The sequence below is a fragment of the Pseudomonas sp. FG1 genome (assembly GCF_034313875.1).
Classification (GTDB): Bacteria; Pseudomonadota; Gammaproteobacteria; order Pseudomonadales; family Pseudomonadaceae; genus Aquipseudomonas; species Aquipseudomonas veronii.
The window spans coordinates 112,128-169,798 of the sequence record NZ_JAVIWP010000001.1; the positions used below are offsets into that span (position 1 = coordinate 112,128).

Annotated in this window: 41 protein-coding genes, 2 tRNA genes and 3 rRNA genes (2 of these 46 cut by a window edge); 18 read left to right on the forward strand and 28 right to left on the reverse strand. The window is 60.6% G+C overall.

Annotation, left to right across the window (positions count from 1 at the left end; translation table 11 throughout):
• The 17 genes from recD to mrcB form a co-directional block, all read right to left on the reverse strand.
• Positions 1-1,664: the 5' portion of an exodeoxyribonuclease V subunit alpha gene (gene recD / locus RGV59_RS00570; protein WP_046488236.1), read on the reverse strand. Its footprint begins 406 nt before the window's first position; only the first 1,664 of its 2,070 coding nucleotides appear in the window; its start codon is at positions 1,662-1,664; its stop codon lies off the left edge, out of view.
• The gene (recB, locus tag RGV59_RS00575) at positions 1,661-5,335 is read right to left on the reverse strand and encodes an exodeoxyribonuclease V subunit beta (RefSeq protein ID WP_126586682.1); all 3,675 of its coding nucleotides are present in this window, start codon (positions 5,333-5,335) and stop codon (positions 1,661-1,663) included. The genes recD and recB overlap by 4 nt, the downstream gene beginning before the upstream one ends.
• Positions 5,332-8,784: an exodeoxyribonuclease V subunit gamma gene (gene recC, locus RGV59_RS00580; protein WP_126586684.1), complete on the reverse strand. Its 3,453-nt coding sequence runs from the start codon at positions 8,782-8,784 to the stop codon at positions 5,332-5,334. The genes recB and recC overlap by 4 nt, the downstream gene beginning before the upstream one ends.
• A gap of 136 nt (positions 8,785-8,920) precedes the next feature.
• A 5S ribosomal RNA gene (gene rrf, locus RGV59_RS00585) occupies positions 8,921-9,036 on the reverse strand.
• A gap of 156 nt (positions 9,037-9,192) precedes the next feature.
• Positions 9,193-12,083, reverse strand: a 23S ribosomal RNA gene (locus tag RGV59_RS00590).
• A 247-nt stretch (positions 12,084-12,330) separates the two neighbouring features.
• A tRNA-Ala gene (locus tag RGV59_RS00595) sits at positions 12,331-12,406 on the reverse strand.
• 27 nt (positions 12,407-12,433) lie between these two features.
• A tRNA-Ile gene (locus tag RGV59_RS00600) sits at positions 12,434-12,510 on the reverse strand.
• 82 nt (positions 12,511-12,592) lie between these two features.
• Positions 12,593-14,129: ribosomal RNA gene (locus RGV59_RS00605) — 16S ribosomal RNA — on the reverse strand.
• The 16S, 23S and 5S rRNA genes sit together here with 2 tRNA genes alongside, the layout of an rRNA operon.
• A gap of 544 nt (positions 14,130-14,673) precedes the next feature.
• Positions 14,674-15,294, reverse strand: a complete 621-nt coding sequence (gene msrQ, locus RGV59_RS00610) for a protein-methionine-sulfoxide reductase heme-binding subunit MsrQ (protein ID WP_126586586.1) — start codon at positions 15,292-15,294, stop codon at positions 14,674-14,676.
• The gene (gene msrP, locus RGV59_RS00615) at positions 15,294-16,307 is read right to left on the reverse strand and encodes a protein-methionine-sulfoxide reductase catalytic subunit MsrP (protein ID WP_017847455.1); all 1,014 of its coding nucleotides are present in this window, start codon (positions 16,305-16,307) and stop codon (positions 15,294-15,296) included. Before msrP ends, msrQ begins: the two co-directional genes overlap by 1 nt.
• 63 nt (positions 16,308-16,370) lie before the next feature.
• Entirely contained in the window at positions 16,371-17,228 is an 858-nt protein-coding gene (gene pssA / locus RGV59_RS00620; protein ID WP_017847454.1) for a CDP-diacylglycerol--serine O-phosphatidyltransferase, read from the reverse strand.
• A gap of 144 nt (positions 17,229-17,372) precedes the next feature.
• A complete protein-coding gene (gene ilvC, locus RGV59_RS00625; RefSeq protein WP_003212125.1) occupies positions 17,373-18,389 on the reverse strand; it encodes a ketol-acid reductoisomerase in 1,017 nt (338 codons plus the stop codon).
• Between the two features lie 47 nt (positions 18,390-18,436).
• The gene (gene ilvN / locus RGV59_RS00630; RefSeq protein ID WP_003176102.1) at positions 18,437-18,928 is read right to left on the reverse strand and encodes an acetolactate synthase small subunit; all 492 of its coding nucleotides are present in this window, start codon (positions 18,926-18,928) and stop codon (positions 18,437-18,439) included.
• A gap of 2 nt (positions 18,929-18,930) precedes the next feature.
• Complete coding sequence (locus tag RGV59_RS00635; protein WP_026140092.1) at positions 18,931-20,655, reverse strand: acetolactate synthase 3 large subunit; 1,725 nt, start codon at positions 20,653-20,655, stop codon at positions 18,931-18,933.
• A 431-nt stretch (positions 20,656-21,086) separates the two neighbouring features.
• Positions 21,087-21,416 carry a YqcC family protein gene (locus RGV59_RS00640; RefSeq protein WP_017847451.1) on the reverse strand — a complete coding sequence of 110 codons (330 nt, stop codon included), beginning with the start codon at positions 21,414-21,416 and terminating at the stop codon, positions 21,087-21,089.
• Positions 21,416-22,150 (reverse strand): tetratricopeptide repeat protein, encoded by a 735-nt coding sequence (locus tag RGV59_RS00645; RefSeq protein WP_126586588.1) that lies wholly within the window; start codon positions 22,148-22,150, stop codon positions 21,416-21,418. Before RGV59_RS00645 ends, RGV59_RS00640 begins: the two co-directional genes overlap by 1 nt.
• Before the next feature lie 16 nt (positions 22,151-22,166).
• Complete coding sequence (gene mrcB / locus RGV59_RS00650) at positions 22,167-24,491, reverse strand: penicillin-binding protein 1B (RefSeq protein ID WP_026140090.1); 2,325 nt, start codon at positions 24,489-24,491, stop codon at positions 22,167-22,169.
• Positions 24,492-24,608: 117 nt separating this feature from the next.
• Here mrcB and RGV59_RS00655 point away from each other — a divergent pair, with 117 nt between their 5' ends.
• From RGV59_RS00655 to RGV59_RS00665, 3 genes are all read left to right on the forward strand, one after another.
• Positions 24,609-26,165 carry an AAA family ATPase gene (locus tag RGV59_RS00655; RefSeq protein ID WP_126586590.1) on the forward strand — a complete coding sequence of 519 codons (1,557 nt, stop codon included), beginning with the start codon at positions 24,609-24,611 and terminating at the stop codon, positions 26,163-26,165.
• Between the two features lie 92 nt (positions 26,166-26,257).
• Positions 26,258-26,602: a pentapeptide repeat-containing protein gene (locus RGV59_RS00660; protein WP_017847447.1), complete on the forward strand. Its 345-nt coding sequence runs from the start codon at positions 26,258-26,260 to the stop codon at positions 26,600-26,602.
• 204 nt (positions 26,603-26,806) lie between these two features.
• Positions 26,807-27,079 (forward strand): TfoX/Sxy family protein, encoded by a 273-nt coding sequence (locus tag RGV59_RS00665; RefSeq protein WP_017847446.1) that lies wholly within the window; start codon positions 26,807-26,809, stop codon positions 27,077-27,079.
• Positions 27,080-27,298: 219 nt separating this feature from the next.
• On the opposite strand, the gene RGV59_RS00670 is transcribed toward RGV59_RS00665, so the two are convergent.
• From RGV59_RS00670 to RGV59_RS00680, 3 genes are read right to left on the reverse strand one after another with little or no spacing between them, the layout of a single operon-like run.
• Positions 27,299-28,066 (reverse strand): heme ABC transporter ATP-binding protein, encoded by a 768-nt coding sequence (locus tag RGV59_RS00670; RefSeq protein ID WP_046382057.1) that lies wholly within the window; start codon positions 28,064-28,066, stop codon positions 27,299-27,301.
• A complete protein-coding gene (locus RGV59_RS00675) occupies positions 28,066-29,049 on the reverse strand; it encodes a FecCD family ABC transporter permease (protein ID WP_164887008.1) in 984 nt (327 codons plus the stop codon). Before RGV59_RS00675 ends, RGV59_RS00670 begins: the two co-directional genes overlap by 1 nt.
• A 50-nt stretch (positions 29,050-29,099) precedes the next feature.
• Entirely contained in the window at positions 29,100-29,978 is an 879-nt protein-coding gene (locus RGV59_RS00680) for a heme/hemin ABC transporter substrate-binding protein (protein ID WP_102616918.1), read from the reverse strand.
• A gap of 156 nt (positions 29,979-30,134) precedes the next feature.
• Here RGV59_RS00680 and RGV59_RS00685 point away from each other — a divergent pair, with 156 nt between their 5' ends.
• Positions 30,135-30,452: a Rieske (2Fe-2S) protein gene (locus RGV59_RS00685; RefSeq protein ID WP_046382054.1), complete on the forward strand. Its 318-nt coding sequence runs from the start codon at positions 30,135-30,137 to the stop codon at positions 30,450-30,452.
• Here the strand turns inward: RGV59_RS00685 and sfsA are convergent.
• Both sfsA and RGV59_RS00695 read right to left on the reverse strand, forming a co-directional pair.
• Positions 30,449-31,162, reverse strand: a complete 714-nt coding sequence (gene sfsA / locus RGV59_RS00690; RefSeq protein ID WP_126586592.1) for a DNA/RNA nuclease SfsA — start codon at positions 31,160-31,162, stop codon at positions 30,449-30,451. The two genes, RGV59_RS00685 and sfsA, sit on opposite strands and share 4 nt — an antisense overlap.
• Complete coding sequence (locus RGV59_RS00695; protein ID WP_046487535.1) at positions 31,162-32,334, reverse strand: pyridoxal phosphate-dependent aminotransferase; 1,173 nt, start codon at positions 32,332-32,334, stop codon at positions 31,162-31,164. Before RGV59_RS00695 ends, sfsA begins: the two co-directional genes overlap by 1 nt.
• Positions 32,335-32,655: 321 nt before the next feature.
• Between RGV59_RS00695 and dksA the strand changes: the two genes are divergently transcribed.
• The 14 genes from dksA to RGV59_RS00765 all read left to right on the forward strand — a co-directional run bounded on the left by dksA (position 32,656) and on the right by RGV59_RS00765 (position 52,103).
• A complete protein-coding gene (gene dksA, locus RGV59_RS00700; protein WP_017847439.1) occupies positions 32,656-33,099 on the forward strand; it encodes an RNA polymerase-binding protein DksA in 444 nt (147 codons plus the stop codon).
• A gap of 84 nt (positions 33,100-33,183) precedes the next feature.
• Positions 33,184-34,071 carry a tRNA glutamyl-Q(34) synthetase GluQRS gene (gene gluQRS / locus RGV59_RS00705; protein ID WP_126586594.1) on the forward strand — a complete coding sequence of 296 codons (888 nt, stop codon included), beginning with the start codon at positions 33,184-33,186 and terminating at the stop codon, positions 34,069-34,071.
• A gap of 62 nt (positions 34,072-34,133) precedes the next feature.
• Positions 34,134-34,310: a hypothetical protein gene (locus RGV59_RS00710; protein ID WP_003176118.1), complete on the forward strand. Its 177-nt coding sequence runs from the start codon at positions 34,134-34,136 to the stop codon at positions 34,308-34,310.
• Positions 34,294-37,248: a sensor histidine kinase gene (locus RGV59_RS00715; protein WP_162231511.1), complete on the forward strand. Its 2,955-nt coding sequence runs from the start codon at positions 34,294-34,296 to the stop codon at positions 37,246-37,248. Before RGV59_RS00710 ends, RGV59_RS00715 begins: the two co-directional genes overlap by 17 nt.
• 22 nt (positions 37,249-37,270) lie before the next feature.
• Positions 37,271-38,710 carry a sigma-54-dependent transcriptional regulator gene (locus tag RGV59_RS00720; RefSeq protein WP_017847436.1) on the forward strand — a complete coding sequence of 480 codons (1,440 nt, stop codon included), beginning with the start codon at positions 37,271-37,273 and terminating at the stop codon, positions 38,708-38,710.
• Between the two features lie 697 nt (positions 38,711-39,407).
• Complete coding sequence (locus tag RGV59_RS00725; RefSeq protein WP_126586596.1) at positions 39,408-40,811, forward strand: polynucleotide adenylyltransferase PcnB; 1,404 nt, start codon at positions 39,408-39,410, stop codon at positions 40,809-40,811.
• 2 nt (positions 40,812-40,813) lie between these two features.
• Positions 40,814-41,311 carry a 2-amino-4-hydroxy-6-hydroxymethyldihydropteridine diphosphokinase gene (gene folK, locus RGV59_RS00730; RefSeq protein ID WP_017847434.1) on the forward strand — a complete coding sequence of 166 codons (498 nt, stop codon included), beginning with the start codon at positions 40,814-40,816 and terminating at the stop codon, positions 41,309-41,311.
• A 240-nt stretch (positions 41,312-41,551) separates the two neighbouring features.
• Positions 41,552-42,352: a 3-methyl-2-oxobutanoate hydroxymethyltransferase gene (gene panB, locus RGV59_RS00735; protein ID WP_017847433.1), complete on the forward strand. Its 801-nt coding sequence runs from the start codon at positions 41,552-41,554 to the stop codon at positions 42,350-42,352.
• Positions 42,349-43,200 (forward strand): pantoate--beta-alanine ligase, encoded by an 852-nt coding sequence (panC, locus tag RGV59_RS00740; RefSeq protein WP_126586598.1) that lies wholly within the window; start codon positions 42,349-42,351, stop codon positions 43,198-43,200. Before panB ends, panC begins: the two co-directional genes overlap by 4 nt.
• A gap of 213 nt (positions 43,201-43,413) precedes the next feature.
• Positions 43,414-45,078, forward strand: a complete 1,665-nt coding sequence (gene pgi / locus RGV59_RS00745) for a glucose-6-phosphate isomerase (RefSeq protein WP_017847431.1) — start codon at positions 43,414-43,416, stop codon at positions 45,076-45,078.
• Between the two features lie 105 nt (positions 45,079-45,183).
• On the forward strand, positions 45,184-47,121 hold the full coding sequence (gene acs / locus RGV59_RS00750) for an acetate--CoA ligase (RefSeq protein ID WP_126586600.1): 1,938 nt from the start codon (positions 45,184-45,186) through the stop codon (positions 47,119-47,121).
• 16 nt (positions 47,122-47,137) lie between these two features.
• A complete protein-coding gene (locus RGV59_RS00755; RefSeq protein WP_126586602.1) occupies positions 47,138-48,007 on the forward strand; it encodes an oxygenase MpaB family protein in 870 nt (289 codons plus the stop codon).
• Between the two features lie 57 nt (positions 48,008-48,064).
• On the forward strand, positions 48,065-49,081 hold the full coding sequence (locus RGV59_RS00760; protein ID WP_046382046.1) for a class I SAM-dependent rRNA methyltransferase: 1,017 nt from the start codon (positions 48,065-48,067) through the stop codon (positions 49,079-49,081).
• 88 nt (positions 49,082-49,169) lie between these two features.
• Positions 49,170-52,103, forward strand: coding sequence for a DUF748 domain-containing protein (locus RGV59_RS00765; RefSeq protein WP_126586603.1), 2,934 nt, complete (start codon positions 49,170-49,172; stop codon positions 52,101-52,103).
• A 192-nt stretch (positions 52,104-52,295) separates the two neighbouring features.
• Here the strand turns inward: RGV59_RS00765 and RGV59_RS00770 are convergent, their stop codons facing one another.
• From RGV59_RS00770 to infB, 6 genes are all read right to left on the reverse strand, one after another.
• The gene (locus RGV59_RS00770) at positions 52,296-52,898 is read right to left on the reverse strand and encodes a BON domain-containing protein (protein ID WP_017847426.1); all 603 of its coding nucleotides are present in this window, start codon (positions 52,896-52,898) and stop codon (positions 52,296-52,298) included.
• Positions 52,899-53,193: 295 nt separating this feature from the next.
• Positions 53,194-55,299 carry a polyribonucleotide nucleotidyltransferase gene (pnp, locus tag RGV59_RS00775; protein WP_017847425.1) on the reverse strand — a complete coding sequence of 702 codons (2,106 nt, stop codon included), beginning with the start codon at positions 55,297-55,299 and terminating at the stop codon, positions 53,194-53,196.
• 195 nt (positions 55,300-55,494) lie between these two features.
• Entirely contained in the window at positions 55,495-55,764 is a 270-nt protein-coding gene (gene rpsO, locus RGV59_RS00780; RefSeq protein ID WP_003176135.1) for a 30S ribosomal protein S15, read from the reverse strand.
• 159 nt (positions 55,765-55,923) lie between these two features.
• Positions 55,924-56,841, reverse strand: a complete 918-nt coding sequence (truB, locus tag RGV59_RS00785; RefSeq protein ID WP_014719950.1) for a tRNA pseudouridine(55) synthase TruB — start codon at positions 56,839-56,841, stop codon at positions 55,924-55,926.
• Positions 56,842-56,844: 3 nt separating this feature from the next.
• Complete coding sequence (rbfA, locus tag RGV59_RS00790; RefSeq protein WP_017847424.1) at positions 56,845-57,240, reverse strand: 30S ribosome-binding factor RbfA; 396 nt, start codon at positions 57,238-57,240, stop codon at positions 56,845-56,847.
• Positions 57,241-57,399: 159 nt separating this feature from the next.
• Positions 57,400-57,671 carry the final stretch of a translation initiation factor IF-2 gene (gene infB / locus RGV59_RS00795; protein ID WP_017847423.1) on the reverse strand. Its footprint extends 2,257 nt past the window's final position, so only the last 272 of its 2,529 coding nucleotides appear in the window; its start codon lies off the right edge, out of view; its stop codon occupies positions 57,400-57,402.

Below are 57,671 nucleotides of genomic sequence, written 5' to 3' on the forward strand. Positions count from 1 at the left end.
TTGCGGGTCATCAGCACCGGGCGACCTTCGTACCACTGCTCGTCGCCGTCGATCAGCCGCGCTTTGCGCAAGGCGGCGGTGATGCGCAGGTTCAGCCCTTCCACGCCCCAAGGGCCCTTGCGCACGGCGCAGAGCAGTTGGAAGGCGTCGAAGGCGTGCAGCAGTTGTTGCGCCCAATGGGTCCAGGCGGGGTCGTCACGCGGGGTGTCGAGAGACGGGCGCGCGGCGTGCAGCAGGTTCAGGTAGGCACGGTAGCCCTCGGCACCATCGCCCGGTCCGTCGAGCACCAGGCGTTCCAATGCGTGGTCGTGTTCGCCCTTGAGGCTGACGCAGAACAAGTCGCGGTGGCTGCCCGCGGCCAGTAACCGTCGGGCTTCTTCGGCGTTCTGCTGGTTGACCCAACGCGCCAGTTGGCCGATGCCGCTGCCTTCGCCGAAGCGCCGCGAGTAGCGCAGCATCACCACTTGCTGGGCCAGCGGATGGCTGCCGTCGCGGTCTTCCTGCAGGCCGCTGTTGCCCAGGTCTTCACCGCTGACCGCTTGCAGCCATCGGCGGGTGTCGGCGCTGTACCAGCCGGCCTCGGCGTCGCGGCACAGGTCGCCGAGTACGGCGCCGGCCTCGACCGAGGCGAGTTGGTCCTTGTCGCCCAGCAGCACCAAGCGCGCGTGCGGCGGCAAGGCATCAAGCAGGTTGGCCATCATTTCCAGGTCGATCATCGAGGCTTCATCCACCACCAGCACATCCAGCGGCAATGGATTGCCCAGGTGATGACGGAAGTGGCGGGTGCCCGGGCGGCTGCCGAGCAGGCGGTGGACGGTGGTGACCTGGGTCGGGATTTTTTCCCGCACGTTGTCAGGCACATTCAACGACAGCACTTGCTGGCTGATGGACTCGGTAAGCCGTGCGGCGGCTTTACCGGTGGGCGCCGCCAGACGAATGCGCAACGGGCTGCCGGCTTCCACGGCCGGCGCCTGCAACAGCGCGAGCAAGCGCACCACGGTGGTGGTCTTGCCGGTGCCGGGGCCGCCGGTGACGATACTGAACGCCCCGCGAGTGGCCAGGGCGCAGGCGAGTTTCTGCCAGTCGATCACGCCATCGGGCGGCGCTTGGTCGAACAGGCCGTTCAGGCGCTGGGGCAGATCGGCGGCGAGGCTTTCTGCTGTGGCCAGGCGCAGGCGCAAGGCCGTGTCGATGCGCCGTTCGTAGGTCCAATAGCGGCGCAGGTACAAGCGTTTGCCAGACAGCACCAACGGGCGACTTTGCGCGGCCTCGCTGCCGTCGACGGCCAACGCGACCAAGGGGCTGGCGGCCAGGGCGTGGCACCAATGCGCGCCGTCCAGGCCCGCGAGCAGTTGCGACGGCAGCAGCATGGTGCCGGTTTGCAGGTCGCCTTCCGGCGGCAGGGACAGGGCGAAATCCGGTGCCTTGAGGGTTTCGAACAGGTCCAGGCACACATGGCCGTGGCCCAGTTGATGGCTGGTCAGGGCCGCGGCCAGCAACACCAAGGGGTCGGCCTGCGGGTCGAGTTCGTGCAGAAAGCCGACGAACGCCTTATCCAGCGCGCGCAGCCAGCCACGCTCGACCCAACGTTCGAACAGTTGCACCAGATCGGCGGCGCGGCTGAGGGGCATCAGTGCCTCCAGCGGTAACGGCGACAGGCTCATAGCAACACTCCTTGTTCCCAGGCGGGCTCAGCCTTGGGCGGTAACGATTGGCCTTGGAACATCAGGTCCAGGCTCTCGATCAGCGCCCGTGGCGGCCGCGTGAAGTACGCCCCCTGGCTGGCGGCCCGAGTGCCGCGCAGGAACAGATAGAGCGCGCCGCCGACATGGCGGTCGTAGTCGTAATCCGGCAGGCGTGCCTTGAGTTGGCGATGCAGGGCCAGCAGGTAAAGCACGTATTGCAGGTCGTACCGATGCTCAAGGATCGACTGTTCCATGGCGTCCTGGGTGTAGGCCGAATCATCGGGGCCGAGCCAGTTGGATTTGTAGTCGGCCACGTAATAACGGCCGTCGTGCTCGAAGGTCAGGTCGATGAAGCCCTTGAACATGCCGTTGAGCAACACCGGTTCCGCTGCGACGCGGGAGACGCCGTTGTGGGTGTACTGGCACACCAGCTTGTCGAGGGCGAGCACGTCGACTTTATGGCTGGCGAACCAAAACTCCATTTCGATCTGGTAGTGCTGCAGGCCGCTGAGCGTGACCTGATCGTTATCCAGCGGCAGCGGTGTTTGCAGCAGATGGCCGAGCCAACCGCTGAGGGTGATGATCCAGCCTTCCCAGTTGCGGCGGTTGCAGCGCGCGCCCACGGCCTTTTCGATAGCCTGCGGGGTCACGTCGAAGCCGTCTTCGCCTGCCCACTCCAGCAGGCCATGGAGGAAGGTGCCGGGGTTAGGGCCGCGTGGGAAACGGTGAATATCGCTGCCGGACGCAGCCGCTTCACGCGGTGCGTCAGGGTCGAGGCGTTCGTCGTCGAACAGCTTCTGGGCTTGCGGGCTTTCCGGCGCTTCGAGGCTGGCGGCGCTCATGCTGTCGCCGATGCGCAAAGCGCTATAGGACGCGATCCACCAGTTTTCCGCAGCCTTGCGTTTGGGCAGCAAGGGCGCGAGCAGCGTGGCTTCGTTACGCGGCGGGTGGAAAACGCTGGCGTGGGCTTCGGGCATCGGCGTGTAATGCACGGCGGCACAGCCTGCCTGCAGGTCCAGCAACCAGCGCGCCACGTTGGCGGACTCCGCCAACGTGGCGCCGGCGCCGAGCAAATAGCCCAGCGCCGACAGGTGCAGCACCGAGCTGCTGTTGTTGCCGCGCTTGAGGTCGGCAATGCCCAGCCAGCACGCATGTTTGGCGCGGGTCAGGGCGACATAGAACAGACGCAGGTCTTCGGCCAGGCGCTCGTCATCGGCCTGGGCGATCAACTCGGTGGTCGGGCGCAAGCTCACCTGCGACTTGCCGTTGGCATCGTGGTAATGCAGCGGCAAGCGGCTGCCATCCACCGGTTTGGCCGAGCAAATGAAGGGCAGGAACACCAGGTCGTATTCCAGGCCCTTGGATTTGTGGATGGTCACCACCTTGACCAGTTGCTCGTCGCTTTCCAGGCGCAGGATCTGTTCTTCACCGGCCTGCCCCGACAGCGCGAGGTGTTCGGCCAGGTGGCGGATCAAGGCCTGTTCACCGTCCAGTTCGGAGGCCGCCTGTTGCAGCAGTTCGCTGAGGTGCAACAGGTTGGTCAGCACCCGCTCGCCATCGCTGCGGGCGATCAGGGTTTGCGGCAGTTTGAAGTCGTGAAGCAGGCGACGCAGCATCGGCAGCACGCCTTGGCTGCGCCAGATCGCGCGGTAGCCACGGAACTGCATCACGCGGCTTTCCCACGCCAGTTCGTCCTGGTTCAGACGCTCAAGTTCCGGCAGTGACAGGTTCAAGGTGACGCAAGCCAGCGCGGCGCGCAGCGGGCGTTCGACGTCCGGTTCGGCACAGGCCTTGAGCCAGGCCAGCAGGTCGTGCGCCTCTTGGGCGGCGAACACCGAGTCCTTGTCCGACAGGTACACGCTGCGCACGCCACGGGCGGCCAACTCACCGCGCACGGCTTGGGCTTCCTTACCGTCGCGCACGAGGATGGCGATGTCCGACGGCAACACGCCATCGAAGCTGCCGTCGGCGTGTAGGAAACCAGCGCGGCCTTGCTGCCCGCCGTTGAGCAATTCGACAATCTGTGTGGCGCAGGCAGCCGCCAGTTGCTGGCGATAAACCGCGTTGGAAATCGGCTGATCGGTGGGCAGGTGCCAGAGGTTCAGCGCGGGCAGCGTCTGACCATCGACCTGCAGTTGCTCCTTGCGGCCTTGGGACAGCACCGGCTGGAACGGCACCGGGTTTTCGCCACTCGGCTTACGGAACAGAAACGCGCCACGCCCGGTTTCCGCACGCTGGAACACATGGTTGACCGCCTCGACCATCGCGTGGCTGGAGCGGAAGTTGGTGCCCAGGGTGTGATGCCGGCCGGTGGTGGATTGGCGCGCGCGCAGGTAGGTGTAGATGTCGGCGCCACGGAAGGCGTAGATCGCCTGCTTGGGGTCGCCGATCAGGAACAGGCCGCTGTCGAGGTGGTTTTCTTCGATGCGGTAGATGCTGTCGAAGATGCTGTATTGCACCGGGTCGGTGTCCTGGAACTCGTCGATCAGGGCGACCGGGAACTGTTCGCGGATCACGCTGGCCAGACGCTCGCCGCCGTCGCTTTGCAGGGCGGCGTTGAGGCGGATCAGCATGTCGTCGAAGCCCATTTCGGCGCGCCGGCGTTTTTCATCTTCGAAGCGTTTGCCGACCCACGCGGCGGCGTGTTGCAACACGGCGGCGTCGGGGGTGGGCAGCGCATCCAGGCTGGCCTTGAGGCTGGCCATGGCGTCGATGCCCGGATGATGCGGCGGCTCGCCCTTCCAGGCTTCGGCCATGCCGTCCGGGGTCAGGCGAGTGAAGCCGGTGCCGATGTCCAGCTGTTCGAGGGATTCGTCCGCGGCCCAGGCGCTGATCTTTTCGAACCAGGGTTCGAAGTAACGCGCTTGCATCTTGCGCCCATCGACGGCTTTGGCGGCGACGGCTTGCAGGCAGATCTCGCGCAACTCGTCGGCCCATTGCTGCCACGGCGCCTTGAGGGCGACCAGGGCGGCGCGGCGTTCTTGCAGGCACGCAGCGATCAACTCGGCCGGCTCGCGGCTTTCGCCGCTGGGCCGTTCGCTGCCGAACAGCGCGCGCACCCGTGGCATCAGCGCGGCCGGGCCACCCCAGTTGTTGCGCACCCAGTTGAGCGCATCGTCGTGCATCGGGTAGCAAAACAGCCGCCAGTAGTCGCGCAGCACTTCGCCGAGCAGGTCGCTGTGGTCGGTTTCCAGGGTCTGGGTGAACAGGCTGCCGCTGTCGAAGGCGTGTTCGCGCAGCATGCGCTGGCACCAACTGTGGATGGTCGAAACGGCGGCTTCGTCCATCCATTGCGCGGCGATGTCCAGACGGTTGGCGCAGGCCGGCCATTGCGCAGGCGGGTATTGATCGCGCAGTTCGGCGATCAGGGCGTCGGGCTGTTGGATCTCATCGCGAAAGAACCGCGCGGCTTCGGCCAGGCGGATGCGGATGCGTTCGCGCAGTTCCTTGGTGGCGGCGTCGGTGAAGGTCACCACGAGGATCTGCGGCGGCAGCAGTTCGCGGCCGAAGCCGGCGTCATCGCCACCGTGGCCGAGCACCAGGCGCAGGTACAGGGCGGAAATGGTGAAGGTCTTGCCGGTGCCGGCGCTGGCTTCAATCAGCTGGCTGCCTTTGAGCGGGAAGGCCAGGGCCAAGGGTTTGCTGCTCATGCGCCGGCCTCCTCGCCAGTGAGTGATCGCCAGGCGGCGTTGATCAGGGGCCGGTATAAGGTTTCGCACCAGCCTTCGAATGCTTCGCTGGCCACCAGGGCCGCATAGTCGGGGAATTGCCGGGTCAGCGCGGGGCTTTCGCGGCGCTCGCCATCGGTGTTGATGCCATCACCTTCGTAGGCTTTGCTCGCGGCCGCCGCAGCTTTGGCCGGGTCGGTTTGACCGAGCCAGGCGAACGCGGTTTTAACCGCGACGGGCAGCGGTTTGGCCATGCCGACGTGCCAGGCCAGCAGCAGGTCGCCGAGGATGTCCTGGGCGCTGGAGGGTTCCAACGGGGCCAGCAACAAGGTGTCGTCGCTGGCCACCAGCGCAGTACTCAACGGCAGGCCGCAGGCGCAGGCCACCAAGTGGTTGACCCACGGGCGAATCAGCCGATGCCACTTGCGGGTCTTGATCGAGCCGATGCTGTTGGGGATGGTGGTGACGCTCAACAATCCGCCATCACTGCGCCGATGCAGGCCGCTGATCCAGCCTTCGAGCTGAATGCCTTGATGCTCGAAACTGATCGGTTCCGCGCCGGTGTGCGGAGTGGGCCAGAGGGCCAGCAGTTGTTGATAGCGTTGCAGCAGGCCGGGCAAGGGCTCGATCAGTTCGTTGCGCAGACACTCGCCGAAACCGACCATCGGCAGCAGGCCGCTGCCTTGCAGGCGACGGGCCTGGGCGGCGAGCGCCTGGTCGACATGATCGGGCTGGCTCAGCGCGGCGTTCAGCAGGCTGTCGCTCAGGCTGTAGCGTTGCAGGGCGTCGAGGACAAAGGGTTCCTCATCGGCCAGCGGCACTTCGGCAGCCTCGAAGAATACTTTCAGACGCTGGCTGAAGAAGTGTTTGACCGGGTTGCGCAGGAAGTCCTGCAACTGGCCGAGGCTCAGGGGTTCTTCCTGTCGATGGGCCGCCAGTTCGGTGTTGTCTGGCGGCGCATCCGTGACTTCGTGCAGCAACTGCCATTCGCGGGCGTAGCTGAACAGCGGGTCACCGGCATGGAAATAGCGCGCGCTGAAGGGTTGGAGCGGGTGTTCCTGGGTCATCGCGTCAAGCAGCGGTGCGTCGCTTTGGCTTGACTGCCAGCCGCTGGCGAGATGATCGCGCAGTTGGCCGATCAATACCGATGCCGGGCGCTCGCTGTTGTCGCGAATGCTGCGGCCGACCCAGCTGATGTAGAGCTGGTCGCGGGCTGACAACAGGGCTTCAAGCAGCAGGTAGCGGTCGTCTTCGCGGCGTGAGCGGTCGCCGGGGCGGTAGTCGCTGCCCATCAGGTCGAAATCCAGCGGTGGTTGGGCGCGTGGGTAGTCGCCGTCATTCATGCCGAGCAGGCAGACCAGCTTGAACGGGATCGCACGCATCGGCATCAGGGTGCAGAAATTGACAGCTCCGGCGAGGAAGCGCTGGGACAGGCGCCCTTGGTCCAGACCGGCTAGCCACGCCTCGCGGACTACAGTGAGCGGTAACTCGTCCTGCAGGCCGACGGATTCGCAGGTTTCCAGCCAGGTTTCGCGGAGCTGTTCGAGCTGGCCCAACAGGTAGTCGTCGTGTTCGCTGCTGGGCAGGAAAAACAGCTGCATCAAGCGTTGCAGGCGCTCGCCCCATTCTTGCGGAGCCGCAGGTTGCGACAAGGCTTGGTGGGCGTCGCTGAGTGCGTCGAGCAACGCGACCAGCGGGCCGATCAAGGCCGCGTCGAGGCCGCCGATTTCGTCGTAGGGCTCGATGCCGTCACAGGCGACACCCGTGCCCACGGCATAACCGAGCAGCATACGGCGCAAACCAAATCGCCAGCTGTTTTGCTCCAGCTCGTGGGGCAGGCCAAGACCGGCACGTTGTTCGGCATTGAGGCCCCAGCGGATGCCGGCACCTTCGATCCAGCGATGCAGCGTCGGCAGGTCGCGCTCCTTGATGGCGAAGCGTTCGCGCAGGGCCGGGACGTCGAGCAGGTCAAGGATTTCACTGACCGGGAAGCGGCTGTCGGGGAGCTTGAGCAGGTGTTCGACGGCGATCAACAGCGGGTCGCGGCCGCGTTGGCCCTGGTCGGTGAGGGTGAAGGGGATGAAGCGCGGATCATTGCGGTCCAACTGGCCGAACACCGCGCGAATGTGCGGCGCGTAACTGTCGACGTCGGGGACCATGACGATGATGTCGCGAGGACGCAACGCCGGATCGGCGCTGAAGCGTTGGAGCAATTGGTCGTGGAGGATTTCCACTTCGCGTTGGGCGCTGTGGGCGATGTGAAAGCGGATCGAGGTATCGCGCTGCAGATCGACGGCGGGCCAGAGGTCGCGGGTTTCGTTGAGCGGGCGCAGTTCGAGGATATCGTCCTGGAGCTGGTTGAGCAGTGTGGTCGGTTCGCCGTCGCTGAACAGGTCGATGCGGCCGTCGCGGAAGGCAGCGCGGTAGCTGTTGGGATCGTCGTAGCTGTCGAGCAGGCTGATGTAGTCGCGACCTTGTTTGCCCCAGGCGGCGAGCAACGGGTGAGCATGCTGGTGCAGGGTTTGCGGGTCGATGGTGACCGGCATGCCGGCTTTGCGTGCCTGGCGTTTGTATTCGTTACGCAGCAAGTCCTTGTCGGCCACGATGTCGGACCAATGGTGGCGACAGGGGTTGTGGACGCAGAGCAGGACCTGACTGAAGCGCGCCAGGCCGGCGAGCGCTTCGAGTGCTTGGGCGGGCAATGAGGAAATGCCGAAAACAATCACTCGGGAAGGCAGCCCTGGCGGCGCTTGCTCAAGGCTATTGATCCGTTCGATAAAGCGCTGATGCACACCGGCACGGCTTTGCGCCATGCCGGCTTCGCCCACATCCAGCAGCAGGGCGCGCCATAACTCGGCTTGCCAGCAGTTGGCGGGGTCGAGGGGTTTGGATTCGCCGCGGCCGTTACGCAGTTGATGGCGGCCGGCGGCCCAATCTTCCAGCCAGTCGGCGCGGTAGACCTGGTATTGGTCGAACAGGTCGGCCAATCGCTCGGCGAGTTGGTAGCGTTTGCGCAGGTCGGAGTCGTCCGTGAGGAAGCGCTGCAGCGGCTCGAAGTGCGGTTGATTGATCAGCTCGGGGAGCAGGCGCATCAGGCGCCAGGTCAGCGGGGCTTTATCGAGCAGGGATTTGGGCGGGATCTCGTCGCGCCCCAGGACCATGCGATAGAGCTGCCACATGAAGCTGCCCGGCAGTTGCACGTCGATCGCCGCAGCAATGCCGCAGCCACCCATGTCGTCATCTTCCGGATCTTCGGCCAGGGCCAGCTTGAGCCATTGGGCGATGCCGTTGCTCTGGACCAGAGCGATTTCATTTTCCAGAGGGGCCAGGGGATAACGGCGCATCCAACTGACCACCAGGCTGCGCAGTTCATCCAGGCGGTTACCGTGAACCACCATGAATCCTGCGCTGAGAGGCATCGCATCCGGCATAACGGCTTCCTTGGCAAAAGCAAAATCGAGGCATGGACTTTAGCACTGAAGGCCGTCCGATGAGCCACTTGACCCTTTCCGACCGCCCAAAACAAAACCCCTGTCTGCGTGAGCAAACAGGGGTTCTGGAATTTAATCTTGACGATGACCTACTCTCACATGGGGAAACCCCACACTACCATCGGCGATGCATCGTTTCACTGCTGAGTTCGGGATGGGATCAGGTGGTTCCAATGCTCTATGGTCGTCAAGAAATTCGTGTACTGAGTCGTGGCCAGCTGGCCTCGCTTCAGCAAATTGGGTATGTGATAGTTTTCGGTGTTTTGTAAGAGTCGAACTTTCGGTTCGTTTCGTCTTCACACACCGCAATCTGGTCTCTTTCGAGTTCGCAAATTGCTTGGGTGTTATATGGTCAAGCCTCACGGGCAATTAGTATTGGTTAGCTCAACGCCTCACAGCGCTTACACACCCAACCTATCAACGTCGTAGTCTTCGACGGCCCTTCAGGGGACTCAAGGTCCCAGTGAGATCTCATCTTGAGGCTAGTTTCCCGCTTAGATGCTTTCAGCGGTTATCTATTCCGAACATAGCTACCCGGCAATGCCACTGGCGTGACAACCGGAACACCAGAGGTTCGTCCACTCCGGTCCTCTCGTACTAGGAGCAGCCCCTCTCAAATCTCAAACGTCCACGGCAGATAGGGACCGAACTGTCTCACGACGTTCTAAACCCAGCTCGCGTACCACTTTAAATGGCGAACAGCCATACCCTTGGGACCGGCTTCAGCCCCAGGATGTGATGAGCCGACATCGAGGTGCCAAACACCGCCGTCGATATGAACTCTTGGGCGGTATCAGCCTGTTATCCCCGGAGTACCTTTTATCCGTTGAGCGATGGCCCTTCCATACAGAACCACCGGATCACTAAGACCTACTTTCGTACCTGCTCGACGTGTCTGTCTCGCAGTCAAGCGCGCTTTTGCCTTTATACTCTACGACCGATTTCCGACCGGTCTGAGCGCACCTTCGTACTCCTCCGTTACTCTTTAGGAGGAGACCGCCCCAGTCAAACTACCCACCATACACTGTCCTCGATCCGGATAACGGACCTGAGTTAGAACCTCAAAGTTGCCAGGGTGGTATTTCAAGGTTGGCTCCACGCGAACTGGCGTCCACGCTTCAAAGCCTCCCACCTATCCTACACAAGCAAATTCAAAGTCCAGTGCAAAGCTATAGTAAAGGTTCACGGGGTCTTTCCGTCTAGCCGCGGATACACTGCATCTTCACAGCGATTTCAATTTCACTGAGTCTCGGGTGGAGACAGCGCCGCCATCGTTACGCCATTCGTGCAGGTCGGAACTTACCCGACAAGGAATTTCGCTACCTTAGGACCGTTATAGTTACGGCCGCCGTTTACCGGGGCTTCGATCAAGAGCTTCGCGTTAGCTAACCCCATCAATTAACCTTCCGGCACCGGGCAGGCGTCACACCCTATACGTCCACTTTCGTGTTTGCAGAGTGCTGTGTTTTTAATAAACAGTCGCAGCGGCCTGGTATCTTCGACCGGCATGAGCTTACGGAGCAAGTCCTTCACCCTCACCGGCGCACCTTCTCCCGAAGTTACGGTGCCATTTTGCCTAGTTCCTTCACCCGAGTTCTCTCAAGCGCCTTGGTATTCTCTACCCAACCACCTGTGTCGGTTTGGGGTACGGTTCCTGGTTACCTGAAGCTTAGAAGCTTTTCTTGGAAGCATGGCATCAACCACTTCGTCATCTAAAAGATGACTCGTCATCAGCTCTCGGCCTTAGAATCCCGGATTTACCTAAGATTCCAGCCTACCACCTTAAACTTGGACAACCAACGCCAAGCTGGCCTAGCCTTCTCCGTCCCTCCATCGCAATAACCAGAAGTACAGGAATATTAACCTGTTTTCCATCGACTACGCTTTTCAGCCTCGCCTTAGGGACCGACTAACCCTGCGTCGATTAACGTTGCGCAGGAAACCTTGGTCTTTCGGCGTGGGTGTTTTTCACACCCATTATCGTTACTCATGTCAGCATTCGCACTTCTGATACCTCCAGCAAGCTTCTCAACTCACCTTCACAGGCTTACAGAACGCTCCTCTACCGCATCACTTACGTGATACCCGTAGCTTCGGTGTATGGTTTGAGCCCCGTTACATCTTCCGCGCAGGCCGACTCGACTAGTGAGCTATTACGCTTTCTTTAAAGGGTGGCTGCTTCTAAGCCAACCTCCTAGCTGTCTAAGCCTTCCCACATCGTTTCCCACTTAACCATAACTTTGGGACCTTAGCTGACGGTCTGGGTTGTTTCCCTTTTCACGACGGACGTTAGCACCCGCCGTGTGTCTCCCATGCTCGGCACTTGTAGGTATTCGGAGTTTGCATCGGTTTGGTAAGTCGGGATGACCCCCTAGCCGAAACAGTGCTCTACCCCCTACAGTGATACATGAGGCGCTACCTAAATAGCTTTCGAGGAGAACCAGCTATCTCCGAGCTTGATTAGCCTTTCACTCCGATCCACAGGTCATCCGCTAACTTTTCAACGGTAGTCGGTTCGGTCCTCCAGTTAGTGTTACCCAACCTTCAACCTGCCCATGGATAGATCGCCCGGTTTCGGGTCTATTCCCAGCGACTAGACGCCCTATTAAGACTCGCTTTCGCTACGCCTCCCCTATTCGGTTAAGCTCGCCACTGAAAATAAGTCGCTGACCCATTATACAAAAGGTACGCAGTCACCTAACAAGTAGGCTCCCACTGCTTGTACGCATACGGTTTCAGGATCTATTTCACTCCCCTCTCCGGGGTTCTTTTCGCCTTTCCCTCACGGTACTAGTTCACTATCGGTCAGTCAGTAGTATTTAGCCTTGGAGGATGGTCCCCCCATATTCAGACAAAGTTTCTCGTGCTCCGTCCTACTCGATTTCATGACTAAGAGATTTTCGCGTACAGGGCTATCACCCACTATGGCCGCACTTTCCAGAGCGTTCCGCTAATCTCAAAGCCACTTAAGGGCTAGTCCCCGTTCGCTCGCCACTACTAAGGGAATCTCGGTTGATTTCTTTTCCTCAGGGTACTTAGATGTTTCAGTTCCCCTGGTTCGCCCCTTACACCTATGTATTCAGTGTAAGGTAACCATCTTATGATGGCTGGGTTCCCCCATTCAGACATCTCCGGATCAAAGTCTGTTTGCCGACTCCCCGAAGCTTTTCGCAGGCTACCACGTCTTTCATCGCCTCTGACTGCCAAGGCATCCACCGTATGCGCTTCTTCACTTGACCATATAACCCCAAGCAATCTGGTTATACTGTGAAGACGACATTCGCCGAAAATTCGAATTTCTCAACTAAGAGAACTCACAAATTTTACCTTAGCCTGATCCGTTACCAGTGAAAGTAACGTTCAGTCTATCTTTCTATCACATACCCAAATTTTTAAAGAACGATCTAATCAAAGACTAGAAATCAACATTCACCATCATCACGATGGAATGCTCATTTCTAAGCTTTCAAACTTCAGAAGCAGTAGTGGTGGAGCCAAACGGGATCGAACCGTTGACCTCCTGCGTGCAAGGCAGGCGCTCTCCCAGCTGAGCTATGGCCCCGTATTGCTACAGGTTCCCACACAAAATTGGTGGGTCTGGGCAGATTCGAACTGCCGACCTCACCCTTATCAGGGGTGCGCTCTAACCAACTGAGCTACAGACCCAATTTCGGGCTGCTTCTTATCGTCTTCTTCAATGAATCAAGCAATTCGTGTGGGAACTTATGGAGCAGCTGATGTCGTCGATTAAGGAGGTGATCCAGCCGCAGGTTCCCCTACGGCTACCTTGTTACGACTTCACCCCAGTCATGAATCACACCGTGGTAACCGTCCCCCCGAAGGTTAGACTAGCTACTTCTGGTGCAACCCACTCCCATGGTGTGACGGGCGGTGTGTACAAGGCCCGGGAACGTATTCACCGCGACATTCTGATTCGCGATTACTAGCGATTCCGACTTCACGCAGTCGAGTTGCAGACTGCGATCCGGACTACGATCGGTTTTCTGGGATTAGCTCCACCTCGCGGCTTGGCAACCCTCTGTACCGACCATTGTAGCACGTGTGTAGCCCAGGCCGTAAGGGCCATGATGACTTGACGTCATCCCCACCTTCCTCCGGTTTGTCACCGGCAGTCTCCTTAGAGTGCCCACCATTACGTGCTGGTAACTAAGGACAAGGGTTGCGCTCGTTACGGGACTTAACCCAACATCTCACGACACGAGCTGACGACAGCCATGCAGCACCTGTCTCAATGTTCCCGAAGGCACCAATCTATCTCTAGAAAGTTCATTGGATGTCAAGGCCTGGTAAGGTTCTTCGCGTTGCTTCGAATTAAACCACATGCTCCACCGCTTGTGCGGGCCCCCGTCAATTCATTTGAGTTTTAACCTTGCGGCCGTACTCCCCAGGCGGTCAACTTAATGCGTTAGCTGCGCCACTAAGAGCTCAAGGCTCCCAACGGCTAGTTGACATCGTTTACGGCGTGGACTACCAGGGTATCTAATCCTGTTTGCTCCCCACGCTTTCGCACCTCAGTGTCAGTATCAGTCCAGGTGGTCGCCTTCGCCACTGGTGTTCCTTCCTATATCTACGCATTTCACCGCTACACAGGAAATTCCACCACCCTCTACCATACTCTAGTCAGTCAGTTTTGAATGCAGTTCCCAGGTTGAGCCCGGGGATTTCACATCCAACTTAACTAACCACCTACGCGCGCTTTACGCCCAGTAATTCCGATTAACGCTTGCACCCTCTGTATTACCGCGGCTGCTGGCACAGAGTTAGCCGGTGCTTATTCTGTCGGTAACGTCAAAACAATCACGTATTAGGTAACTGCCCTTCCTCCCAACTTAAAGTGCTTTACAATCCGAAGACCTTCTTCACACACGCGGCATGGCTGGATCAGGCTTTCGCCCATTGTCCAATATTCCCCACTGCTGCCTCCCGTAGGAGTCTGGACCGTGTCTCAGTTCCAGTGTGACTGATCATCCTCTCAGACCAGTTACGGATCGTCGCCTTGGTGAGCCATTACCTCACCAACTAGCTAATCCGACCTAGGCTCATCTGATAGCGCAAGGCCCGAAGGTCCCCTGCTTTCCCCCGTAGGACGTATGCGGTATTAGCGTCCGTTTCCGAACGTTATCCCCCACTACCAGGCAGATTCCTAGGCATTACTCACCCGTCCGCCGCTCTCAAGAGAAGCAAGCTTCTCTCTACCGCTCGACTTGCATGTGTTAGGCCTGCCGCCAGCGTTCAATCTGAGCCATGATCAAACTCTTCAGTTCAAACATCTTTGGGTTTTTAAGAAACCCTAAACTTGGCTCAGCAATCGTTGGTTACATCTTTGATTTCTCGCGGAGTAACTTGTGATGCTGATAATCTTGTTGACTATCAGTCTGACTCCACAAGCACCCACACGAATTGCTTGATTCAGTTGTTAAAGAGCGGTTGGTTAAGATCTTTCGTCTCAACCGAGGCGCGCATTCTACAGCAGCCTCATTTGCTGTCAAGTGATTATTTTCAGAAGTTTTCAAAGTTTCCTTTGTAACTTCAACCACTTGCGCTTCCGATCTCTCGTTAGCGGGAGGCGAATTCTACAGCGTTACACGCTGCTGTCAACACCTCTTTTTCTCCGCTTTCGACCGAGAAGATCGAAACGTTAATAGAGCCAAACAACCCTGCTCTACCAACTCCTTCCAGGCTTCGATGAACTGAAGCAGGTCGCTGTCGAATCTTGCGTAACTCTTTGTTTACCAAGGAGTTTCCCGTTTCGACTGCGCCGGAAGTGGGGCGAATTATAGACGTCCAGGATTTGCCGTCAAGGGTTAATTACGCTTTTGTTGCAGAAGGTGCTTTTTTCGCAATAAGGCGCGGAATTCGCCGCATCACCGGCGGTATCCGCAGGACAAGAAGCAGCGCACCTATAGAAGCATAGATAGCCCACTCCTTCAGATCCGCCCGCACGATCCACAACATATGCAACAAGCCAAGCCCAAGCACGCCATACACCAGGCGATGCAACTTCTTCCAACGGCTGCCCAACCGACGCTGACAGTAGCGATTCGACGTCAGCGCCAGCACCAATAAAGACAGGAAACCCAGGGCCCCCACAATAATGTAGGGGCGCTTACTCAATTCCACCCCCAGCTGCGACCAATCCAGCCCCAGGACAAACACACAATATGCCGCCAGGTGCAGCACCACATAAGCAAAGCACCACAACCCCAACTGACGCCGCACCGCGATCCACCCTGCCCAACCGCTCAACTTCTGCAACGGTGTCATCGCCAGGGTAATCAACAGCAGGATCAACGTGCCCAAGCCCAGCCGGTCAACCAGCACCTTGCCTGGGTCCGGCCCCAAGGCAGAACGCCACGCTTCGTACAGCCAGAGCAACGGCCATACCGCGGTGGCGATAAACACGCCGATGCGCCAGATCGGGAAACGCATCAGTAGTTCTTCCGCAGGTCGAGGCCGGTATAAAGCGCCGCCACCTCATCCGAGTAACCGTTGAACATCTGCGTCTCGCGCACATTCGGGCTGAACAGGCCACTCGGCAAGCGCCGTTCACGCGCCTGGGTCCAACGAGGGTGATCGACCGTCGGGTTCACGTTCGCATAAAACCCGTACTCATTCGCCGCAATACTTTGCCAAGTGGTTTTCGGCTGCTCGCTCACCAAGCTGATACGCACGATGGACTTCACGCTCTTGAAGCCATACTTCCATGGCACCACCAAACGCAACGGCGCGCCATTCTGGTTAGGCAACTCGCGCCCATACATCCCCACCGCCAGAATCGCCAGGGGATTCATCGCCTCATCCAGACGCAGCCCTTCTACATAGGGCCAATCGATCAAGCCGAAACTCGAGCGCTGGCCCGGCATGCTTTTTGGGTCCTGGAGGGTTTCGAAGCGGATGTACTTGGCTTTGGAAGTCGGCTCAACCTGCTTGAGCAACGCCGAAATGGGAAAACCCATCCACGGAATGACCATCGACCACGCCTCCACACAGCGCAGACGGTAGATTCGCTCTTCCAATTGATACGGCTTCATGAAGTCTTCCAGGGCGTAACGCCCCGGCTTTGCGACCTCGCCATCGATCACTACACTCCAGGGCTCGGTCTTGAGCGAACCTGCATTCGCCGCTGGATCGCCCTTGTCCGTGCCGAACTCATAGAAGTTGTTGTAGTGGGTCGCGTCCTTGAACGGGGTGATGGCTTCGTCCTTGACGGTCACCGCCTGCCATTTCGTACCCGGCAGTTTTTCGGCAAACCAGCCTGGCGCCTTGCCTGGTTCGACATCCGCATAGCGCGCGGCATCGTCAGCGCTGGCCCAGCGCGGCAAGCTGCTGGCGGCAACACCGGCCAGCGCACCACCGAGCAAGCTACGGCGAGACAGGTAGAAGGATTCAGGAGTGACGTCCGATTCATGACAATCGGACGCTTTGGGCAATTTGATTAACATGGCAACTCCGCAGCATTGGAGAACTGATGCACCAATAGACTGCGGAGTATGGGGGAAATTACATTAAGGCAATGTTTTGTCCCGACGCAGTTGCAGCAGATACTGAACCGGCCCGGAAGCGGCATACACCAGGAACACCAGCAGCAGAATACGCGGCGGATCACTGAAGACCACGGCGAACACCAGCACCACCGCAAGGATGGCCACGAACGGCACGCGCCCCTTGAGGTCGAGTTCCTTGAAGCTGTTGTACTTGATGTTACTGACCATCAGCATGCCGGCGGCCGCAACCATCAAGGCCACCAGGAACGACATCTTCGATCCCTGGATGCCGTAGTCACTGAACGCCCAGACGATCCCCGCCACCACGCCCGCAGCAGCCGGGCTGGCCAGGCCGATGAAGTAACGCTTGTCGGCGGTCCCCACCTGGGTGTTGAAGCGCGCCAGGCGCAGCGCGGCGCCCGCGACATAGATGAAGGCCACCATCCAGCCGACCTTGCCCATGTCACCCAGGGCCCAGGCAAACGCCAGCAACGCAGGCGCGACACCAAAGGCAACCATGTCCGACAGCGAGTCATACTCGGCACCGAAGGCGCTTTGGGTATTGGTCATGCGCGCCACGCGCCCATCGAGACCGTCGAGCACCATGGCGACGAAGATGGCGATCGCCGCAAAACCGAAGTACTTGCTGGCACTCACCGCATCACCCGCCGCCAGCGCACTCTGGGCGCTCATGGAGTTGATGATGGAGTAGAACCCGGCAAACAGGTTCGCCGTAGTGAACAGATTGGGCAGGAGATAGATGCCACGATGCCGGACCTTGCGGCCTTCCGCGTCATGCCCTTCTTCAACATGTTCATCGATCGGTAGCAGGCTATCGGCGTCAGAAGCCTGGTTTGGCTCTTCGGGACGTTCGCTCATGGACTTTACCTTGCAACGGTGTGAAAAAATTCGACAGATACTTGCGGCGAGTGTTCGCCCGCAAACGATGCAGCTTTATACCAGAACCAGCCACCCAAACGAAAAAACGCGGCCTAAGCCGCGTTTTTTCTAGATGCATCCGACTTAGTTTTTGGCTTTGTCGACGATCTTGTTGGCACCGATCCACGGCATCATGGAGCGCAGTTGCTCGCCGATGATTTCGATACCGTGAGCGGCGTTGTTACGACGCTTGGCGGTCATCGAAGGGTAGCCGGTAGCGCCTTCGCTGATGAACATTTTGGCGTATTCGCCGTCCTGAATGCGTTTCAGAGCGTTGCGCATGGCCTGACGGGACTCGGCGTTGATCACTTCCGGGCCAGTCACGTACTCGCCGTATTCGGCGTTGTTGGAGATCGAGTAGTTCATGTTGGCGATACCGCCTTCGTACATGAGGTCCACGATCAGCTTCAGTTCGTGCAGGCATTCGAAGTAGGCCATTTCCGGCGCGTAGCCGGCTTCAACCAGGGTTTCGAAACCGGCTTTGACCAGTTCAACGGTACCGCCGCACAGAACGGCTTGTTCGCCGAACAGGTCGGTTTCAGTCTCGTCCTTGAAAGTGGTTTCGATGATGCCGGTACGACCGCCACCAACGCCGGCAGCGTAGGACAGCGCAACGTTCTTGGCGTTGCCCGACGCGTCCTGGTAGATCGCGATCAGGTCAGGGATACCGCCGCCTTTGACGAACTCGGAACGCACGGTGTGGCCCGGGGCTTTCGGCGCGATCATGATCACGTCGAGGTCAGCGCGTGGCACGACTTGGTTGTAGTGGATCGCGAAGCCGTGGGAGAAGGCCAGGGTGGCGCCCTTCTTGATGTTCGGCTCGATTTCGTTCTTGTACAGCGCGGACTGGAACTCATCCGGGGTCAGGATCATGACCAGGTCGGCAGCGGCAACGGCGGAAGCAACGTCAGTCACTTTCAGGCCGTGGGCTTCAGCCTTGGCAACAGTGGCCGAGCCTTTGCGCAGGCCAACAGTCACGTCAACGCCGGAATCTTTCAGGTTGCAAGCTTGCGCGTGGCCCTGGGAACCGTAGCCGATGATGGCGACTTTCTTGCCCTGGATGATCGACAGGTCACAATCTTTATCGTAATAAACTTTCATGAGGTTCCTCTATATATCCAGGCCTTAAGGCCATTCACTAATTTGGGTTAGATGCTGAGTACTTTGTCGCCACGGGCAATCCCGGTGACACCACTGCGTACAGTTTCCAGAATCGAGGCCGTCCCGATCGACTGGATGAAGCTGTCCAGCTTGTCGCTTGTACCGGTCAATTGCACGGTATAAACGCTGGCGCTCACATCGACGATCTGCCCGCGATAAATGTCGGTAGTACGCTTGATCTCGGCACGTTGGGCGCCCGTGGCCTTGACTTTAACCAGCATCAGCTCGCGCTCGATGTGGGCACTTTCCGACAGGTCGACCAGCTTGACCACTTCGATCAGCTTGTTGAGGTTTTTGGTGATCTGCTCGATCACCTCATCGTGGCCCACGGTGGTCAACGTCAGGCGCGACAGGGTCGGGTCTTCGGTCGGTGCCACGGTCAGGCTTTCGATGTTGTAGTTGCGTTGCGAAAACAAGCCGACAACACGAGACAGAGCGCCGGGTTCGTTCTCCAGAAGCAGGGAGATTATGTGCCGCATGATTAGGTACGCTCCGTCTTGTTCAGCCACATGTCACGCATAGAGCCGTCTTTGATCTGCATCGGATAGACGTGCTCGCTGGTATCCACCTGAATATCGATGAACACCAGGCGATCCTTCATGGCGAACGCTTCTTCCATCTTCGGCTTCAGATCTTTCAGATCGTTGATGCGAATACCGACGTGGCCGTAAGCCTCGACCAATTTGACGAAGTCGGGCAGCGATTCCATGTAGGAATGGGAGTGACGACTACCGTAGCTCATGTCCTGCCATTGACGAACCATGCCCAACACGCCGTTGTTCAGGCACACGATCTTCACCGGAAGGCCGTACTGCAGGCATGTCGACAGCTCCTGGATGTTCATCTGGATGCTGCCTTCGCCGGTGACGCATGCAACGTCGCTGTCCGGGAAGCTCAGTTTGACACCCATGGCCGCAGGGAAACCAAAGCCCATCGTGCCCAGGCCACCGGAGTTGATCCAGCGGTTAGGCTTGTCGAACTTGTAGTACTGCGCGGCGAACATCTGGTGCTGGCCCACGTCGGAGGTCACAAAGGCATCGCCCTTGGTCACTTCGCACAGGGTCTCGATCACGGTTTGTGGCTTGATGATGCTGCCGTCGCCCTTGTCATAAGGGAACAGGCCGCGGTCACCGCGCCATTCGTCGATCTGCTTCCACCAGCTGGCGACAGCTTCTTTGTTCGGCGTCTCGCCGATTTCCTTCAGCGCAGCGACCATTTCGGTCAACACGCTCTCCACCGGACCTACGATCGGCACGTCGGCCTTGATGGTCTTGGAGATGGACGCCGGGTCGATGTCGATATGAATGATCTTGGCATTCGGGCAGAACTTGCTCGCGCCGTTGATCACCCGGTCATCGAACCGCGCGCCCACGGCCAGGATCACGTCGGCGTGGTGCATGGTCAGGTTGGCGGTGTAGCTGCCGTGCATGCCGAGCATGCCGACGAACTGACGGTCCGTACCCGGGAATGCGCCGAGGCCCATCAGGGTGTTGGTCACCGGCAGGTTGAGCAGCTTGGCCAGTTCGGTCAACGGTGCGGAACCGCCGCCCAGAATCACGCCGCCGCCCGAGTACAGCACCGGGCGCTTGGCCGCCAAGAGCATTTCTGCCGCCTTGCGGATCTGCCCCGAGTGCCCACGAACGGCCGGGCTGTAGGAACGCAGCTTGGCTTTCTTCGGGAAGACGTATTCGAATTTCTCGGCCGGGTTGGTCATGTCTTTCGGGATATCGACCACTACAGGGCCCGGGCGACCGGACTGTGCGAGGTAGAACGCCTTTTTCATGATTTCCGGGATTTCCGAGGCATGCTTGATCATGAAACTGTGTTTCACGATCGGCCGGGAGATACCGATCATGTCGGTTTCCTGGAATGCATCGGTACCGACCATGGTGCTAGCGACCTGGCCGGAAATGATCACCATCGGGATGGAGTCCATATAAGCAGTCGCGATGCCGGTAATGGCATTGGTTGCGCCTGGACCGGACGTTACCAGTACCACGCCGGCTTTACCGGTGGCACGGGCATAACCGTCAGCCATATGGGTTGCAGCCTGTTCGTGGCGAACCAGGATGTGGGTAACAGCCGGTTCCTTGAACAGTGCGTCATAGACGTGCAGCAGAGCACCACCAGGGTACCCGTAGATATAGTCAACGCCTTCGTCACGCAAAAAGCGGACGAGCATCTCACCGCCAGATAAAAGCTCCACGTTGTTCACCTCTAAAACGCCAGAATACCGTCCGTTAAAAACCGACGGGTCTTAATAGGTTTACTTCTCAACAGAGCATGAGCGACGGTGGTCGCCGACTACGTCAGCACTGACTGAGCAAGTATTGGGATCGTCCCAAGTGTTGCGGGCTCTTCCCACCCAGCGCGAGGTAACGCGTTGCGGGTGTAACAGGTCGGCGCGGATGTGCGCCTCATGATCTGCTGAGCGGGCCTGCTTCTGGCAGTCCCGATACAGCGGACTTTGGATTCTTCTGTTTCAGGCCCTTCAAGTCAAGCAATAATTGCGCTTTTTTCCAACTAAGCGCATGAGAACGTAGAAGAAAGGGCTTTGAGGAGGGATAAAACTCGCCTGAATGTCGTCAAGCGGTAGAAATGTGCGCAAGACTGCCGGAAAAACCGGCAGCCAGGCAATTAACGAGCGTCGACGATCAATTGGTCGAACTTTTTCAGCGCATTGCGCAAACCCTGGCTTTCCAGCGGCCGGTCGGTGTAGACCATCTCGGCCATCTCCATGATCCCGGAAGCATTTGGCAACGGCAGGTTCTGTTCGAGGATCTGCTTCATTCGCACCAGGAAGATCCACTGCAGCCACTGGTGGAAGTCCAGGGTGTCGACCGAAAAGGGCTCGACGCTGCTGAGCGCCTCGGCGCTGGGGGACACCTCGTCCCACCAGCCCTGCAGGCGCAATTCGCGCTCAATCAGCAACAGCTGTTCGGCAATCGCTGGAAAACGCACATCCATCAGAGGCTGACCTTGGCTTTCTGCCGAGCCTGGGCGGCACCGGCAGCGTCGCCTTGTGCAGCACGCGCATCACCGATCAAGGCCCACAGGCTGGCCTGCAGGTCAGGACGGCCGCTGGCCAGGGTCAGGCCACGACGGGCAAACTGTTCGGCTTGCGGCGCATCGCCCTGGGCCATCCGCACCTGGGCCAGGCGATACAGCACCTGCGGTTCACGCGGCGCAACGCGCTGGGCGCGCTCGAGGCTCGACGATGCACCGTTCAAGTCGCCACCGGCCTGCTGTTGCTGGGCAGTGGTGAGCAAGGCCAGTACCGGGCCGTCCAGTTGCTCGTCAGCCGACAGGCCGCCCGCGCTGGAGGACGACGGAATGCCGCTTGGCGTCGACGGCATGGTGTAGGTGTTCTGGTTGATCGGCGCGGCCTGGACCGGCGTGGCGTCAATCGGCCCCGACGTGCTAGGCCCTGGCGTCCACGGCTCGGCGCTGATCGGCGCCGATGTCGCAGCACCGGCGCCCGGCACCATCACCACCACACCCGAATCCTGCGGCACGGCGCGGGTCGCGGCCTGGGCAGGACGCTTGGTCACGGTCTGACGGAAACCGCCATTGGCCGAGATCCGATCGTTATTGGAGACGGTTGTGCTCGAGTCCACCACGGGAATGGAGCCGCGCTGAACGCTGGAGCAACCGCCGAGCAAAGCCAGAGCTGTAATAGCTGGAATCCACCACTTGTTCACTTGAAACCCTCTTTGCTTAATTCATCCAGCCCTTGACCCAATCCATCACCGATTCCGCGCTTGCAGGGGCGCTGCCACCGCACGCGGCACCGGGAGGTGGTTCGCTGCCGCGAATATACGGCATCTGCACCGCGCCCGGACAGTTGGCATCGGAGCCCTGGCCGGTGTGCGGATCAATCCAGGCCTGCACGATGTTGTCCGGCTGCGGCATGCTCAGCGGCAACGGATCGGCCTTGCGCATGAAACTGGTCCAGACCTGCAACGCACCGGTCGCGCCGGTGAACGGCGTCTTGCCGTTGTCATCACGCCCCAGCCAGACCACGGCCAGCACATCCTGACCGAAGCCGGCGAACCAACTGTCACGCGAATCGTTACTGGTGCCGGTCTTGCCCGCCAGTGTCAGGTTGGAAGGCAGGACCTTGTACACCGAGCTACCGGTACCTTCGCGCATCACACGCTGCATGGCGTTCTGGATCAGGTAGATGGAGCCCGCGTCGAAACGCTGCTGAATCTGGAACGGATAGCGCTTGAGCGGCTCGCCTTCGGCCGTCAGCACGCTGCGAATGCCGCGCATCGGCGTGTTGAAACCACCGTTGGCGAGGGTCTGGTACATGGTCGCCACTTCCATCGGCGTCATGGCACCGGCGCCCAGAAGCATCGATGGGAAGGCCGGGAATTCGCGGGTGATGCCCAGGCGCGCGAGGGTCTTGAGGACGTTCGGCACGCCCACTTCGAGCCCCAGGCGCGAGGTCGAGATGTTGTAGGAATGCGCCAGCCCCTGGTACAGGAACACCGTACCGTGAGAACGACGATCGAAGTTCTGCGGGGTCCAGACCTGGCCGTCAGCACCTTTGACCGACAGCGGGTCGTCCGACAGCCAACTGGTCAGGGTGTATTTGCTCGGTTTTTCCAACGCCGTCAGGTACACCGCCGGCTTGACCAGCGAGCCGATCGGCCGCACCGCGTCCAGCGCACGGTTGAAGCCGGCGAAACTGGCCTGGCGGCTGCCGATCATGGCCTGGACTTCACCGGTTTCCGGGTTGGTCACCACCATGGCTGCTTCGACTTCGTCGGAGCCTTTACGCCCCGCCAGGCGCTTGAAGGTGTCGTTGACCGACGCTTCGGCTTTCATCTGCAGGATCGGGTCGAAACTGGTGAAGATGCGCAGGCCTTCCTCGGTCAAGTCTTCGTCGCGGTAGTCTTCACGCAACTGGCGTTTGACCAGGTCGATAAAGCCCGGGAAGGAGCTGTCCGCCAGCTTGCCGCGGGTGGTCACACCCAGTGGCATTTTCTTCGCCGCGGCAACCTGTTCCGCCGTGGCCACGCCCTGCTGCTCCAGCACGTCGAGCACCAGGTTACGCCGCTCAAGCGCGCGCTCAGGATTGCGCCGCGGGTTGTAGTAGGACGGCCCCTTGACCATGCCCACCAGCAACGCGACCTGATGCAACTTCAGCTCGGACAGCGGCTGGCCGAAGAAGAACTGGCTGGCCAGCCCGAAACCGTGGACCGCGCGCTGGCCGTCCTGGCCGACGAACACCTCGTTGAGGTAGGCCTCAAGGATTTCCTGCTTGCTGTAATGCAACTCCAGCAGCATCGCCATCATGGCTTCGGTGAGTTTACGGGTCAGGCTGCGCTCGTTGGTGAGGTAGAAGTTCTTCACCAATTGCTGGGTCAGCGTACTGCCGCCCTGGGTCATTTTGCCGCCGGAGGTGTTGACCCAGATCGCACGGGCAATGGACTTCGGCGACACGCCCCAGTGGCTGTAGAAATCGCGGTCTTCCACGGCGACCAGGGTTTCAAGCAGGTACGGCGGCACCTGATCGAGCTTGATCAGGATGCGATCTTCCAGGTTCTTCGGGTAAATCCCGCCGATCATCAACGGTTCCAGGCGCACCACGGGCAGCTTCGAGCCATTCAGCGACGACAGCTCGGCCACGTAGTCGCCGGAGAAGCGCACGCGCACCGGCTGGGGTTTTTCCAGGCCTTCATAGAACTGGAAGCCGCGGGTGTTCAAGTCCACGGTATTGCCGCTGACGGCCGCAGCGCCGGGGCCGTTGCTCACAGGTTCGCGGCGGTAGCCCAAGGCGTCGAGTTCGGTGAGGAAGTCATCCTTGCTCAGCTTCTGACCGGTGAACAGCTCCAGCGGACGGGCGTACACCTTGGCCGGAATGGTCCAGCGCTTGCCGGAGAATTTTTCCTGGACCACGGCATCGAGGTACACCGCAAAGCCGGCGAGCACCACAAGACCCACCAGGCTGAGCTTGAGCGCCCAGCCCAGCCACGGGCGCAGGCCGCGGGAAGGAGGTTTTTTACGGGAACGGGGAGATCGGGTTCGAGTCATGGCGGCGGATTATACGCACTTTATCGATGATCAACATGAGCCGGACAGCGGTTTGCACAGCAGGCGTCAGCAGCCATAATGCCCGCCATGATTTCCCCTGACTTTGAAGGATCGCCCGTGAGCCAGCCCCTGATTGCCGCCCTGCAGAACCCGGCTTTATACCCCCATCCGGTTGAAGCGTTCCAAGTCATCGAGACCCATATTTCCTGGGTCATACTGACCGGCCCTTACGCTTATAAGCTGAAGAAGCCGGTGAACTTCGGCTTCCTGGACTTCACCAAACTGGAAGATCGCGGGCATTTCTGCAACGAAGAGCTGCGCCTGAACCAGCGCCTGACCAAAGATTTGTATCTTGAAGTGTTGCCGATCACCGGCACGGCCGAAGCGCCGCAATTGGGCGGTGACGGTCCGGTCATCGAATACGCGCTGAAAATGCGTCAATTCCCGCAAAGCCAGTTGCTCAGCACCTTGCAAGCCAACGGTGAGCTGACCAGCGCGCACATCGACGAGATGGCCAAACAGATCGCGCACTTCCACCTCACCGCACCGAAAGTGCCGCAAGAGCACCCGGCCGGCACCCCGGACGAAGTGATGGCACCGGTACGCCAGAACTTCGATCAGATCCGCCCGTTCCTCAGCGACAAAGCCGACCTGCTGCAACTCGAAGCCCTGCAAGCCTGGGCCGAAAGCAGCTTCGAACGCCTCAAGCCGCTACTGGGACAGCGCAAGCGCGATGGTTTCACCCGCGAGTGCCACGGCGATATCCACCTGGGCAATGCCACCTTGATCGATGGCCACGTGGTGATCTTCGACTGCATCGAGTTCAACGAACCGTTTCGCTTCACCGACGTGTACGCCGACACCGGCTTCCTGGCCATGGACCTGGAAGACCGCGGCCTCAAATCCCTGGCACGCAGGTTCATCAGCCAGTACCTCGAACTGACCGGCGACTACCAGGGCCTGGAAGTGCTGAACTTCTATAAAGCCTACCGCGCACTGGTCAGGGCCAAAGTCGCGCTGTTCAGCATGCCCAGCGAAGCGAGCCCGGTGCAGCGCGCCACCACCCTGCGCCAGTACCGCAACTACGCCAACCTGGCGGAGAGCTACAGCATTATTCCGTCGCGCTTCCTGGCGATTACCCACGGCGTTTCCGCTGTAGGCAAAAGCCACGTGGCCATGCGTCTGGTGGAAGCCTTGGGCGCCGTTCGCCTGCGTTCGGACGTGGAGCGCAAGCGCCTGTTTGGTGAACAACAGGTGGAAAACACGCCCCAGGCCGGCATCTATGCTGCCGACGCCAGCGCGAAAACCTACGCCCGCCTGAACGAGATCGCCGAGACCGTGCTGCGCGCCGGGTTCCCGGTGGTACTGGATGCGACCTTCCTGAAACGCGCACAACGCGATGCCGCCGCCAAAGTCGCCGAAGCGACGGGCGCGCCGTTCCTGATCCTGGACTGCAATGCGCCGCAGGCCGTTATCACCAGTTGGCTGGCACAACGTCAGGCAGACAAGAACGATCCGTCTGACGCTACATTGACGATCATTGAAGAGCAGCAGGCCCAACGCGAACCGCTGACAGCCGAAGAGCTGTTGCTGAGCAAGCGCGTCGAGACCAATCAAAGCGGAACCCTCGATGCACTGGTCGAGCAAATTCGCCAGCGCATGCCTGGTCTGTAAGAAAAACTTCTTGGTCGCGTCGTCACCTTAGGCGAGCGGCCAAGCAATAGTGGCACTATAATGGCGCCATAAATCCAACAGGTGTCGCTATCATGAGTCAGCCCAAGCTTCTTGATACCCCGCTCTATTCGCTTCTGCATAAAGACGATATCCGCGGTTTCAACCAGGAACGCCCCAAAGACGGCGTCATCGACATGCGCGGTGGCGACTTCCGCGGGCTGGATCTGCGCGATCTGAACGCCAGCGGCGTGGACTTCACCGATGCGTACTTCCGTTCCGCCGATTTGCGCGGGCTGGACTTGCGCGACTGTTCATTGGAAGGCGCGAGCCTGGCCCATGCGCAGATTTCGGGCACCTACTTCCCGCCGGAACTGACGGCCGACGAGATCCTCATGTCGGTCAATTTCGGCACGCGCCTGCGCTACCGCACCAAGTAACACGCCCTCCCAAGCCCCCGGTCTCGTGCAAGACGGACCGGGGACTTCGCGCCTGCCCGCAATAAAACGTCGACGCCATCCTTATAAGCTTTTGCGCCATTCCTGACCAAAGAACTACGCTTTTCCTACTGAGCGCTACACTCCTTTTCAGGCTTGCCTGGTCACGACACCCACCGCACCATTCGGCCGTCGCAAGGAGGCTCGATGAACGATGAGCTGCAACACCTGAGAAACCTTGGCAAGACCTCGGCGCAATGGCTGCATGCGGCGGGCATCCACAGTGCGTCAGACCTGCGGCGCCTGGGCGCGGTCGATGCTTATCGAGCCGTTCGCACGCGTGGCTTCCGTGCCTCGAAAGTCTTGCTGTATGCAATCGAAGGGGCATTGATGGATGTGCATTGGAACGACATTCCTGCCGAACGCAAGGAAGCGCTGAACCGCCAATTGGATGCTATCTCGGCGCGCCAGAAGAATTAGATCGACGACCCACCCGCCGCTGACAAAGATTCCGGACAAGGGCCCGTGAAAACAAATCTTGACTCTCAAATGAGAATCGTTATGATTATCACAACTGGTCGCGAGATCAGCCGATAACTGAAAGACCATTGGTTCGGACTCTCAGATTATCTCCTCATCAGGCTAATCACGGTTATTTGACCCGGCTCTTGCCGGGTCTTTTTTTGCCGGTAAAAAGCCTCAGCGCGCAATGATCAACGGATGCCCGCGCTCCGGATGCGGCTGCACCAGCACATCCAGCCCGAAGACCGCTTTGAGCGGCTCAGGCCGCAGAACCTGTGCCGGGGTATCCAGCGCATGGGGGCGGCCCGCGTCGAGCAACAGAATCCGGTCGCAGTAACGCGCCGCCAGGTTCAGGTCATGCAGAATCACCAGCACTGCTGCGCCACGGTCAGCAAAGCGGCGTATCGCCTGCAAGGTCGTGTGTTGATGCAAAGGGTCAAGCATCGAGGTCGGCTCATCCAGCAGCAACGTCTGCCCCGCCTGCCCGGGCCATAACTGCGCCAGCACCCGCGCCAGGTGAACGCGCTGCCGCTCGCCGCCCGACAAGGCCAGGTAACTGCGACCGCTCAAGTGCCCGACATCTGCGGCCTGCAACGCGGCATCGATAATCTCGTCATCCCGCACGCGCCCGGTCTGATGGGGCAAGCGGCCCATGCCGACCACCTCTTCGACACGAAAGGCGAAATCCAGGGTTGAAGCCTGCGGCAACACGGCCAGGCGTTGCGCGCGTTGCGACCCGCTCCAGTCTTTCAGTTCGTGCTGATCCAGCCACACCTGGCCTTGATCCGGGTGCAGTTCCCCGCACAACGCGCCCAGCAACGTGCTCTTGCCCGCGCCATTCGGGCCCAGTACGCCAAGCACCTGGCCGGGCAACAGGTCCAACGTGACATCCGCCAGTACGGTTTTGCGACCGCGACGAATCCTCAGCCCTTCCACTCGCAGCATCAGGCGCGCCCTCGCAACAACAGGTAAAGAAAAAATGGCGCACCAATCAACGCAGTGACGATACCGATCGGCAACTCCGCCGGCGCCAAGGCCAGGCGCGCGACCAGATCCGCCAACAGCAGCAAGCTCGCCCCCGCCAGCACCGAGGCGGGTAACAACACGCGATGATCCGGCCCGGCCAACAATCGCACCAGGTGCGGCACCACCAGGCCGACGAAGCCGATCATCCCCGCTGCCGCCACCGCCGCGCCCACGCCCAATGCGGTGCAGAACACCAATTCGCGCTTGAGCCGCTCGACATCGACCCCGAGATGAGCGGCCTCGGATTCGCCGAGCAACAGTGCATTCAATGCCTTCGCCCGCCGCGGCAGCCACAGCGCCACGCCAGCGCTCACCAGCAGCAACGGCCACAGGCGCGAATAGCTGGCGCCATTGAGGCTGCCCAGGTTCCAGAAAGTCAGTGTGCGCAGGGTGGCGTCATCGGCCAGGTAGGTAAACAAGCCCACCGCCGAGCTGGCGAGCGCCGTGAGGGCGATGCCGGCGAGCAGCATGGTCGCGACATGGGTCTGGCCGTTGCGCCGCCCCAGCCGGTAGACCAGCGCCGTCACCCCCAACCCACCGAGAAACGCGCACAACGACAACAGATACGGGCCGAACACCTCCGGCAACCCACCCAGAAACGAGCCACCGACAATGGCGAAGGCCGCACCGAGTGCCGCGCCGCTGGATACCCCGACCAACCCCGGATCAGCCAGCGGGTTGCGAAACAACCCTTGCATCGCTACGCCCGACAAGGCCAATACGCCGCCCACCGCCAGCCCCAGCAAGGTCCGCGGCAAACGGATCTGCCCGAGAATCAGCTCCGCCTGCTCCAGGCCACTGGCCTCGATCGGCACGCCCATCAGGCGCAAGGCCGCCCTGAGCGTATCCAGCAACGGCAGGCTGACCGGCCCCAGCGCCAATGAAAGCCAGATCGCCAGCACACACAACAGCGTCAGGCCGATAAACAGCGTTCGGGGTTTCACCAGCGTACTCATGGGGCAGACGTGGCCTGGGACGGATAGAAGTCGGCCGACAACTGCACCAGGCTTTGCGGCAGACGCGGCCCGAGCCCGCCGACCAGCAGCGTCGGGTCCAACTCAAACACCCGTGCCTGTTTAGCCGCCGGCGTGGACGCCAGGATCGGGTTCTCCTTGAACAAGGCCGCACGCGCCGCCTCGCCGCTCAGCGCACGGTCGGCAAACACCAGCACCTCGGGGCTCAACCCGGCCAACGACTCCATGGAAAACGGCTTATAACCGCTGTGGGTCGCCAGGTTGCGCCCGCCCGCCTGCCGCAGCATCCAGTCAGCCGCCGTGTCTTTGCCAGCGATCAGCGGTTTGCCGCCGGCATTGCCGAGCAGCATCAACACCCCCGGGGCCTTGTGTGTGGCCTGGGCTGTGGCAACCCAACGTTTCTGCCGGTCAAGCGCCTGTTCATACGCGGTAAACAATGCATGGGCCTTGGCCTCACTGCCCAACAACCTCCCCAGGTGTTCGAGGTTGCCTTTCAACGTCGGCAAATCCGGCTGCGCCGAGAACATTTCCACCTGCACCCCGGCGTTGCGAATCTGCGCCAGCACTGGCGGCGGCCCCATTTCCTCGGTGCCCACCAGGACCTGCGGGCGCAGACTGAGAATGCCCTCGGCCGACAACTGCCGCTGATAACCGACGCTCGGCAATGCCTTGAGCGAAGCCGGATGCTGGCTGGTGGTGTCGACGCCCACCAACTTCGACTCACCGCCCAGGGCCGTCACCCACTCCGATAACGCGCCGCCAGCACTCACCCAGCGTTGCGGCAGTTCCGAGGCGTGCGCCCCAGGGTTGAGCATCAGTCCGACAACAAGCGCGATAGCGCTGGCACTCAAGCGCATAACAGGGTTTCCTTCCAGGGGCGGGGCTGCTGAAACACTCATGAATGTGACAGATGCCCCTTGCCGGGCATCGTACTGAGCGCCCAGTCAGCTAACGGGCGAAGCCTGCATTTGATAATTGTTTGCATTTGAGCGTCAAGGCACTTAAGGATTGGAATGAAGTTTCTCTGCCCCTCCGACACCCTCGCCCCCAACAGCAGCCGTGGTTTTGATATCGACGGGCACAAACTGTTGGCCGTGCGCCGGGATGGCATCGCCTACTTCTATCGCAATCGCTGCCCCCATCGCGGCGTCCCCCTGGAATGGCAGCCCGATCACTTCCTCGACGCCAGCGCCAGCCTGATCCAATGCGCCACCCACGGCGCGTTGTTCCTGATCGAGAGCGGCGAATGCATCGCCGGCCCCTGCGCGGGTCAAAGCCTCACTGCCCTGCCCGGCCGCGAAGACGAACAGGGCCTGTGGGTAGAACTCTAGTCGCCGAGCAGCACGTCCAAGCGGCGTTCGACGTAAATTTCCTCGGCCGTGACACGCACACCATACGCCAGCACTTCCACGCCCGCGGCCTTGGCCTCGCGCAGGGCGGCAGCGTAGGCCGCGTCGATTTCCACGGCCGGGCGCACCGCCTCGATCCCGGACAGGTTGACGCAATACAGCTGCACCGCCCGCACACCATCCCGGGCCAGGTGCTCCAGCTCGCGTAGATGCTTGGCACCGCGCTGGGTCACGGCGTCCGGAAACGCCGCAATCGAGGTGCCATCGAACCCCAGCGTCACACTTTTGACTTCGACATAGGCCGCCCCCTCGGGGTAATCCAGGCGAAAATCAATGCGGCTGTTCTCCTGGCCGTAAGGCACTTCACGCTTCAATCCGCTAAAGCCGTTGAGTTCGGTGATGACCCCGGCATGCAACGCCTCCTCAACCAGTTGATTGGCACGCGCCGTATTGACGCACGCGAGGCGGCCTTGAGGCGTCTCGGCAATTTCCCAGGTGCCGGGCAACTTGCGCTTGGGGTCAGTGGAGCGACTGAACCAGACCTGCCCGCCCTCGACCATGCAATTGAGCATCGAACCGGTATTGGGGCAGTGAATGGTCAACAACTCGCCGGTAACGGTTTCGATATCGGTGAGAAAACGCTTGTAGCGGCGAATCAGCCGCGCCTCTTCGAGGGGAGGATGAAAGCGCATCAGCCCTGCCAGCTCCGCAGCCCACGGGCGATGCGCTCTACCGCCTCTTGCAGCCGATCAAGGTTTTGCGTGTAGGCAAAGCGCACATGGTGGCCGGCTTGATAACGACCGAAATCCAGCCCTGGGGTGAACGCCACATGTTCGGTCTCAAGGAAATGACGGCAAAACGCGAAGGCATCACCGCCGAACGCGCTGATATCGGCGTACAAATAGAACGCCCCTTCCGGTTCGACGGCAATACCGAAGCCCAACTCGCGCAGGGCCGGCAGCAGGAAGTCGCGACGGCGCCCGAACTCGGCACGACGCGCCTCCAGAATGCTCAGGGTTTGCGGGGTGAAGCAGGCCAACGCCGCGTACTGCGCCATGCTGGGAGCGCTGATGTAGAGGTTTTGCGCGAGCTTCTCCAACTCACCGACCGCATCGGGCGGTGCCACCAGCCAACCCAGGCGCCAGCCGGTCATGCCGAAATACTTTGAAAAACTATTCAGGACAAACGCATCATCGTCGACTTCCAGCACGCTGGCCGCCTCGGTGCCGTATGTGAGGCCGTGGTAGATCTCGTCCACCACCAAATGGCCGTTACGCGCCTTGATGGCACTCGACAACCCCGCCAGTTCGTCCCGCGTCAGGATGGTGCCGGTGGGGTTGGCCGGCGATGCGACCAGCGCGCCCACGCTGTCCTGGTTCCAGTGCTTGGCCACCAAGTCGGCGGTCAATTGATAACGCACGTCCGGCCCCACGGGCACCAACTGCGCCGCGCCTTCCACCAGGCGCAGGAAGTGGCGGTTACACGGGTAACCCGGGTCGGCCAACAGCCAGTGTTTACCAGGGTCCACCAGCAGGCTGCTGGCCAACAGCAACGCGCCGGAGCCGCCCGGGGTGATCAGGATGCGCTCGGGGTCCACGCTCAGGCCGTAGCGTTGCTGGTAGAAACCGCTGATGGCATGGCGCAGCTCCGGCAGGCCGCGGGCTGCGGTATAGCGGGTCTTGCCATTGGCCAGCGCGGCCTGGCCGGCCTGGATGATCGGCTCGGCGGTGGTGAAATCCGGTTCGCCGATTTCCAGATGGATGACATCATGGCCTGCCGCTTGCAGCTCATTGGCTCGCGCCAGCAACGCCATGACATGAAAAGGTTCGATGGCGCGACTGCGCGCACTGTAGGGCTGAGCCATTAGCCTTCCTTAACGGTGAGGACAAAAACAGCGATTCTACCGAACCCTCGCGGTAAAACATGCTCTATTGCCTGCCAGGCCGTCCACGATGAACCCGGCAAGCGCTTGCAAAACGACTAAAATCAACCTTCGAGACGATTCATACCCAGCCACAGCGGGTTGCTGCTGTTTGCAACCCCTGCGTGATGGGCCTCGACAACCGGGAGTGGCGCACCCTGAATCTATCTGGTAAGTTCGCCCGCTTGCAGCCGCAGGGCCGGCAGGTGTCGGTGACGTTGCAATCCTGCGCAATGGATTAGAAGAGTGAGAGGCGGTCTATTCATGTCCACCCAAGCAAAGCAACAGCAATCCCCAGGCCTCAGCGGCTTCGAACCTTACGTCACGAAGGAAGGTGAGGAGTACATGGGCGAGCCCATGCGCGAGCACTTCACCAAAATCCTTAACAAGTGGAAACAAGACTTGATGCAGGAGGTCGACCGCACCGTTGACCATATGAAGGACGAAGCAGCCAACTTCCCTGATCCGGCCGACCGTGCGAGCCAGGAAGAAGAGTTCGCCCTTGAACTGCGTGCCCGTGATCGCGAACGCAAGCTGATCAAGAAGATCGACAAGACACTGCAGTTGATCAAGGACGAAGAATACGGCTGGTGCGAATGCTGCGGCATCGAAATCGGTATTCGCCGCCTGGAAGCACGTCCTACCGCCGACATGTGCGTGGACTGCAAGAACCTGGCAGAAATCAAGGAAAAACAGGTCGGCAAGTAACCCCTGCCGAGCTGAACGAATGGGGCGTACAAACGCCCCATTTTTGTTTCTGGCGTTTAGCGATTTTCCAGTAGTATCCGGCCCATGACAGCCTCTCCCTATATCGGGCGTTTCGCCCCCACGCCCAGCGGCCACCTGCACTTCGGCTCGCTGGTCGCCGCCCTCGCCTCTTACCTTGACGCCCGCGCCAACCATGGCCGCTGGCTGATGCGTATGGAAGACCTCGACCCTCCCCGCGAAGAACCCGGCGCCCAGGCGGCAATCCTGCATGCCCTGGAAAGCTATGGCTTCGAATGGGACGGTGAACTGGTCCGACAAAGCGACCGGCACGATGCCTACGCCAAGGTGCTGAACGACCTGTTCAACCACGGCCTGGCCTATGCCTGTACCTGCTCGCGCAAACAGCTGGAGCCCTACCACGGGATCTACCCGGGCTTGTGCCGTAACGCCGGTCATGAGCAGCACGATGCGGCCATCCGCCTGCGCGTCCCGGAGCTGGAATACCACTTTACCGACCGCGTACAGGGCGAATTCCGACAACACCTGGGCCGCGAAGTGGGTGACTTCATCATCCGTCGCCGTGACGGCCTCTACGCCTACCAACTGGCCGTGGTGCTCGATGACGCCTGGCAAGGTGTTACCGACATCGTGCGCGGCGCCGACCTGCTCGACTCCACGCCGCGCCAGCTGTACCTGCAAGAATTATTGGGGCTGCGCCAACCGCGTTACCTGCACGTGCCGCTGATCATCCAGCCGGACGGTAACAAGTTGGGCAAATCCTATCGTTCCCCGCCCTTGACCACAGACCAGGCCACGCCTTTGCTGTTGAGAGCCCTGCGCGCCCTCGGCCAACAACCCGGCGACGAACTGCTGCACGCCAGCCCACGGGAACTGCTGGATTGGGGCATTGCCCACTGGGATGCGCAGTTGATCCCGCGCACACTCACGCTGGCCGAAGCGCAGTTGCGCTGAAGGCGCTTGCAGCCGGCCAGGCATCCGTTACCATCGCCGCAGTTATTCAATCAGAGGCCAACATGTACATCTATCGCTTGGTCCTGCTGCTGGTCGTCGGGATCTACCTGTTTTCCCCCGCCATCATGGATTGGTGGATCGACGCCACGGGCGCCTGGTATCGCCCCTATCTGCTGTGGCTGATCCTGATCGTCGTGACTTTCATCCTGCAGAGCCAAAAAGATGCCGATGAGCTTTAGCCTCACCCAGATGCTGCTGATCAGCGCCGCCTACCTGGCTACGTTGTTCGGTGTCGCCTGGATCAGTGAGCGCGGAATGATTCCGCGGGCGATCATTCGCCATCCGTTGACCTACACCTTGTCCTTGGGCGTCTACGCCAGCGCCTGGGCGTTCTATGGCACGGTGGGCCTGGCCTATCAGTATGGGTATGGCTTTCTGTCCAGTTACCTTGGGGTGTCCGGGGCCTTCTTGCTGGCACCGGTGCTGCTGTACCCGATCCTGAAGATCACCCGCACCTATCAGTTGTCGTCCCTGGCCGACCTGTTCGCCTTCCGCTTTCGCAGCACCTGGGCGGGCGCGCTGACCACGATTTTCATGCTGATCGGCGTGCTGCCCTTGCTGGCCCTGCAGATCCAGGCGGTGGCCGACTCCATCAGCATCCTGACCCGTGAGCCGGTGCAGTATCGCGTCGCCCTGGCCTTCTGCGCGCTGATCAGCCTGTTCACGATTTTCTTCGGTTCACGCCACATCGCCACCCGCGAGAAACACGAAGGCCTGGTCTTTGCGATTGCTTTCGAGTCGGTGATCAAGCTGATCGCCATCGGTGGCGTCGGCCTGTATGCGCTCTATGGCGTATTTGACGGCCCGCAACAGCTGGAGTTGTGGCTGCTGCAAAACCAGACCGCCCTCGCCGCGCTGCACACCCCGCTGCAGGAAGGCCCGTGGCGCACGCTGCTGCTGGTGTTCTTCGCCTCGGCCATCGTGATGCCGCACATGTACCACATGACGTTCACCGAGAACCTCAACCCGCGCTCGCTGGTCAGCGCCAGCTGGGGCTTGCCGCTGTTCCTGCTATTGATGAGCCTGGCGGTGCCGCTGATCCTCTGGGCCGGCCTCAAACTGGGCGCCACCACCAACCCCGAATACTTCACCCTCGGCATCGGTATTGCGGCCAACAGCCCGGCCCTGGCGCTGCTGGCCTATGTCGGCGGGTTGTCGGCGGCCAGTGGCCTGATCATCGTCACCACGCTGGCGCTCTCCGGCATGGCGCTCAATCACCTGGTGCTGCCACTATACCAGCCGCCGGCCGAAGGCAATATCTACCGCTGGCTGAAATGGACCCGCCGTGCGCTGATCGTCGCGATCATCATGGCCGGCTACGGTTTCTACCTGCTGCTGGGCGCCGGGCAAGACCTGGCCAACCTGGGGATCGTCGCGTTTGTCGCCACCTTGCAGTTCCTGCCGGGGGTGTTGTCGGTGCTGTACTGGCCGACGGCCAATCGGCGCGGCTTTATCGCCGGGTTGCTCGCCGGGATTCTGGTGTGGCTGGTGACCATGTTGCTGCCGTTGGTCGGCAACCTGCAGGGTTTCTACATCCCGCTGCTGAACATGATCTACGTGCTCGACGACACCAGTTGGCACATGGCAGCGATCGCCTCGCTGGCCGCCAACGTGCTGATGTTCACCCTGATCTCGCTGTTCACCAACGCCAGCCCGGAAGAAACCAGCGCCGCCGAAGCCTGCGCGGTGGACAACGTGCGCCGCCCGCAACGCCGCGAGCTGCATGCCGCCTCGCCCCAGGAGTTCGCCACGCAACTGGCCAAGCCTCTGGGCGCCAAGGCCGCGCAAAAGGAAGTCGAACAAGCGCTACGCGACCTCTATCTGCCGTTCGACGAGCGCCGCCCCTACGCCCTGCGCCGCCTGCGCGACCGAATCGAAGCCAACCTGTCCGGGCTGATGGGCCCCAGCGTGTCGCAGGACATGGTGGAAACGTTCCTGCCCTACAAGGCGAGCGGCGAAAACTACGTCACTGAAGACATCCACTTCATCGAAAGCCGGCTCGAGGACTACCACTCACGCCTCACTGGCCTCGCCGCCGAACTCGATGCCCTGCGCCGCTACCACCGCCAGACCTTGCAGGAACTGCCGATGGGGGTCTGCTCCCTGGCCAAGGACCAGGAGATTCTGATGTGGAACAAGGCCATGGAAGAACTCACCGGCATTGCCGCGCAACGGGTCGTGGGCTCTCGCCTCAATACCCTGGGCGACCCGTGGAAGGAACTGCTGCAAGGCTTTATCAACCTCCCCGACGAACACTTGCACAAGCAGCACCTGGCCCTCGACGGCCAGACCCGCTGGCTCAACCTGCACAAGGCGGCGATCGACGAGCCCCTGGCCCCCGGTAACAGCGGCCTGGTGTTGCTCGTCGAAGACCTGACCGAAACCCAGATGCTCGAAGACAAGCTGGTGCATTCCGAGCGCCTGGCCAGTATCGGTCGCCTGGCGGCGGGCGTGGCCCATGAAATCGGCAACCCGATCACCGGTATCGCCTGCCTGGCGCAGAACCTGCGCGAAGAGCGCGAGGAAGACGGCGAAATCACCGAGATCAGCGGGCAGATCCTCGAACAGACCAAGCGCGTGTCGCGCATCGTGCAGTCGCTGATGAGCTTCGCCCACGCCGGTGCCCATCAGAACCACGACGAAGCGGTGTGCCTGGCCGAAGTGGCACAGGATGCCATTGGGCTGCTGGCCTTGAATCGGCGCAATTTCGAAGTACAGTTCTTCAACCTGTGCGATCCGGACCACTGGGTCGACGGTGACTCCCAGCGCTTGGCGCAGGTGTTGATCAACCTGTTGTCGAACGCCCGCGACGCGTCCCCCGCCGGCAGTGCGGTACGCGTCAAGAGCGAGGCTTTCGAGCACACGGTCGACCTGATCGTGGAGGACGAAGGCAGCGGCATTCCACAGAACATCAAGGACCGCTTGTTCGAACCCTTCTTCACCACCAAGGACCCCGGTGAAGGCACCGGTCTGGGCCTTGCACTGGTCTATTCCATCGTTGAAGAGCATTATGGACAAATCACCATCGACAGCCCGGCTGACACAGAAAGCCAACGCGGCACCCGTATTCGGGTGACCTTGCCGCGTCATGTCGAAGCGACGTCCGCTGTGAACTGAGACCGTCGAGAGAATTGAATCAATGCCGCACATTTTGATCGTCGAAGACGAAACCATTATCCGCTCTGCCTTGCGTCGCCTGCTTGAACGTAATCAGTACCAGGTCAGCGAAGCCGGCTCGGTGCAGGAAGCCCAAGAGCGGTTCAGCATTCCCACGTTCGACCTGATTGTCAGCGACCTGCGCCTGCCCGGCGCGCCGGGCACCGAGTTGATCAAGCTCGGCCAGGGCACCCCGGTGCTGATCATGACCAGCTACGCCAGCCTGCGCTCGGCGGTGGACTCCATGAAGATGGGCGCGGTGGACTACATCGCCAAGCCGTTCGACCACGATGAGATGCTCCAGGCCGTGGCCCGCATCCTGCGTGACCGCCAGTCGGCCAGCAGCGCTACGGCCGAACAGCGTCCCGCCGGCAAGGCGGCCAACGGCGCCGACAAGCCGGGCGTCGACAACAGCAATGGCGAGATCGGCATCATCGGCTCCTGCCCACCGATGCAGGACCTGTACAGCAAGATCCGCAAAGTGGCGCCGACGGACTCGAATGTGCTGATCCAGGGCGAATCGGGGACCGGTAAGGAACTGGTGGCCCGCGCCCTGCACAACCTGTCCAAGCGCGCCAAGGCACCGATGATCTCGGTGAACTGCGCGGCAATCCCCGAATCCCTGATCGAGTCCGAACTGTTCGGCCACGAGAAAGGCGCGTTTACCGGCGCCAGCGCCGGACGCGCGGGCCTGGTGGAAGCGGCGGACGGCGGCACGCTGTTCCTCGACGAAATCGGCGAACTGCCCCTGGAAGCCCAGGCGCGCCTGCTGCGTGTACTGCAAGAAGGCGAAATCCGCCGGGTGGGTTCGGTGCAATCGCAGAAGGTCGACGTGCGCCTGATCGCGGCCACTCACCGCGACCTCAAGAGCCTGGCCAAGATCGGCCAGTTCCGTGAAGACTTGTATTACCGCCTGCATGTGATCGCACTCAAGCTGCCGGCCCTGCGAGAACGGGGTGCCGACGTCAACGAGATCGCCAATGCGTTCCTGTTGCGCCAGAGCGCGCGCATCAACCGTACCGACCTGCGGTTCGCCGCAGACGCCGAGCAGGCGATTCGGCACTACTCATGGCCGGGTAACGTGCGGGAGTTGGAGAATGCGGTCGAGCGTGCGGTGATTCTGTCGGAGAGCCCGGAAATTTCCGCCGAACTGCTGGGTATCGATATAGAGCTCAGCGACCTGGAAGACGACGACTTCATCGGCCTGGCCCCGCAACAGGGCGCCGCCGGCAATACCAGCCATGAACCGACGGAAGATTTGTCACTGGAAGACTACTTCCAGCATTTCGTCCTCGAGCACCAGGACCACATGACCGAGACCGAACTGGCGCGCAAGCTGGGCGTAAGCCGCAAGTGCCTGTGGGAACGGCGCCAACGCCTGGGTATTCCACGACGCAAGACCGGAGTGGCCAGCGAAAGCTGAGGGCGCGCGCCCACAGGTAACACCCGCCAATGTGAAAAAACTGTTACCGCGGATATTTCGCGTAACAAAAGCCGGGGCTTACGGTAACGAAGCCCCGGCTTTTTTTTCGCCGCCAAACAGCCAAAAACCCCTCAACCCCCTGATTTTGCTGGTCGGCGCAAAAGTTGGCACGCACCCTGCTATATGCTTAGTACAAAAACAATAACAAGCTTTGTACAAGACAATAAAAATAAGACGAATCGACTCACGCACAATAAAAACAACACGGCGGAGGCGCAGCTAACTGATTCTTTTGGAGAGGCGTTGCATTTGGGGCTTGCCCCGCAACCAGGCCGAGAACAACAAAAACTGCCCTAAGGCAGAGCCTGAACTGGTTGGATCGTAGATCAGCAACACAGCGACCAAAGCAATCCGTTTGCTCTTGACTCCCGATTGGGAGTGTCATGAAGGTCACACTTCATGGCGAGGGCGATCAACAAAAACAAAAAGCCCGAAACCAATAATAAAAATAGAGCACGCAACTACTTCTGGGGGAGCTTCGGCTCCCCTTGTAGTTTCCGGTATTTGACGTTTTTAGGCTTATGGCGCAAGGCCTGTAGCTTGTTCCTACACCATCCCCCGACTAAATGCTAGAATCCCGGCCCATCATGCGGTCATTCTTCGTTATGGCCGAACATTCCTTCAAACAGTGCATCCCATGCTGAAGAAGTTGTTCCAGTCATTCCGTTCTCCCTTGCGTCGAACGCAACACAAACGCAGCACGCCTGAAGTGCTCAACAGCAGCCAACATTCGCTGCAACGCGCTCAGTTCAGCCGTTATGCAGTGAACATCGTCGAACGTTTGCAGAACGCCGGTTACCAGGCTTATCTGGTGGGCGGCTGTGTACGCGACATGTTGCTCAATATCACGCCCAAGGACTTCGACGTCGCCACCAGCGCCACGCCCGAGCAAGTGCGCGCCGAGTTTCGCAATGCGCGCATCATCGGCCGCCGCTTCAAGCTGGTGCATATTCACTTTGGCCGCGAAATCATCGAGGTCGCGACCTTCCGTGCCGGTCATCCGCAAAACGATGAGGAAGAAGACACCAATCAGTCTTCCCGCAACGAAAGCGGACGCATCCTGCGCGACAACGTCTACGGCACCCTGGAAGAAGACGCGCAGCGCCGCGACTTCACCATCAACGCCTTGTATTACGACCCGGTCAGCGAGCGCATCCTCGATTACGCCAACGGCGTACACGATATTCGCAACAACCTGATCCGCCTGATCGGCGACCCGACGCAGCGCTACCAGGAAGACCCGGTACGCATGCTGCGGGCGGTGCGTTTCGCCGCGAAGCTGAACTTCGGTATCGAGCGCCACACGGCTGCACCGATTCGCGAACTGGCGCCGATGCTGCGGGAAATCCCCTCGGCGCGCCTGTTCGAAGAAGTGCTCAAGCTGTTCCTCTCGGGCTACGCCACCGATACCTTCGAAATGCTCGTCGACCTGCAGTTGTTCGATCCCTTGTTCCCGGCGAGCGCCGAAGCACTGGAATACAACCCGACGTATACCCACACTCTGATCAGCGAAGCGTTGATCAACACCGACCTGCGCATCAAACAGAACAAACCGGTCACCCCGGCGTTCCTGTTTGCCGCCCTGTTGTGGCCGGCCTTGCCCAAACGCGTACTGCGCCTGCAAGACCGTGGCATGCCGCCGATCCCGGCCATGCAGGAAGCCGCCCACGAGTTGATCGCCGAGCAGTGCCAGCGCATCGCCATCCCGAAACGCTTCACCCTGCCGATCCGCGAGATCTGGGACATGCAGGAACGCCTGCCGCGTCGCAGCGGCAAGCGCGCCGACCTGTTGCTGGAGAACCCGCGCTTCCGTGCCGGCTACGACTTCCTGCTGCTGCGTGAAAGCGCCGGCGAGCAGACCGACGGCCTGGGCGAATGGTGGACCGACTACCAGGACGCCAATGACAGCGAGCGCCGCGAGATGATTCGTGAACTCGGCAGCAAAGGCGATGGCGTCGGCGAAGGGCCCAAGAAGCGTCGTCGCAGCGGGAGCAAACGCAAGCGCAGTGCCGCCGATGCCTCGGGCGCCGCAGGCGAATAAACGTGGAACGCATCTACATCGGCATGGGCAGCAACCTGGCGGCCCCGGAGCAACAATTGCGCAATGCTATCGAGGCGTTGGCGCAATTGCCGGGCACTACCGTCGCCGGGGTGTCGGCCTTCTATCAAAGCGACTCCCTGCTCCCCGGCCAACCGCGCTACACCAATGCGGTCGCGGCCCTGGACAGCTGCCTGGCGCCACTGGAACTGCTCGATGCGCTGCAAGCCATCGAGAACGACCAAGGCCGCGAACGCCTTGAGCGTTGGGGCCCACGCACGCTCGACCTGGATATCCTGCTGTTCGGCGACCGCCTGATCGACGAACCACGCCTGCAAGTGCCGCACTATCAGATGCACCTGCGCGCCTTCGTGCTGTACCCACTGGCCGAACTGGCCCCAGCCACCCTGCAATTGCCCGATGGCCGGCGCCTCAGCGACCTGCTCGCAGCCTGCCCGTTTGTCGGCCTGGAACGCATGCCTGCGCTCAGCACCCAGCGTTGATCAGCCACTGCTGAATCGCATCAGTAACAGCGGTAACACCACCGTCGTAACAATGCGGTAACACATGCAATTGACTTCCCGTGTCCTCCTCACGACTATAGGCGTCCCGCTGCCGCCAACCGGCGCTAAAGGGCGCAATCCAGGCCTTATAAGCACTGCTCTCAAGAAAGTGCGCCTGTATAAACGAAGACTCATGCGCGTTACTCGCTGTTTCCAAGCGCCTGAACGAGGACCCTTTTCATGCCAGACGTTACCCTGACCACCTTGCAGAGCCTCAAGCTCAAAGGTGAAAAAATCGCTATGCTGACCTGCTATGACGCCACCTTCGCCCATGCCTGCTGCCAAGCCGGTGTCGAGGTGTTACTGGTGGGCGACTCCCTCGGCATGGTGCTTCAAGGGCATGACAGCACCCTGCCCGTCACCACGGATGAACTTGCGTACCACACTGCCAGCGTCAAGCGCGGTAACGACGGCGCCTTTATCATCGCCGACCTGCCGTTCATGGGTTACGCCACCGTCGAACAGACCTTCCACAACGCCGGCAAATTGATGCAAGCCGGCGCGCACATGGTCAAGGTCGAAGGGGCCGCCTGGCTCGCCGAGTCGATCCGCATGCTGGCTGAACGCGGCGTACCGGTGTGCGCGCACATGGGCCTGACGCCGCAGTCCGTGAACATCCTCGGCGGCTATAAAGTCCAGGGCCGCAACGAAGCCCAGGCGCGCCAGATGCGTGCCGATGCCATCGCCCTGGAACAAGCCGGTGCCGCGATGATCCTGCTCGAATGCGTGCCCAGCGAACTGGCCGCGGAAATCACCCATGCGGTCAAAGTGCCGGTGATCGGCATTGGCGCCGGGTCGGCCACCGACGGCCAGGTCCTAGTGCTGCACGACATACTCGGCCTGTCGATAACCGGCCGGGTACCGAAGTTCGTGAAGAACTTCATGACCGGCCAGGACAGCATCCACGCCGCGTTGAGCGCATACGTCGCCGAAGTCAAAGGCGTGACCTTCCCAGGCGCCGAACACGGATTCTCTGCATGAACACCGTAAAAACCCTACGTGAACTGCGGGCCGCCGTTACCCATGCCCGCAGCGCCGGCAAACGCATCGGCTTTGTGCCCACCATGGGCAACCTGCACAGCGGCCACGCGGCCCTCGTGGCCAAGGCGGCCCAACAGGCGGATTTCGTGGTCGCGAGCATCTTCGTCAACCCGCTGCAATTTGGCGCCGGCGAAGACCTGGACAAGTACCCGCGCACCCTCGCCGCCGACCAGGAAAAACTCCTGCAAGCCGGCTGCAACCTGTTGTTCGCGCCAAGCGTCGAGGAAATGTACCCCAGCGGCATGACCGGCCAGACCCGCGTCAGCGTGCCGCAATTGTCCGAAGGTCTGTGCGGCGCCAGCCGTCCTGGGCACTTTGAAGGTGTGGCCACGGTGGTCAACAAGCTGTTCAACATGGTCCAGCCGGATATGGCCGTGTTTGGCCAGAAGGACTACCAGCAACTGGCCGTGATTCGCGCCATGGTCCATGACCTGAACATGCCGATCCAGATCATCGGTGAACCGACCGTGCGCGCAGAGGATGGCCTTGCGCTGTCATCGCGCAACGGTTACCTCAGCGCCGAGCAGCGGACCGTCGCGCCGGCGTTGTACCGCAGCCTGAGTCAGATTGCCGCCGCCATCAAAGGCGGCGACCGCGACTTCGCCAAACTGCGTGCCGAACAGGTCCAGCAGATCGAAGCCGCCGGCATGCGCGTGGATTACCTCGAAGTGCGCCAAGGCGTCCACCTGCGCCCGGCCACGGCCGAGGATCGTGATGTAGTGATCCTGGTCGCGGCCTACCTGGGCGCGACGCGTCTGATCGACAACCTGCATCTGCCCCTCGACTGACCCCCTGCCCGTTGCCCAGCCTGATGCGCCGGTATAAAAAAGTACCGGCCACAGCGCAGACAAAGCCAAGACATATCGACACGCTAGGTTTAATGTATTCGCCCTGCGCTATGGTTAGCGCTGTCCGGAACCCATTGCTTGATGAAAGACTGGATGTTTCGGGCTTTGAAGTGTCCTAAAGGCAGTCCCCGTAATAAAAGGAAACCCGCAGCGATGGCGTACTACCGCACCCCTCATGACGTTACCGCTCTGCCCGCCTGGCGAGCGCTCAATCAACATCGCCAAGCCATGCAGGATTTCAGCATGCGCGACGCGTTCAACGCCGATCCTCAGCGTTTTTCCCAATTCACCTTGAGCAGCTGCGGGCTTTTCCTCGATTACTCGAAAAACCTGATCACCAGCGAAACCCGCAACCTGCTCGTGGACCTGGCCAAGGAAGTCGACCTTAAAGCCGCGATCGACGCGCTGTATGCCGGCGAGCCGGTGAACTCGTCCGAGGGTCGCCCTGCCCTGCACACCGCTCTGCGCCGCCCGGTGGGCGACAAGTTGTCGGTCAACGGCGTGAACATCATGCCGGACGTACACAAGGTGTTGAACCAGATCACCGACCTCGTGGGCCGCATCCACGACGGCCTGTGGCGCGGCTACACCGAGAAGCCGATCACCGACGTGGTGAACATCGGCATCGGTGGCTCGTTCCTCGGCCCGGAGCTGGTCTCCGAAGCGTTGCTGTCCTACGCCCACAAAGGCGTGCGCTGCCACTACCTGGCGAACATCGACGGCAGCGAGTTCCACGAGCTGACCATGAAGCTGCGCGCCGAGACCACGCTGTTCATCGTCTCGTCGAAATCCTTCAACACCCTCGAAACCCTGAAAAACGCCCAGGCCGCCCGCGCCTGGTACCTGGCCCAGGGCGGCTCGGAAGCCGAGCTGTATCGCCACTTCATCGCCGTATCGAGCAACAACGCGGCCGCCGTGGCCTTCGGCATCCGCGAAGAAAACATCTTCCCGATGTGGGACTGGGTCGGCGGCCGTTACTCGCTGTGGTCGGCCATCGGCCTGCCCATCGCCCTGGCCATCGGTATGTCGAACTTCAAGGAACTGCTGTCCGGTGCCTACACCATGGACCAGCATTTCCAGAACGCGCCGTTCGAACAGAACATGCCGGTGCTGCTCGGCCTGCTGGGTGTGTGGTACGGCAACTTCTGGGGCGCGCAGAGCCATGCGATCCTGCCCTACGACCACTACCTGCGTAACATCACCAAACACTTGCAACAGCTGGACATGGAATCCAATGGCAAGAGCGTGCGCCAGGACGGTACGCCGGTGTCCACCGATACCGGCCCGGTGATCTGGGGCGGCGTGGGCTGCAACGGTCAGCACGCGTACCACCAATTGCTGCACCAGGGCACCCAGTTGATCCCGGCCGACTTTATCGTGCCGATCGTCAGCTTCAACCCGGTCTCCGACCACCATCAGTGGCTGTACGCCAACTGCCTGTCCCAGAGCCAGGCGCTGATGCTCGGCAAGACCCGCAGCGAAGCCGAAGCCGAGCTGCGCGACAAGGGCCTGCCGGAAGCCGACGTGCAGAAGCTGGCCCCGCACAAGGTGATCCCGGGCAACCGTCCGAGCAACACCCTGGTGGTCGAGCGCATCAGCCCGCGGCGCCTGGGCGCACTGGTCGCGATGTATGAACACAAAGTGTTCGTGCAAAGCGTGATCTGGGGCATCAACGCCTTCGACCAATGGGGCGTGGAGCTGGGCAAGGAACTGGGCAAGGGCGTCTACAACCGCCTGACCGGCGCCGAAGAAAGCCTGGCCGACGATGCGTCGACCCAGGGCCTGATCAACTACTTCCGCGGTCGTCACCGCGGCTGATGTCGGTCACACAGGGCCGGCGTCCATTCGGACGTCGGCCTTGAACCCGCCCCCGACTGGGTGCATCTTTATGACTTGTCGCAAAAACAAGAATAAGGATCGCTCATGTTCGATATCAGCATGTTTCCCATCGCCGATGCCGTCCGCCGGGCTGCGCAACTGAGTCAAGAGGACTATCAGCGCCTCTATCGCCAATCCATCGAACAGCCGGACACGTTCTGGGCCGAACAGGCCAGGCGCTTTCTCGACTGGACCACGCCCTGGCACACCGTCAATACCTCGGACATCCAGACCGGCGCCACCCAATGGTTTGCCGGCGGCCAATTGAACGTCAGCTACAACTGCATCGACCGCCACCTGGCGCAACGCGCCGAGCAACCGGCCTTCATCTGGGAGGGCGATGATCCGACAGCATCTTCCACCATCACCTACCGCCAACTGCATCAAAACGTCAGCCGCCTGGCCAATGTGCTGAAAAGCCGTGGCGTGAAAAAAGGCGACCGGGTGTGCATCTACATGCCGATGATTCCGCAAGCGGCCTACGCCATGCTCGCCTGTACGCGGATTGGGGCGGTGCATTCGGTGGTGTTTGGCGGTTTTTCACCCGACGCCCTGCGCGACCGTATTCTCGACGCCGACTGCCGCACGGTGATCACCGCCGATGAAGGCGTGCGCGGCGGCAAGCCGGTGGCGTTGAAACAAAATGTCGACAAGGCCCTGGCCAGTTGCCCGAACGTCAGCACCGTGCTGGTGGTAGCGCGCACCGGGGCCGCCGTGAACTGGAGCGAAGGCCGCGACCTCAACTATCAACAGGCCGTGGATGCCGCCAGCGATGACTGCCCACCCGAGCCGATGGGCGCCGAAGACCCGCTGTTTATCCTCTACACCTCCGGCAGCACCGGCAAACCCAAGGGTGTGCTGCACACCACCGGCGGCTACCTGCTACAAGCCGCGATGACCTTCAAGTACGTGCTCGACTACCGCGACGGCGAAGTGTTCTGGTGTACCGCCGATGTGGGCTGGGTCACCGGCCACAGCTACATCGTGTACGGCCCGCTGGCCAATGGCGCCACCTCGCTGATGTTCGAAGGCGTGCCCAGCTACCCGAGCAGCTCGCGCTTCTGGCAGGTCATCGACAAGCACCAGGTCAATATCTTCTATACCGCGCCGACGGCCCTGCGCGCATTGATGCGCGAGGGCCACACTCCGTTGGAGAACACCTCCCGCGCCAGCCTGCGCCTGCTCGGCAGCGTCGGTGAGCCGATCAATCCGGAAGCCTGGGACTGGTACTTCAACGCCGTCGGCGAACAACGCTGCCCGATTGTCGATACCTGGTGGCAGACCGAAACCGGCGGCATCATGCTCAGCCCGCTGGTCAGCGCCCAGCGCATCAAGCCCGGCTGCGCGACCCAACCGATGTTCGGCGTGCTGCCGGTGCTGCTCGATGAGCACGGCAAGGAAATCAACGGCCCGGGCAGCGGCGTGCTGGCGATCAAATCCAGCTGGCCGGGGCAGATCCGCAGTGTCTATGGCGACCCGCAGCGCATGATCGACACCTATTTCAAACCCTACCCCGGTTATTACTTCACCGGCGATGGCGCGCGGCGTGACGAAGACGGCGACTACTGGATCACCGGGCGCATCGACGATGTGATCAACGTCTCCGGCCACCGTATCGGCACCGCCGAGGTGGAAAGTGCCCTGGTGTTGCATGACTGGGTCGCCGAGGCTGCGGTGGTGGGCTACCCCCATGACGTCAAAGGCCAGGGCATCTATGCGTTCGTCACGCCGATGAATGGCGTGGAGCCCAGCGAGACACTGAAGAAACATCTGCTCGAACTGGTCAGCAAGGAAATCGGCAGCTTTGCCAAACCGGAACTGATCCAATGGGCCCCGGCCTTGCCGAAAACCCGCTCGGGTAAGATCATGCGACGCATTTTGCGCAAAATAGCCTGCAACGAGTTGGACAGCCTCGGAGATACCTCCACCCTGGCCGACCCCAGCGTGGTCGCCGGCCTGATCGACAAACGCCTGAACCGATAGGAACCCGCGCGTCGCCATGGAATTTATCCGCAGCCGTATCGAAACCCAGTTGATGAGCCTCACCGGCTTGTCGCTGGGCCAGTTGGACCTGGAAAACCCCAAGGGCGACCCCGGCCTGTTCGGCCCGGACTCGGTCAGTTGGCAAGTGCATGGCGATTTCAGCAGCATGCTCATCGGCGGCATCAGCGCCTTGATGCTGCAAGCCTTGCACCCATTGGCGCTGGCTGGTGTGTGGGACCATTCGAACTTTCGCCAGGACATGCTCGGGCGCCTGCGCCGCACGTCGCAGTTCATTTCCGGCACCACCTTCGGCTCGCGCAAAGACGCCGACTGGCTGATCGAGAAAGTACGCACCATTCACCTGCAGGTTGTCGGCCATGCGCCCGACGGCCGCGCCTACGCGGCCAGCGACCCGCAGTTGCTGACCTGGGTGCATGTGGCGGAGGTCAGCAGCTTCCTCGCCGCACACGTGCGTTATCGCAACCCGCAGCTGTCGGGGCGCGATCAGGATCGTTACTACAACGAAATCGCCCTGGTCGCCGAACGCCTGGGCGCGCGGAATGTGCCGCGCTCACGCGAGGAAATTGCGGATTATCTGGCGCGTATCCGTCCACAATTATTGTGCGCCGCGCGCAGCCGCGAAGTGCTGCGCCTGCTGCTCGAAGCCCCGGCGCCCAGCACCCTGGCCAAACCCTTTGGCGCCCTGATGATGCAGGCCGGGATCGACCTGCTGCCGGCCTGGGCCGCCGACATGCTGGGGCAACACCCGAGCCTGCTGCAACGCCAGCTGGTGCGTGCCGGGGTCAAGCGCAGCGCGCCGGTGCTGCGTTGGGCAATGCACAATGGCTCGGTGCAGCGCGCGCATCGGCGGATGGGGTTGATGTAGGCGACGCTCCATAACTGCTAAACTCCGCGCCCACATTTACCCAGCAAGGCGCGCTCCATGTCTCCCCTGAACCAGGCGCTGCGCGCCGCCCTCGATCATCGTCAAGGCCTGATCAGCGAGTTGCACGCCCAAGGCACCGACTGTTACCGGTTGTTCCACGGCAGCCAGGAAGGCGCCGGTGGCCTGACCATCGACCGCTATGGCCCGCAACTGCTGGTGCAGAGCTTCCACCAACCGCTGGAAAGCGCAGACTTGCTGGACCTGCATCAACTGATCAGCCAGTACATGGGCCTGGAATTGCTGCTGGTGTACAACGACCGTTCCCGTGGCAACTCGCGGATCGACCGCGAAGACACGGTCTACCGCGCCACACCGCAAGCGCTGCAGGACCTGGTCGGCCACGAATGGGGCCTCAATTACCGCGTGCGCGGGCGCCATGCCGGGCAAGACCCGTTGCTGTTCCTCGACCTGCGCAACACCCGCGGCTGGGTCAAGACACACAGTGCCGGCAAAAGCGTACTGAACCTGTTCGCCTACACCTGTGGCGTGGGCCTGAGCGCCGCGGCCGGCGGTGCCCGTGACGTGTGCAACCTGGATTTTGCCGAAGGCAACCTGGCGGTCGGCCGCGAAAACGGCCTGCTCAACCCGCAACTGGCACCCATGACGTTCGTGCAATCCGATTATTTCCCGGCGATTCGCCAACTGGCCGGCCTGCCGATCACCCAGCGGCGCGGGCAGAAACTGCCGAGCTATCCGCGCCTGGAACCGCGTCAATATGACTTGGTGTTGCTTGACCCGCCGGCCTGGGCCAAGAGCGCCTTCGGCACCGTCGACCTGTTGCGCGACTATCAAAGCCTGCTCAAGCCGGCGCTGTTGGCAACCGCCGATGACGGCGTGCTGATCTGCTGCAACAACCTGGCAAAAGTGAGCATGGACGATTGGCGTGAGCAGGTGCTACGTTGCGCCGAGAAAGCCGGGCGTCCGGTGCGCGACTGGCAAATCATGCCTCCTGGCGCCGACTTTCCGTCACAAGACCAGCAACCTCCGTTGAAGACTCTGATCCTGCAGTTATAGGAATTTTCTGAAAGAGGGTGGCTCTTCGGAACCGAAAACCCGTGCCATACTCCAAGGCACTCCTGTTCGACATAGATGGCGCCGCCCCATGCCCAAAGGATTGATTCGCGCCACTGGCGCCTTGTTGACTGCCGTTGCCCTGTACAGCTTGCTGGGCTTTTTGATTTTGCCCGGCATTGCCCTTCGCATAGCCAACCAACAGCTGGCCAACTACGCCACGGTGCCGGCCCGCATCGAGCGTATCGAGCTCAACCCATTCAGCCTGGAAGTGACGCTGTGGGGCCTCAAGATCGGCGACCCCGGCAAGGAACAAGTGGGTTTCGAGCGGCTCTACGCCAACCTGCAGCTCGACAGCCTGTGGACCCGCGCCCTGCACCTGGCCGATGTGCAACTCGACAAACCCAAGACCGAGTTGCTGTTCGACAAGTCCGGCCAGTTGAACCTGGCGCAGTTGTTCAAACTGCCACCCAGCGAACCGATACCGGCAGACCCCAACGCCAAACCGTTCCCGTTGCGGATCGAGCGGATCAAGCTGGCGGGCGGCTATCTGCACTTTGAAGACCTGCGCCCCAGCGAGCCAATCGAGTTCCTCTACGACAAACTCGACTTCGAGCTGAAAAACCTCAGCACCCTGCCGGAAGACAATGCCGACATGACCCTGGTCGCCGCCGGCCCGGAAGGCGGGCAGATCGACTGGAAGGGTAACGTCAGCCTGGTGCCGATCACGTCCAAAGGCACCCTGAAAATCACCGATGGCAAGATGAAAGCCTGGTGGCCCTATGTGCGCGACGCCCTGCCCCTGGTCCTCGAAAACGGCGTGCTCAACTTCAGCACGGACTACACGTTCAGCCTGGCCAAAGAAACCGAACTGAACCTGACCAACACCGTCGCCAGCATCGCGCCGTTCGCCATCAAGGCGCCGGATGGCCGGCCATTGGTGCGCCTGGAGCGCCTGGACGTCAGCGAAACCACGATCGACCTGGCCAAGCAGCAGGTGGTGGTCGGCAAGATCCGCAGCAACAAGCTGGAAACCTGGGCCGCCCGCGAAGCCGATGGCCAACTGGACTGGCAGAAACTGTTCGCCAGCCAGCCGGGCAAGCCGGCCAAGGCGCCGGAAGCGGCCAGCGCGCCAGCAGCTGCCGACTCGCCCAAAGCCGCGCCCGCAGCGCCGAGCAAGCCTTGGCAAGTGCTGCTCAAGGATGTGCAACTGCGCAACTATCAGGTCCACCTGGCCGACCGCCAGGCCAAACCTGCGGTCGCACTGGAACTCGGCCCGCTGAACGTCGATGTGCAGAACTTCGACAGCCTCAACGGCAGCCCCTTCACCCTCAAGGTCGACACCGGCCTGGGCAAGCAAGGCAAGATCCAGGCAACCGGCGAGGTCAACCTCAACCCGGTCAGCGCCAAGTTGAAAGTGAACACCCAGGACATCGACCTGCGGGTCGCGCAGTCCTATATCAGCCCGTTCATCCGCCTGGAACTGCGTAGCGGCATGCTCGGCAGCAACCTCGATGTGAACCTCAAAAGCACCGAGCCGCTGGCCCTACAGATCACCGGCCGGGCGCAGGTCGATCAGTTGCACACCCTCGACACCCTCAAGACCCGTGACTTCCTCAAATGGCAGCGCCTGGTGCTGGAAGGGCTGAACTACCAGCATGGCGACAGCCTGTCGATCGACAAGATCAACCTGCAACAGCCCTATGTGCGCTTCATGATCAACGATGATCGCACCACCAACGTCGACGACCTGCTGATTCCACAGCCGGCCGACAGCGGCGCCAAGTCGGCGGCCAAGCCGGCGGCAAGCAAAGAAAAACCGCTGGGTATTCATATCGGGCAGATCGCGATCAACGACGGTTCGGCCAACTTCGCCGACTTCAGCCTCACGCCCAACTTCGCCACCGCGATCCAACAGCTCAACGGGCAGATTGGCACCATTGACAGCCGCCAGGCCAAACCGGCAGCTGTCGACATCAAGGGCAAGGTGGATCGCTATGCACCGGTGACCATCAAAGGCAGCGTGAACCCGTTTGATCCGATGGCGGCACTGGATATCGCCACCAGCTTCAAACGTGTCGAGCTGACGACCCTGACGCCCTACTCGGGCAAGTTCGCCGGTTTCCGGATTCGCAAGGGTCGCCTCAACCTCGACCTGCATTACGTTATCACCAAAGGCCAACTGAAGGCCGAGAACAAAGTGGTGGTCGAGCAACTGCAACTGGGTGAGAAAGTCGACAGTGCCGATGCGGTAGACCTGCCGATTCGCCTGGCGATCGCCCTGCTCAAGGACTCTGACGGCAAGATCTCGATTGAACTGCCCATCAGCGGCGACTTGAACAACCCGCAATTCAGCGTGATGCCGATCATCTGGCAGACCCTGCGCAACCTGGTGGTGCGCGCGGCAACGGCGCCGTTCAAGTTTATCGGTGGGCTGGTGAGCGGCGGCGGTTCGGAAGACCTCGGCAACGTCTCGTTCGCCGCAGGCTCCAGCGAACTGAACAAAGACGCCGAGGGCGCCCTGAACACCTTGGCCAAGGCCCTCAAAGAACGCCCTACCCTGCGCCTGGAAATCGAAGGCACGGCGGCGGCCGACAGTGACGGCAAATTCCTCGCCGAGCAGCGCCTGGAGCGCGAATACCAATATAACTACTACAAGATCCTGCAGCGCCGTGGCGACAAGGTTCCGGCCCAGGCGTCCTTGCTGCAAGTACCGGAAAAGGAAAAAGCCCCCTTGCTCGAAGGTATCTACCGCACCCGCCTGAAACAACAACCACCGGCGGAGTGGAAAAACCTGAGCGACGATGAACGCACGGCCAAACTCAAGGACGGCGTGATCACGTTCTGGAGCAGCAGCGACGTGCTGTTGCGCCAGCTCGGTCAGGACCGCGCAAGCACCATCAAGGACTACCTGGTCGACAAAGGGCAGCTGGAAGATGACCGGGTGTACTTCGTCGACGCCAAACTGGGCCAGGCCGAGAAGGATGGCCGGGTGGTAACGCAGATGCATCTGGACGCCGAATGACCCCACGCGCCAGCGCAAGCTGGCGCGCACTTCGATAGCATTCCTGGCCGGAATAGAACAGGCCCCGACACATGTGCCGGGGCCTGTAATGACCACATCCCTATGGTCGGTCGCATGAACCCGTGAGGTGCATTGAGTGGATATCTAACTCACTCGTTGCCGCCGCCGCCTAGTTCAGCGATTGGTTGAGCGTTACTCTGCTTTCAGGCCATCGGCCGATACAGCTTTCACGCCTTTGATTTTCTTGGTGATGTTCACCGCGGTAGTTTTCTGCGCTTCGGTCACTGCAACGGAAGAAGACAGGGAAACTACGCCCTTGTTGGTTTCGACTTTGATGTCGGTACCCGGAATGCCTTTCTCAGTAACCAGGTCAGCCTTCACCTTGGTAGTGATCCAAGTGTCCGAAGCGGCTTCTTTGGATGTGTCGATGTTGTCGGCTTTTACCGCACCGCCAGCCAGCAGACCGTCAGCGGATACAGCGGTCACACCCTTGATACGCTTGGTGATGGCGACAGCGGTAGCTTTCTGCGAGTCAGAGATGGCAACGGTCGAAGACAGGGAAACCACACCTTTGTTGGTCTCAACCTTGATGTCCGAACCTGGGATGCCCTTTTCGGTCAGCAGGTCAGCTTTGACTTTGGTGGTGATCCAAGTGTCCGAGGTGGACTCTTTGGCTTTGGTCATTTCGCCAGCTGCCAGCGTCATCGGCGCCTGCGCGGTTTGAGCGAAGGCAACGTTGGCCATGGCCAGGGTCAGGGCGGTAGCAGTTGCGGTAGCGAGAGCGAACTTCTTCATACGAGTAACTCCTGTTTTATTAAAAGTCTGCAGTGTGTGAACCTTGATGCTGCAGCATTAACAGGACTGTTGCAGGCACTGTGCCAAGTCGAAGTCTGCAAATAAACCCTTTAAAAACAAAGAGTTATAGATTGAGCGAATTTTCGGATTCGTGCAATTTGCATGAAGCAGAGCGTGGCTGCATGCAAGTTGCGGCTTTTGGCTGTGATTAAGCGTCTGATTTTTCGGCATTTTCCTGCACGCATAAAAAAAGGACTCCGAAGAGTCCTTTTTTCAGCGTGAAGCCTGCGGGTATTTAAGCGCCCGAAGCCTTGGCTGCTGCCACGTCTTTGATAGACAGCTTGATACGGCCGCGGTTGTCCACGTCCAGTACCAGCACTTCCACTTCCTGGCCTTCTTTCAGAATGTCGGTCACTTTCTCAACACGAGCGTCGCTCAGCATGGAGATGTGAACCAGACCGTCTTTGCCCGGCAGGATGTTGACGAATGCGCCGAAGTCGACGATGCGCTCAACTTTACCGACGTAGATCTTGCCGATCTCGGCTTCGGCAGTGATGCCCAGAACGCGCTGACGCGCCGCTTCTGCAGCTTCCTTGGTTTCGCCGAAGATCTTGATCGAGCCGTCGTCTTCGATATCGATCGAAGCCTTGGTCTCTTCACAGATCGCACGAATGGTCGCGCCGCCTTTACCGATGACATCACGGATTTTGTCGGTGTCGATTTTCATCGCGATCATGGTCGGAGCATTTTCCGACAGTTCGGTGCGGGACTGACCAATGATCTGGTTCATCTGACCGAGGATGTTCAGGCGCGCTTCCAGGGCTTGGCCCAGAGCGATTTCCATGATCTCTTCGGTGATGCCCTTGATCTTGATGTCCATCTGCAGCGCGGTAACACCTTTAGCGGTACCGGCTACTTTGAAGTCCATGTCGCCCAGGTGGTCTTCGTCACCCAGGATGTCGGTCAGGACGGCGAACTTCTCGCCTTCTTTGACCAGGCCCATGGCGATACCGGCAACCGGCGCCTTCATCGGCACACCAGCGTCCATCAGTGCCAGGGAAGCACCGCAGACCGAAGCCATGGAGCTGGAACCGTTGGACTCGGTGATTTCCGACACTACACGGATGGTGTACGGGAACACGTCGGCGGCTGGCAGCATGGCCTGAACCGAACGACGGGCCAGACGGCCGTGACCGATTTCGCGACGACCGGCGCCACCCATGCGACCACATTCGCCCACCGAGAACGGCGGGAAGTTGTAGTGCAGCATGAACGGGTCTTTTTTCTCGCCTTCCAGGGTGTCCAGCAGCTGTGCGTCGCGGGCAGTACCCAGGGTCGCAACGACCAGGGCCTGGGTTTCGCCACGGGTGAACAGCGCAGAACCGTGAGTCTTCGGCAGAACGCCGACTTCGATGTTCAGCGGACGCACGGTGCGGGTGTCGCGACCGTCGATACGTGGCTTGCCGTTAACGATGTTTTCGCGAACGGTGCGGTATTCGATTTCGCCGAATGCTGCTTTGACGTCGCTGGCAGAAGGCTGGCCTTCTTCACCGGACAGCTTGGCAACGACCTGATCCTTCAGCTCGCCCAGGCGAGCGTAACGGTCGGCCTTGACGGTGATGGTGTAGGCCTGGGAGATCGCTTCGCCGAACTCGGCACGGATCGCACCCAGCAGTTCGGTGGCTTCGGCTTGCGGAGCCCAGGCCCAGGTTGGCTTGGCGGCTTCGGCAGCGAGTTCTTTAACGGCGTTGATCACAACCTGGAACTCGTCGTGAGCGAACAGTACCGCGCCCAGCATCTGGTCTTCGGTCAGCTCTTTGGCTTCCGATTCAACCATCAGTACGGCTTCCGAGGTACCGGCAACGACCATGTCCAGGCTCGAGGCTTTCAGTTGCTCGTAAGTCGGGTTCAGCAGGTAGCCGGTGCTTTCGTGGAAAGCCACGCGCGCAGCGCCGATCGGGCCATCGAAAGGAATGCCGGAGATAGCCAGGGCAGCCGAGGTACCGATCATCGCAGCGATGTCCGGATCGGTCTTTTTGCTGGTGGAGACGACGGTGCAGACAACCTGCACTTCGTTCATGAAGCCTTCTGGGAACAGCGGACGGATCGGACGGTCGATCAGTCGGGAAGTCAGGGTTTCTTTCTCGGAAGGACGGCCTTCGCGCTTGAAGAAACCGCCAGGGATCTTACCGGCAGCGTAAGTCTTTTCCTGGTAGTGAACAGACAGAGGGAAGAAGCCCTTGCTTGGGTCTGCAGTCTTGGCGCCTACAACGGTCACCAGTACGGTAACGTCGTCGTCAACGGTAACCAGCACTGCGCCGGAGGCTTGACGGGCGATACGGCCTGTCTCGAGGGTAACGGTCGACTGACCGAACTGAAATTTTTTGATAACCGGGTTCACGGTGTCCTACCTTCTTTGTGGCTCTTGGGGAACTTGTCTTCTTGCGAAATTCTTGGGCAATGTCGGGAATCGGCCCAACCCTTGTCCAGGGGTAAAACGTGTATCCAGATAAAACTTGAGGCTGGAAGCCTGCCATGGGCCAGCGGGAATCCCACTGACACACGGCAAACAACCAACCTCTAGCGCAATCGCTTATTAGCGACGCAGACCCAGGCGACCGATCAGAGCCTGATAACGACCCAGATCCTTGCCTTTCAGGTAGTCCAGCAGCTTACGGCGCTGGTTTACCATGCGGATCAGACCACGACGGGAGTGGTGATCTTTACCGTTGGCCTTGAAGTGACCTTGCAGTTTGTTGATGTTGTGGGTCAGCAGTGCAACTTGCACTTCTGGCGAACCAGTGTCACCAACAGCTTGCTGATAGTCAGCTACGATTTGTGCTTTTTCTTGAACGTCGAGAGCCATGAGGCAATCCTTTTTTCAGGAAACCACCCAAAGGGCAGTTTCAACAGGCCAGGGACAAATCCCTGTATCTAAAAATGAGTAGTGACCGTGCCTGTTAACAGCCACCCTCGTTCCAGCTTGCGTAAAGGCTGATACGCTTTTACCACAAACTGGTTTCGGTCATTCTGACCGAATCAGTCGACGCGGCGCGATGCGCCCGTCTTCGCTCACTTCACCGATACCGATAAAGCGACCGTTATGATCCTGTACCCGCACCATGCCGAATTTCGGCGCGTCCGGGGCACGTACCGGCTGGCCGTTGAGCCAGTAGAACGCGCTGTGCTCCGAGAAGTGCAGCAATGGCCAATCGAGCAAACCGCTGTCCGATGGCATCAAGAAGCGATCGACCGCTTCATTGCCGCCTTCGGCGTGTACCGCTTCCAACTCTTCCAGCGTCACCGTCTGGGCCAGGCTGAAAGGGCCGGCCTGGGTCCGTCGCAGTTCTGCGACATACGCGCCGCAACCGAGCTTTTCACCGATATCTTCCACCAGGGTACGGATATAGGTGCCTTTGCTGCAGTCCACGGCCAGGCGTGCGGTGTCGCCTTCACAGGCGAGCAATTCCAAGCGCGCAATAGTAACAGAACGCGGTTCGCGCTCCACTACTTCACCCGCACGAGCCAGCTTGTAAAGTGGTTGCCCATCGCGCTTGAGCGCCGAGTACATCGGCGGTATCTGACTGATTTGCCCACGAAAAGCGGGTAAAGCAGCCTCGATATCAGCACGACCAACGGTCACGTCGCGAACCTGCAAAACATCACCCTCGGCATCGGCCGTGGTGGTGGTCTTGCCCAGTTGCATCAGGGTTTCGTAACCCTTGTCGGAATCGAGCAGGTATTGCGAGAACTTGGTGGCCTCGCCAAAGCACAACGGCAACACGCCGGTGGCCAGGGGGTCGAGGCTGCCGGTGTGCCCGGCTTTCTCGGCATTGAGCAGCCAGCGGACCTTCTGCAAGGCGGCATTGGAGGTAAAGCCAATGGGCTTGTCGAGCAGAATGATGCCGCTGACGTTGCGACGGATACGTTTGACCTGAGCCACCGCTTACTCCTTGGCGTCTTCAGGTGTGGACGGATGCTGATTATCCTCAGCCACGGCGCGCTCGATCAATGCCGACAGGTGCGCGCCACGCACGACGCTTTCGTCGTAGTGGAAGTGCAACTGAGGCACGCTGCGCAGCTTCATTTCGCGGGCCAACTGCATGCGCAGGAAACCTGCGGCCGAGTTGAGCACCTTGATGCTTTGCGCGATTTCTTCGCTGCTGTCCTCACCCATCACGGTGATGAAGATTTTTGCGTGACCTACGTCACGGCTCACTTCAACGGCGGTGATGGTGACCAGGCCAACACGAGGATCTTTGACTTCGCGACGGATCAGTTGGGCCAGCTCGCGCTGCATCTGATCGCCGATACGTTGGGTACGGCTGTATTCTTTTGCCATGTCTTGTTACCTGTTACTGCCACACGGTGAAACCCGTGGGGTCTGAAAGCGGCAAACGCCCGGCCTGACAAAAGCCAGACCGGGCGTTGCGTTTAGAGTCCGGACGTTGCGCGGGGCATTTGCATGCCCACACGCGGCGTGGCTCCTGAAGTGCGCGAGTTAGAGGCTGCGAGCAACCTGAACCTTCTCGAAGACTTCGATCTTGTCGCCAACCTTGACGTCGTTGTAGCTCTTGACGCCGATACCGCATTCCATGCCGGCACGTACTTCGGAAGCGTCATCCTTGAAGCGGCGCAGGGATTCCAGCTCGCCTTCGAAGATAACGATGTCTTCACGCAGTACACGGATCGGACGGTTACGGTGAACGGTGCCTTCGATAACCATGCAGCCGGCGATCGCGCCGAATTTCGGCGAGCGGAACACGTCACGCA

Excerpts from the sequence above, each read along its gene's own strand:
- recB (WP_126586682.1), bottom strand. The coding sequence starts at position 5,335 with ATGAGCAGCAAACCCTTGGCCCTGGCCTTCCCGCTCAAAGGCAGCCAG.
- recC (WP_126586684.1), bottom strand. The coding sequence starts at position 8,784 with ATGCCGGATGCGATGCCTCTCAGCGCAGGATTCATGGTGGTTCACGGT.
- msrQ (WP_126586586.1), bottom strand. The coding sequence starts at position 15,294 with ATGCGTTTCCCGATCTGGCGCATCGGCGTGTTTATCGCCACCGCGGTA.
- msrP (WP_017847455.1), bottom strand. The coding sequence starts at position 16,307 with ATGTTAATCAAATTGCCCAAAGCGTCCGATTGTCATGAATCGGACGTC.
- pssA (WP_017847454.1), bottom strand. The coding sequence starts at position 17,228 with ATGAGCGAACGTCCCGAAGAGCCAAACCAGGCTTCTGACGCCGATAGC.
- ilvC (WP_003212125.1), bottom strand. The coding sequence starts at position 18,389 with ATGAAAGTTTATTACGATAAAGATTGTGACCTGTCGATCATCCAGGGC.
- ilvN (WP_003176102.1), bottom strand. The coding sequence starts at position 18,928 with ATGCGGCACATAATCTCCCTGCTTCTGGAGAACGAACCCGGCGCTCTG.
- RGV59_RS00640 (WP_017847451.1), bottom strand. The coding sequence starts at position 21,416 with ATGGATGTGCGTTTTCCAGCGATTGCCGAACAGCTGTTGCTGATTGAG.
- mrcB (WP_026140090.1), bottom strand. The coding sequence starts at position 24,491 with ATGACTCGAACCCGATCTCCCCGTTCCCGTAAAAAACCTCCTTCCCGC.
- RGV59_RS00660 (WP_017847447.1), top strand. The coding sequence starts at position 26,258 with ATGAGTCAGCCCAAGCTTCTTGATACCCCGCTCTATTCGCTTCTGCAT.
- RGV59_RS00665 (WP_017847446.1), top strand. The coding sequence starts at position 26,807 with ATGAACGATGAGCTGCAACACCTGAGAAACCTTGGCAAGACCTCGGCG.
- RGV59_RS00670 (WP_046382057.1), bottom strand. The coding sequence starts at position 28,066 with ATGCTGCGAGTGGAAGGGCTGAGGATTCGTCGCGGTCGCAAAACCGTA.
- RGV59_RS00680 (WP_102616918.1), bottom strand. The coding sequence starts at position 29,978 with ATGCGCTTGAGTGCCAGCGCTATCGCGCTTGTTGTCGGACTGATGCTC.
- RGV59_RS00685 (WP_046382054.1), top strand. The coding sequence starts at position 30,135 with ATGAAGTTTCTCTGCCCCTCCGACACCCTCGCCCCCAACAGCAGCCGT.
- sfsA (WP_126586592.1), bottom strand. The coding sequence starts at position 31,162 with ATGCGCTTTCATCCTCCCCTCGAAGAGGCGCGGCTGATTCGCCGCTAC.
- RGV59_RS00695 (WP_046487535.1), bottom strand. The coding sequence starts at position 32,334 with ATGGCTCAGCCCTACAGTGCGCGCAGTCGCGCCATCGAACCTTTTCAT.
- dksA (WP_017847439.1), top strand. The coding sequence starts at position 32,656 with ATGTCCACCCAAGCAAAGCAACAGCAATCCCCAGGCCTCAGCGGCTTC.
- gluQRS (WP_126586594.1), top strand. The coding sequence starts at position 33,184 with ATGACAGCCTCTCCCTATATCGGGCGTTTCGCCCCCACGCCCAGCGGC.
- RGV59_RS00710 (WP_003176118.1), top strand. The coding sequence starts at position 34,134 with ATGTACATCTATCGCTTGGTCCTGCTGCTGGTCGTCGGGATCTACCTG.
- RGV59_RS00715 (WP_162231511.1), top strand. The coding sequence starts at position 34,294 with ATGCCGATGAGCTTTAGCCTCACCCAGATGCTGCTGATCAGCGCCGCC.
- RGV59_RS00720 (WP_017847436.1), top strand. The coding sequence starts at position 37,271 with ATGCCGCACATTTTGATCGTCGAAGACGAAACCATTATCCGCTCTGCC.
- RGV59_RS00725 (WP_126586596.1), top strand. The coding sequence starts at position 39,408 with ATGCTGAAGAAGTTGTTCCAGTCATTCCGTTCTCCCTTGCGTCGAACG.
- panB (WP_017847433.1), top strand. The coding sequence starts at position 41,552 with ATGCCAGACGTTACCCTGACCACCTTGCAGAGCCTCAAGCTCAAAGGT.
- panC (WP_126586598.1), top strand. The coding sequence starts at position 42,349 with ATGAACACCGTAAAAACCCTACGTGAACTGCGGGCCGCCGTTACCCAT.
- pgi (WP_017847431.1), top strand. The coding sequence starts at position 43,414 with ATGGCGTACTACCGCACCCCTCATGACGTTACCGCTCTGCCCGCCTGG.
- acs (WP_126586600.1), top strand. The coding sequence starts at position 45,184 with ATGTTCGATATCAGCATGTTTCCCATCGCCGATGCCGTCCGCCGGGCT.
- RGV59_RS00755 (WP_126586602.1), top strand. The coding sequence starts at position 47,138 with ATGGAATTTATCCGCAGCCGTATCGAAACCCAGTTGATGAGCCTCACC.
- RGV59_RS00760 (WP_046382046.1), top strand. The coding sequence starts at position 48,065 with ATGTCTCCCCTGAACCAGGCGCTGCGCGCCGCCCTCGATCATCGTCAA.
- RGV59_RS00765 (WP_126586603.1), top strand. The coding sequence starts at position 49,170 with ATGCCCAAAGGATTGATTCGCGCCACTGGCGCCTTGTTGACTGCCGTT.
- RGV59_RS00770 (WP_017847426.1), bottom strand. The coding sequence starts at position 52,898 with ATGAAGAAGTTCGCTCTCGCTACCGCAACTGCTACCGCCCTGACCCTG.
- rpsO (WP_003176135.1), bottom strand. The coding sequence starts at position 55,764 with ATGGCTCTCGACGTTCAAGAAAAAGCACAAATCGTAGCTGACTATCAG.
- rbfA (WP_017847424.1), bottom strand. The coding sequence starts at position 57,240 with ATGGCAAAAGAATACAGCCGTACCCAACGTATCGGCGATCAGATGCAG.